Here is a 57,671-nt window from a genome sequence, read left to right as displayed (position 1 = left end):
CGTTGGGTTTCGGCAGGCTGCGCCGAGGTGCCACGACGTCGCAGGCGACGCGTGAGTTCGCGACGTTGGCGCCGCGGATGCGCGTCGCGTTCAACTACACTGACGACTATGCGCGCGGCGCCACGGTGGTCGACTTGCACGAGAGCCTCGTCGGCGGCGTCCGGCGCACGATCTTGGTGTTGTACGCCGCCGTGGCGATTCTCGGCTTGATCGCCGTCGTCAACGTCGGGAATCTGCTCCTCGCCCACGCGGCAGGCCGGCGCCGCGAGATGGCGGTGCGCCGCGCGCTCGGCGCGGCGAAATCGGCGATCGTGCGCCAATTGTTGGTGCAGAGCGTGGTGCTCGCCGTTGCCGGCGGCGTCATCGGGGCAACGGTTGGCGTCGTGGGCACACAGGCGTTGCGGACATTTCTCGCCACCTCGCTGCCGCGCATGGGCGAGATTCACCTAGACCTCGTCGTCGCCGCCGCGACGGCCATCGCCACGGTGATCGCCGGCATCACGTTCGGCATCGGGCCCGCGCTCGTCGCGTCGGGCGTCGATCCGGACGGCGTACTTCGGGCCAGCGCTCTGGACGCGGGCGGTAATCGCGCCGCGCGAATCCGACAGACATTGGTCGTGGTGCAAGTTTCGCTCGCCACGGTGCTCGTCGTGGCAGCGTCGCTCATGGTGGTGTCACTGTGGCGACTCGGACGCGTGGATCTTGGATTCGACCCCAGTCGCGTCGCCACCATGCTGATTCAGCCCTCGAGCGGGCAGGTGCGAGCAGCCGACGCAACGAACTATTTCGACGAGCTCGCGCGCCGCATCGCGGCGCTCCCGGACGTCGAACGGGTCGGTGCAGCCCAACATCTGCCGCTGAGCGGGTTCAATTGGTTGGCCGATCTTGAAATCGAGGGTCAGCCGATCGCCCCGACGTCGGCGCATCCGCGCGTCATTTGGCGATCGGTGATCGGCGACTACTTCGGCGCCATGCGGATTCCACTCGTGCGCGGGCGTCTTTTCCTGCCGGCCGACACGCGCAACGGCCCAGCGGTGGTCGTCGTGAACGCAGCGATGGCGCGGCGCTATTGGCCCGGGCGCGACCCTATCGGCGAGCGGATCAAGCTCGGCAACGGCTCGCGCGGCGAGTGGGCGACCATCGTCGGCATCGTCGGCGACGTGCGCTCGCAGTCAGCCGACTCACCGGCTCCGGCGGAAGCGTATCGGCCGAACGCCCAACAACCGCTCGTCTTCATGCACTACGTGATCCGAACGCGAGGCAATCCGCTCGGCGCCATGGCACGGGTGCGCGCCGCCGTTCGCTCGCTCGACCAAACGGTGCCAATCGCGCAGGTGCGTTCGCTCGAGGAGATCGCCTCGACGTCGTCGGTCACGCGCCGCACGATCGCCCGTCTGCTCGCCGGCTTTGCCGGACTTGGCCTGTTCCTCGGCGCGGTCGGGATTTACGGGGTCATCGCCTACAGCGTGCGACGACGCACTCGAGAGCTGGGGATTCGCTCCGCTCTCGGCGCGGTTGAATCACGTCTCACGGCGATGGTGCTCGGCGAGGGCCTGCGAATGTCGTCGGCCGGAATCGCTCTTGGCGTCGTACTGGCGGCGCTGGCGACTCGCCCGATGCGCGCGCTGCTGTTCGGCGTCACGGCGCTCGACCCGCTGGTCTACGTGGGCGTCGCGCTCACGCTCGCCGGCGTCGCCATCGCGGCGTCGCTGGCGCCGGCACGGCGAGCCGCACGCGTCGACCCGATCATCGCCCTTCGCTCGGAATGAACGTCCGGCAGGTCACGACTTCGCCGAGGCGAGATACTGCGCGTATCCCGCTTCGATACTCGCGACCTGCCGCGCCTGAAAGCGCCAGAGAAGCACCGAACTCACAAGTGCGAGGACGCCCAGAACGATCATGGCGACGATGAAGATGAGGGCGCAGCCGAGCAGAATCCCGAGGACCGCCAGGCGACGCAGGTCCCGATAGGGTGCCAGTAGTCGCTGCTTGGCCGCATACAGGACGTCAGGGTCGTAAGAGCCGGCAGCTTTCAGGGCTGCCCCGACGGCGAGTGAATCGATCGCGCTGAACGGATTGCGTCTTCTCCCCACTGGCGGCGTCTCGGCCACGCTGGCTCCCTGAGTTCGCGGACTCTCCCTCGTTTGCATTGCGTAGCGGAACGCTCAAAGGCGCCAAACGCGGGAAGCCGCCATTCGTGCTCGCGAGCTTCGGGTGCCCTTCGTAGCTTCACGGCTGTCCTCTCGTCCGACGGGGGCGATGGAACTTCAGGAGCAGCTGCAGGCCGCATTGGGGGGCGCGTACACCGTGCAGCGGGAGCTGACGCGCGGCGGCATGTCGCGCGTCTTCCTGGCGACCGAAACGGCCCTCGATCGCGCCGTCGTGATCAAGGTGATCTCGCCAGAGTTGGCTGCCGGCGTGTCGGCGAGCCGCTTTGCGCGCGAAATCCGCGTCGCTGCTTCGTTGCAGCAGGCGAACATCGTTCCCTTGCTCTCCGCCGGAGAATCATCGGGGCTTCCCTACTACACGATGCCGTTCGTCGCCGGCCTGTCGCTGCGCGACCGGCTCAACAAGGTCGGCTCGCTCGCGATCCCCGAAGCACTGAGCGTCCTTCGGGACGTCGCACGCGCGCTGGCCTACGCGCACGAGCGCGGCGTCGTGCACCGCGACATCAAGCCTGACAACGTGCTCCTGTCGGGAGGCGCGGCCGTCGTCACGGATTTCGGGATCGCCAAAGCGCTCACCGCGGCACGTACCGGAGCGCACGACACGACGATCACTCAAGTGGGATCGGGAGTGGGTACCCCGGCCTACATGGCGCCAGAGCAGGCGGCCGGCGATCCGAACCTCGATCATCGCGCCGACGTGTACGCGTTCGGTTGTTTGGCGTACGAGCTGCTCGCCGGCGAGACGCCGTTTCACGGCCGGCCGATGCACCAGATGATGACGGCGCACTTTGCCGAGCCGGCGCCGGCGGTGAACGCGCGGCGCGGCGACACGCCTCGGGGTCTCGCGAGCCTCGTCGCGCAATGTTTGGAAAAAGACCCCGCCAATCGGCCGCAGTCCGGCGCGGAGCTTGTGTTGCGCCTCGAGGATGTCACGACGACGCCCGCGGCTCCGGTCAGCGCAAGCGTGCCGAAGATCGGGCGTCGCTCAATCGTGGCCGCTGGGGCGGGCGGCGCGCTTGCCTTGATCGCCATCGCGGCATTTGCGGCTTCCCGCATGCGCGGGACTACGAACGACGCGGGCTCGGCGCAAACGCTGGCCGTCCTTCCGTTCACGAACATCGGCGGCGACTCGGCGCAGGAATACTTCGCCGATGGTTTGACGGACGAAGTGGCGACGGCGCTCGGCAAGGTGTCGGGGATTCAGATTGCCGCTCGGTCGTCCGCCTACCGGTACAAGGGCATTCGCGACGTCGACGTCCAACAGGTTGGCCACGCTCTCGGCGCGGGCTACATCGTACAGGGCACCGTTCGCCGCGAGGGTGACAGCATTCGCGTCGCGACACAGGTGACGCGGTCGGGCGACAAGAAGGAGGTCTGGGAGGACACGAAGACAGGCGATGCACACAATGTCTTCGCGCTCGAAGACGCGGTGATCAAGTCGATCAAGGCCGGACTCGCGTCGCGACTCGGATCGAACCTGGCGACCGGCGGGAGCGTCGCGGCGGTGTCGCAGGCCGGCGGCAGCCAAGGGACTTCCAACGCGGAGGCACACAACGCCTACATGCGCGCCCGCTTTTTCGTGCTGACGCGCCGATCGGTGGCCGAAGCAGTGAACCTTTTTCAGAAGGCGATCGACGGGGATTCAAGCTATGCGCGCGCCTACGCGGGCTTGGCCGAGACCCTCGAATACCTGCCCTACTACAACGGCGCCGCAGCGGCAGATCTCCGCCCGCGCGTCGAGGCGGCGGCCAGGCGCGCACTCGCGCTCGACAGCACGCAATCTCAGGCTCACGTGGCGCTCGCCATGATGCACGCGCACGCGTGGGAGTGGGATGCCGCCGGCGACGAATTTCGGCGGGCGCTCGCTCTCGATCCGACGGACGCCTCGGCCCACACCCAGTACGCGAGATATCTCATCTCGGTCGGCCGGCCCCAGGATGCGCTCACGCAGCTGCGCACCGCGCAACAGCTCGACCCGGTGTCCGGCGTCGCGCCCGCATGGATGATTGACGCCCAGCTTCTGTTGGGTCGCGTCGACGAGGCGATCGCGCAGGGCAAGGCGACGTACGAGATCGATTCGACTCTGGTGCCCTCGATCGAACTGTCCGCGCTGGCATACGCCGCGGCGAAGCGCTACGACGAGGCGATCCGGCGAGAACGCCATTTTCGAGCATTCGCTCCGCCGATGTCGGCCAACCTCGCTTTCGTGCTGGGCCAAGCGGGCATGCGCGATTCAGCGTTGGCCATGGCTCGCGAGTTGGAGGCACGTCCCAGAACGGGTTCGAGCGAGATCGTCATCGCGTACGCCTACCTCGGGATCAAGGATACCGCGCGAGCGCTCGACGGCCTCGAGCGCTCGACGGCCCTCCGCGGGATCTGGCCCTCGTATATGTCGCTGTGCTCTTTCCAATACGATCCGTTGCGCTCGAGTCCTCGATTCGCGGCGCTCGTTCGCCGCGTGGGACTCGACGAGCGGAAATTCACATCACCGCAAGCATGCAGGGTCCCGCCCAGCTGAACATCTGAGCGCCGAAGGGCACAACGGCTGCCAACCGTCAGCCTCTTGCGTCGATCTTCACGCCTTCTCGAAACGCCGGGAGGGCCGTCAGGTCGACGTTTTGCATCCCTCCGAGGTGCAGCTCGCGGAGCTTCGGAAGTCTCGTCAGCGCTCCGACTCCCACATTGGTAATTCCAGGAATCGCGGCCAGATCGATCGACTCGAGTGACTCGATCTCCGAGAGGTATCGCGGCGTGAGATCCGTCGCGCGCGTGTAGCTCGCGAAATACTTCTTGAGATGTGGAAGATTGGTGATGTGCGACGTCGCCGTGTCACCCGTGTCGCGGCAGTACATGAGGACCAACGACTCGAGCTCCGTGCAACGCCCGATGTGGCGATAGCCGTCGTCCGGCACGTCCATCGGCATGAGCTCGCGGAGCGCCGGGAACCGCGGCAGCGCGGAGAGCCCGGCGTCGTCGACGTTCTTGCAACTCACCGACAGCGACCGAAGTGTCGGAATGTCGGCCAACGCGGAAAAGCCGCGCGAACGCAGGTTGTGACAGCGGCGGCCCCAGATATACTCGATTGACCGCGACCGGCTCAGCGCGACGAAGCCGTCGTCTCCCGCGTCGGTGTCTTGGCACATGAGAAAGCGCAGCCGCGGCATGCGAGCGATGTACGACATGGAGTCGTCTTTCGCATCGAAGGCCAGGAATCCGAGATTCGGCAACGACACGAGCGGTTCGAGCCCGGCTGACGTGATGGCGAGATGGCTGTCGTCGACATTCAGACCAAAGAGTCCGTCCAAACCGGCCAGGGAGGCGAGACCGCGATCCGTGAAGGTTCCGCGGAGAAAGAGCATGTTCGGCGCCGCGTCGGCCGACGTCAGCCCGAGGACGACCTCACCGTCCTGCCACGTCTTGAACACGGGATATTCGTGAAGGGCGCGAATCCCTTCGTCGGTCACGTGATCGCCGCTTCTGAAATGCGTGAGCGTCTCCTTGCCGGCGAGCGCGCGAAGCGCGCCGTCACCCGTCGGCGTCCACGCGAGGTCGACGCGCTCGAGCCGCTCGTTCTTCGCGAGTTGCTTGGCGCCCGCGTCGGTCACGGCCGTTCGCCACAAGCCGACCTTCTCGAGATTCGGAAGTTTCGAGATCACCTCCATCGCGTGATCGGTGATCGGACACCCGCCGAGGTCGAGCTCGCGCAACTCGCTCATGCGCGCGAGATGCGCGACGCCGGCGTCGGTGAGCTGTTTCGACCCGCCGAGTTTGAGAACGGTGACGTGCTCGAGGCGCGAGACGCGCTCGAGAACATCGTCGGTCATCTGGCCGTTCGCGTCGAGCCCGGGCAATCCGCGGCTCTTGACCGTCGCGATGGCGACGTCCCAATCGCGGGTCCGTTCGAGCGGCGGCGGCAGCTCTTCGTTGGGCTTCGAGAGTACGTGGAAGGGCGCGGCCGCTTTTGGATGGGAGTCGGCGGCGTGATCGATCGTGTACTCGATCAGCCCGATCCACGTCGTGAATCCATTGTCGCGCGCGATGAGCCAGCGCGCGTCGTCGAGCGTTATCGGAACGTCGGCGCCTTCGACGACGGGCGGCCGTCCGAGGTCGAGCTGCACGTACCGCCGCATCGCCTCCCACGACCGACGATGCCACGTGTCGGCCCAATGCCGCTCCATCGCCTCGGGCGCGCCGGTGCGATAGGCGTCGAGGAGATTGGCGGCCATGCGATGCCAGCGTTCGACGGCGGATCGAGCCGGCGGAGTCGACGCGCGCCGCAGCATCGCCGCAAGCTCGAACATCCCGAGACGCTCGGCTCTGTCCGCGGCGGTCATGCCGTCTTCGTTGGCAGGTGACGGATCGGCGCCGTTCGCGATCAGCAGCGTCGCGATGGCCGTCGCGCGCGACTCGTCGTCCGGCGGAAGCCACATCAGCGGTGTGTGGCCGCCGCCCGGCGCCCGGGCCCGATCGGGATCCTCGGCCAACAGCTCGCGAAGCCGTTCGGTCTTGCCGGCGTAGGTCAACTCCCAGACGTCGCGACTGTACCTGCTCAAGAGATCGATCATCTCCTGGTGCTGCGAGTACACGGCGGCGCCCAGCGGCGTGTTGCTCCAGTTGGATTCGACCGGGTCGATCTCGGCGCCGCGCGCGATCAGCAGACGCGCCACGTCGAGCGAGTTCGCGTACGCGGCGTGGTGCAGCGCGCGCTCTTTTTCTTTGTTCTCGACGTCGGGCGACACGCCGAGGTCGAGGAGGAGCACCGCGACGTCGGCGCGGTTTCGCGTCGCGGCCGCGGCGAGTGGTTCGGGTGCGCGACGCAACTCCGGAGCTCGGTCGAGCTGAGCGCGAACCGCCTCCCGATCCAACCGCATCGCCGCCGCCACGAGCGCCTCGACGGGCGAGAGACGCACCTCGGTGCGCGGCGCGCCGTAGCGCACGAGGAGCTCGGCCATCTCGGTCTGACCGCGGCGCACGGCTTCCTCGTACAGAGTGCCTTGCGGAAGCGTCTTGGCCGCGGCCGGCGCGGCGTTGGGATTCGCTCCGTGCGAAAGGCACCACGCCGCCAGCTCGAGATCGTCGTTCTTCTCGGCGATCCACAGATGCCAGCGCGCGCCGGAGCCATATCCGCCCTGCGCGAGCATCATCCACTCGGGATCGTCCCAATCGGCGGCGCGGCCGCGCCGAAGGGAGTACTCGTGCATCAGCTTCAGGTACCACAACACGTTTCCGTGAAAATGGATGTTGTAGACGACCTGTCCGTTGTAGTTGCCGGGCGACGACGCGAACTCGGCGCCGTGGTCCATGAGCAGGCGCACGAGCTCGTCGCGTCTCGAGTGCGGCGGGCGGTCCTCCTCGCCTTCTCCGATCGCACCGACGAGCGGCGTGTAGCGGCTGTCGCCCGCCATGAAGTACTCGTTCGGGTCCGCGCCGTTGTCGAGCAGCGCGCGGGCGATTGCCACCGCGTTTTCGTCGACGGTGGCGAGCGGCAGGCGTGTGAAGCACAGATAGAGAAGCGGCGTCCAACCTTTCGGGCCCCAGTCCTTCAGCAGAAGGTCGCGGCTGCGCCCCGCCCCGCTGCGCCGCGTTCCCTCCGGCACGTCGCGCAGGCGCGCGAGCTCCGGCCGCTGGTCCAAGTCACGCCGGACCCCCGCGAGGTCGCCGCAGACCACCTTCGTATAGAAACTTGCATGCGCGATCTCGGGGTACCGCGCGAGCAGACGCAGCGCGGTACCGCGGGCCCGCACATGGTCCGGCCCGCCGCGCACGTGATGGTCCGGACATGCGTTGTCGAGGAACCGGGCGACCAGCTCGTCGGTGACGGCATCGGGTGGGCCGACGCCGGCGAAATGTTCTTTGAGCGCGGTCCAACCCGGAAATCCGAGCTCGCGCGCAAGCGCGTGCTGGATGGTGCGCAGCGTTGGAGTGGTCGAGACGTTGGGCAACGCGTTCGCAAGTCGCGCGCGTGCGTCGTCGACGTCGTCACGAAGCGCCCTGAGCCAGCGCTTCGCCTCCCTCTTGAGGCTCTCGAGGGAGTCCGTGGGCGCAATACGCCTGGACATGATCCTCCTCCCGTAGACGCCTGAAGTCCGCTGAGTACAGGCCGGAAGAAGGTTCGAGCGATGAGCGAACGAACCAGTTGGGTGGGATTGCTCCCTTGCCGCGGACAGGAGGCGCCCCAGCGCGCGCTGACCGAAGACTGCCGCGATCGAGCAACCGTGTCAATCGCGACGTCGCTGTTGGAGCGGTGGTAGATTCGTCGCGTCGGCTCTCATGGCCGAGCCGGGCGACTCCCTACCGCACAGAGCGTCTCGTGAGATATCGATCAGTCGTCATCGTCGCCGCCGGGTTGACAGCCGCCCAGGCGTCATACGCGCAGCAGCGTATCGACCACGCCGAGCATCATCAGTTCGTGATCGACAACTTCAAGACGGAAAGCGGCGTGGTGCTGCCGAAAGCGATCGTGGTGTACGGCACTTATGGCCACCTGAACGCCGCGCACGACAACGCGATCCTGCTCCCGTCGCATTACATGGCGACCCACCACGGCTACGAATGGCTCATCGGGCCCGGGCGTGCCCTCGATACGGCGACGATGTTCCTCGTCGCCACGGAGCTCTTCGGCAACGGACACTCGTCGTCGCCGAGCAACACGCCGGAGCCGTACCACGGGCCGCGGTTTCCGGTGACGACCATTCGCGACAACGTCGAAGCGGTCCACCGGCTGCTGGTGGACGATCTCAAGATCACGCATCTCCGCGCGGTCATCGGTTTTTCGATGGGCGCCGAGCAGGCGTTTCAGTGGGCGGTGAGCTATCCCGATTTCGCCGATCGGATCGTCGCAACGTCGGGCACGGCAAAGGCGTACGGGCATGGCGTCGTGCGTCTCGAGGGCCAGATCGCCGCGCTCACCACCGATCCGACGTTCAACAATGGCGACTACACCACGCCGCCGAAGAAGGGCATGGAGGCCTTCGGTATGGTGTGGGCCGGATGGCTCTATTCGCAGGAGTGGTGGCGGCGCGAGCTTTGGAAAACTGTCGCGAAACCAGGCACGACGTTCGACCAGTACGTGAACACGTTTCGGACCGATTTTCTTTCGAGCGCCGACGCGAACGACGTGATTCTTCAGGCGCGCACGTGGCAGCGGCACGACGTGGGAACGACACCCGGGTTCAACGGCGACGTGGAGCGCGCGCTCCGGTCGATCAAGGTGCCGCTGTTGTACATGCCCTCGGAAACGGACCTGTATTTCCCGTTGACCGACGCTCGCTACGAGCAGCAGTTCATCGCGAAGGTCCAGTTCACTCCGATTCCGTCGTTGTGGGGGCATCCCGCCGGTGCCGGGGCAAGCCCGGCGGATCGCGACTTCCTCAACACGACGATCGGCAAATTCCTCGGCGGCCCCTGAGCGTGCGGTGCCCTCGCTACGAAGCGCTGACGACCAGCGGCCGAGCTTCCGAGAGCGTTTTTCCTTCGATTCGTTCGGCCTGAATCGACTGGTAGACGAGTAGCAACACGGCGCCCACCGCGACGATCTTCTGCGCGGTCACTTGCACGACGAGCCCGATCGGGGTCGAAGAACGCGGCCCCCAGTCGAGCACGACGACATAGGCGACGAGCAGCGCGACCATCGTGATCCAGCCGATGCCGACGCGAGGCGGCGCGTCGTCGGTGCGGCTCGCGGCCAGCCCGAGAAACAGCGGCACGGCGGGAAACGCTCGGAACGCCAGTTTCGTGAACAGCACGTGAATGGACAGCGCCCGGTTCTCCGGAGTCGCCGCCACGCCGATGAAGCACACGCAGACGAAGACGCCGACGAGGACCGCGACGCGAATCGGGAGAACCGCGCGAGACGTTCGGCCGTAGACCCGGGCGAGTCCGGCGAGGATCGCCGCCATTCCGACAACCAACACGACCAGGCTGACCACGAACAGCCACGCGCCCACCGGATTGGGCCGACCACTCCACGTCGTGGTGGCGCCGAGGTCGCTGAAGAAATTGTGAAAGAACTGGTAGCCCGATGTCGTATGGTCCCGATACGTGCCGCCGGGATAGACCAACATCGCGACGACGGCGCCGATCGCGGCGAACGCCGCGGCGCGCCGGCCCCAAATGAACAAGCGGCGGTCAGTCTGCACGAACGCAGCGCTGGTAGGACGCGGGGGTGATGCCGAGGTAGCGCTTGAACTGTGTCGTGAGATGGCTCTGATCGGCGAACCCGGTCACCGCCGCGACGAACGAACAGGGAAGCCCGTTGGCCAAAAGCTTCGTCGCGTGCCTGATTCGCGTCTGCACGAGGTATTGATGCGGTGAAAGGCCGACCGAGCGCGTGAACACGCGCACAAGATGAAAGGGGGATACCCCGGTTCGTAAGGAGAGAGCCCTGAGCGACGTCTGGTCGTTGTCGCCGTAGCAGTCCTCGAGAAGCTCCCGTGCGATGTGGACGACGCGCGGCTCGGCCGCTCGATCGTTCGGCTTCGAAACCACTCCCCGCCGGTGTCGATCCACGAGTCGTCCGACGGCCGTCGTCAGCGCCTCCTCGGACGCCGCCAAAGCGGCCCGATCCCCGATCACCGCGCGCTCGAGACGCCGCAGCTGCGACGCAACCAGGACGTCGAGCACGACCGGCGACTCGAGGTCCACGTTGTCACACTGGTCGTCACAGCCGGCGACGACTTCCCTCGGGACGTGGGCGGCGACGTACTCGAGCACGCCGGCTCCCGGCGCGACCGACCCGGTATGCACTTCCCCCGGCGGGATGACGACGATGTCGCCGTGGCGCGCAAGGTGAATGGTTCCACGGTACCAGAGGGTTCCCGCACCGCGCAGCACGAGGCCGATCGTGAAGAACTCGTGTGTGTGCTTTGGGAACGTCTGCGCGCGATACGACGACCGCATCAGCTCGACGGCGGTTCCGCTCGCCATGCGCACCGCGGCGAGCTCGGCGCGATCCCGCGGCGACGCCGCGGCTTCGTCGGGCGTGCGTTCGCTCATCGGTAGGGGCGGTTGCCTCACGTCAAGAATCCACAAGACACGACAGCACAGTCTTCTCTAATTCCAGATACTCGCGCAGTCGCGAGTGACGACATCGTATTCGACTGAGGAATCCCATGAAGTCGAACCCTGTTCCTGCCGAGCGTGGCGGCCACGCGCGTCGCCGCTCGGTCCGAAACGTTCGCCTCGCGCTCGCGTCCATGCTCGGCGTCCTCGGCGGATTCACCGCATGCACCCGAAACACGACGTCGACCTCGGCGTCGGGCCTGGTCGATCCTGCGCTGGCCGCTCGCGGAAAGGTGATCTTCCGATATGAGACGTTCGGCAACGAGACGTTTTGGACGGATTCGCTGCACATGCAGCAAGTGATCCAGAGCAGCGTCGACCCGACGACCGCTCTGTCCGTCGGGCTCAAGGTCGATACCGATTCCTTGCCGCCGGCCGTCGTGCAAGGAATCAAGAACGGCACGATCGACCTCAAGAGTCCGGCGACGACCGTCGCGCTCTTGAAGCTGAACGCGGTCGTGGGCGTGCGTGGAAAGGTGACGACCGTGAACGGCCGCGACGAATTGACGCGCGTCGGCATCACGTGCGCGCTCTGTCACTCCACCGTCGACAACTCGTTCGCGCCGGGAATCGGCAAACGGCTCGACGGCTACCCCAACCATGATCTGAATCCGGGCGCCATCATCGCGCTGTCGCCGGCCGTGACCGCCGCGCAAAAGGCGGTCTACAATTCGTGGGGGCCGGGCAAATACGACGCGCGTTACAACCTCGACGGCAAGAACGGGCCGTCGGTGCTCCCACCGGCGTACGGGCTGCTGGGTGTCCAGAGCATCACGTACACGGGCGACGGACACGAGATCTCATATTGGAATCGCTACGTCGCGGTCACGCAGATGCACGGACACGGAAGCTTCTCCGAATCGAGACTCACGCCGCCCGTGAACGTGCAGAATCCGCCCGACTCCGTGTCGGCGTTGCTCCCGGCGCTCCAGGAGTACCAGTTGAGTTTGTCCAAGCCGGTGCCGCCTCCGGGATCGTACGACGCGGCGGCCGCCGCTCGCGGCGAAGCGGTGTTTCGCGGCGCCGGCACGTGCGCGAGGTGCCACGCGGGAGCGACGTTCACCGACGCGCCGGGCAAACTCCATTCACCGTCGGAGGTCGTGAGCGAACCGGAACCGAACGGCGCACCAAGCCTCGCGTCGCGGAGCGCGACGAAACAGTACCGAACGACTCCGTTGCGCGGACTGTTGCAGCACGCACCGTACTTTCACAACGGCGTCGCGCCGACGCTGGAGGCGGTGGTCGAGCTCTACGACTCGAAGAAAGGCTTGCACCTCACCCCCGAACAGAAGTCGGACTTGGTGCAGTACCTGAAGACGCTGTAGCGCGCGAACGGCGCTAGCGCGCGCGCGCGAATCACCATCGTTCGAGCTGTCGCCTGTGTCGCAGCAGGTGACAGATCGCATGCTCGAGCAGCATCTCCGGATCGTACACCGGGCCCCATCGAACGGTGAACGTCAGTGCGCGAATGTCGTCCTCGCGCGCGTTACGCAGCGGCTCCACGGTCGATTCCGTGAACGTGATCCCCTCGGCCAGCAGGCGGCGCACGTCTCGCGGTGAGACGATGAGCGCGGGCTCGACCTGATAGTACTCGATGAAGTCCACGCCGCGCGCTTTGCGAATGTAGTGGGCGTAGCGGTGCGACGCGCCGCAGACGTGCGCGCACATGATGCGCGGCGACCTGGTGGTGGCGGAATTCTCCGGCCGCTCGCCGTCGAAGCGCGACGCGTCGAACCAGTCGGTCACGCGGCAGAAGTCCTCGGCGGCCCGGGCGTATTCGTCCATCAACGCCCCGAACATCCCGGAGCGCCCCGGGTGCTGAATGAATGTGGTCGGCATCGGGCCAATGTAATGCCGAACGGCTGACCTCGTTCGGCGCCGCCGTTGAGCTCGAAGCGCCCCGCCCGAGCTGTGACACGATCTTGCAGAGATAGGCGGTCGATGGATCGCCTATGCAATCCGACCCGAGGGCGCAACGCGAGGGTCCGAAACGTGAATCGGCAGGCGGGGCGGCACGGCGCACGAGTCCACTACGTCGACGCGGTTCGGGTCTGGGCAATCGCCTTGGTCTTCGTCGTTCACGTCGCCGAGGTGTTCAATCCGTGGGACGAATGGCATATCCAGAACGCCGAGCGGAGCCGACTAATCGGGGAGCTCGCTCTCATCCCGGCGCCCTGGGTCATGCCGATCATCATGCTGCTCGCCGGCGTGAGCGCCTGGTACTCGCTGCACCGTCGGGACAACCGGGCGTATTTTCGCGATCGCGTAGTCCGCGTGCTCCTTCCGCTGATCATCGGAACGCTCACGCTGGTTCCCCCTCAGGTCTATCTCGAGCGGCGGTTCCGCGGCCAGTTCAGCGGATCGTTCTTCGCGTTCTACCCTCGCTTCTTCGACGGCATCTATCCGAGGGGCAATTTCTCCTGGCATCACCTTTGGTTTCTGGCGCATTTGTTCCTGTACTCGCTGCTCGCGCTTCCACTCTTTCGGTACTGGATGCGAAACGGCAGCGGGCGAACGATACGTTGGGCGGCGAAGGTGTCGGGGCATCGCGGCGGAATTCTGTGGCTCGCGGTCCCGCTCATTCTCGAGCGCAACCTGCTCTGGGGTTTGTTCCCGGAGCGTCACATGCTGGCGAGCGACTGGTCGAATCACGCGCTCCTGTTCGTGGCGTACATCTACGGCTTCGTCCTCGCGGGCACGCCGTGGCTCGGGCGGGCGATCGACGCCCAATGGCCGCGCGCGTTCGCCGCCGCGGCGTTGGGAACGGCCTGTCTCTCGGTGGGAGCATGGACCGGGGTCGTCCCCGCGCGAATTCCGCCGCCATACTCGCTGGCGTACCTCGCATTCTGGACGCTCTACTCGATGGTCGCGTGGGCGTGGATGGTCGCCGTGCTCGGGGCGGCACGACGGTGGCTGGATCGCGACAGCGTGGTCGTTCGTTACGGGCGGCGAACGGGCTACACGGTGTACATCGTCCACCAGCCGATCATCGTCGCCGTCGCTTTTCTCGTCGTGCAGACCAACGCGCCGGTCGCCGTGAAGTTCACCGAGATCTTCGTGATCTCCGGCATCGCGACGTTTCTGTCGGCCGAGCTGGTGAGCCGTTTCGCCGGGCCGGCGTTCGTCGCGTTGTCCGGCGTGGCGCACGCCGCCTTGCAAGACGCACACGCGGAACACGGTCACGCGGACTGACTCGAGATTCGACGGCCCAGCCGCAATGAGCTTCCTGTTCCCGCGCGTCAACAACGCCAAGTCGACGGAGCTGATCGAGCTGAACCTTCACGAGGTGAACCAGCTGTTCAACTCGATGGACCCGTCGCCGTTCCCCGAGCGCGACCTCGACCAGGACGCCGACGAGTATATCGTGAGTTGGGCGCGAGAGTATCCGATGGACTCGCCGCTCGCCCTCCGCGTCCACCTCGAGCACTGGCCGGCGACCGACCCGACCCCCCTCGTCACGGACGCGATCCACCACTACTACGAGTATCGCGCAGGCATCGCCGATCTCGAATTCAAGCGAATCATTCGCGAGGGTCGCGTGGCGCTCGTGACCGGGCTCGTGTTCCTGGCCACCTGCATGCTGATCAGACACTTTGTCCCGGAAAGCGCCGGCGATTGGGCCGGGTATGTGCGCGAGAGTCTCACCATCGCCGGCTGGGTGGCGATGTGGCGGCCGATGGAGATGTACCTCTACGAATGGTGGCCCGTACTGCGGCGTGCCCGCGTCTTTCGAAAGCTGAGCGCGATGCCGGTCGAAGTGATTGGAGCGTCCAAGCTCGCGCTCGAAGGCCCGCGCCCCCGCCCCAGCCCCCGCGCCGGTTAGCCGTCAGTCGAGTCTGACTGTCGGTGACTGCGACGATATCTCGGGCTCGGCCACCACCGCGGCGCCGCCGCGCGCGTCGACCGGACGATACAGCAGTACGGGCACACGGCTCGATCGAAGCACTTTGTCGGCGACGCTCCCGAACAGCCAGCGCGACGCCCCTCGGCCGTGCGTCGACATCGCGACGACGTCGACGTCTTTTGCGCCGATCTGGTCCACGATCGACTGCGCGATCTGTTCGGCGATGACGACCTGCGATTCGACCGCGACGCCGGTCTCTTCGTGCAGTCGCCGCGAAACCGATTCGAGCTCGGTGGTCGCCTCGTCCGCCAACTGCTGGGTGGCCGCCGCGTCCGGGACGATGGGCATGCTCGTCACCGGCACAGTCGGCTCGTATGCCGTCATCACCGGGACGACCGGCACCACGCGCAGCAATACGATCGATGCGTGCGTCGCGCGCGCGAGATTCATCGCCGCCGGGAGGACGCCGATGGCCAACGGCGAACCGTCCAGCGGCACGAGGATGCGCTGGACGCTCTGCACGGCCGTGCGCCGCGTCGTCGTCGCATACTCCGGCCGCAGTATGAGCACTGGGATCGCCGACTTTCGCATCACCGCGTCGGCGACGCTGCCCAGCCAGGTGCGGCTGAAACCAGTGCGCCCGTGTGAGGTCATGACGATGAGGTCGGCGCCGGTGTCGCGCGCGCGCTGGCCGATCATGTCACCCGGCGCGCCACGCACGACCGCGCACGTCACTCTGACGCTCGCGCCCGATTCGAGCTCCCCGGCGATCGACTCGAGATACTTCTGCTCTCCAGTCGAATCAGCTTCCCAAGGCAAATCGGCGAAGCCGCCGAAAGCCAACGGCTCGTGAACGAGGACGAGATCGATCGTCGCCCGAGATTGACGGGCGATCGACGCGGCGTGGCCGATCGCTTCCTCGGCCAGCGAGGAACGGTCGAGTGGAACGAGCAGTTTGCGAAACATGAGGGTCTCGACTGAGACCGTAGCAGAGATCACGCCCGCGCGGAGGTCTTCCGCACAACGAGCACGGTGGCGCCCTGCACCGCCTGCCCCGTTCGCATTCTCTCCAACGCGGCGCCCGCTTGGGCGAGCGGCGCCGTCTCGACCGTCGGGCTCAACGAGAGTCGAGCGGCCACGTCCAGCACATCGCGAACGTCTTGACGCGTCACGTTTGCGACACTCTTGATCTCGCGTTCCATCCACAGATCGGTCTCGTATTTCAGACGCATCAGCTCGGACCGGTCGGCGTCGTTCTTTCGAATGGCGTTGATCACCAGACGACCCCCCGGCATCAATTTCGAAAGCGCCTCGACGACCGGTTTCCACGCCGGCGTCGTATCGATGATCGCGCCGAGCGGACGCGGTGGCTCCTCCGTTGCGTCGCCGGCCCAATCCGCACCGAGCTCTCGAGCGAACGCACGCTCCTTCTCGCTGCGAGCGAAAACGTAGATCGGCGAACTCGGATGCCGGTGGCGCGCCATTGGGAGCACGAGGTGCGCCGACGCGCCGAATCCGGTCAGTCCGAGCGGATCGCCATCCTGGATATCGGCGAGCCGAAGCGACCGCCACCCGATTGCGCCGGCGCACAGCAGCGGCGCCGCGTGCGCGTCGTCCAGCGACTCGGGAATCGGAATCGTGAACGCCGCCGGAGCTGAAACGTATTCGGCGTATCCGCCGTCGCCGTCGCAGCCGTTCGACTGGAATCGAGGACAGAGATTCTCCTGGCCCGACACGCACCAGCGGCACTCACCGCACGCCCAGCGGATCCACGCGATGCCGACTCGGTCTCCCTGCTTTCGCTCGCGCACGAGAGAACCGACCGCCTCGATTTCGCCGACGGCCTGATGGCCCGGAACGACCGGGTAGTGCGACGCGGAGACCCGCCCTTCCGCGACGTCCAAATCCGTTCGACAAACCGCGCACGTCGATACGCGGATCAGTACGTCGTTCTCGCCGAACGGCGGCCGCGGGGCGTCGACGAATTCGAGTTGCAGCGCGTCCTTCGCGTGGTGTGTCGGGCGGGTGAGGCGAATCGCTTGCATCGAGCCGTCCTCGGTCAACTGGGTTGCGACTCGGCCGCCGTCGGTGCGCCACTCCACCGCCCGAGCCGCGCCTCGTCGTACACGGACAGAAGCTCGACGAAGCAGGAAAGGACGAGCGGTCCAATGAACGCCCCCATCAGGCCGAACATGCGTACTCCGGCGAAAACGCCGATCAGCGTGACCATCGGATGGATTCCGGAAACACGCCGATACACTATGAGCCGCACGACGTTGTCGACGTTCGACGCGATGCCGCCGCCGAGGAAGGCCAGCAGCGCCGCGGCGCCGAAGCGGTGCGTGAAGAGCAGTACGACGATGCCCGGCAACCACACGAAGCCACTGCCGAGGATCGGCAGCACGGCCGCGCACGCCGTGACGAATCCCCAAAGCACCGCCGGATGGAGACCGACGAGCGCGAACGCGATGCCGACGATCGTGCCTTGCAGCGCACACGTGAGCATTGTGCCGAGAAGGAGTGCATCCGTGATCGCGCCAAAGCGTACGGCAAGTAGATCGGCGACACTCTCCGGCAAGCCGATCAATCGTTTGACGCGCGTCCACAGCGCCGGCGCGTTGAGAAGGAGGTAGTACAGCCCGAACAGCGCCAGCACGACGTTCAGAATCCCCGTGGCTACGCCACCCACGACCCGCACCGCGCGACCGGACAGCCAACCGAGCGCCGAGGTCAGGATGGCATCGATGTCCTTCGTCATGTCAGAGCCGCCGAACGGCGTCGACGCGAGCCACCGATTGACGTCTTCGGCGTTCAGCCCATGGAGCGAGTCCTTCGCCTCGTTGACGATCGTCGTCACGAGCCAGGCGCCGGGAACGAGCACGACGGTCAGCGTCCCGACGGCGACCACGACCGCGGACACGCGCGGCCGGATGACCGTGGCAAGGCGGTAGTGCAGCCGGCGCGTGAGGGCAAAGAGGATGAGCGCCCCCACGAGCCCCGAAACGAACGGGGCGACGGCGATGAGGATTCCGACGGCCAAGACCAGCAATGGCCAGCGCAAACTTGTCGCGGTGCTGACGTCGGTCGCCGGATCGTTGTTCATGCCCCGCTCGAGCGGACGGCAGTTTACATACCGGTCGGAGACGAGAGCGCGGCCGAGGCCGCCGTTGCGAGGCGGGCCGCGTCGTGCGCATTGTCCAGCATCCCGAAACGCACCTTCACGAGGCCGCATGCGACTTCCATTCGACCGTTCGATTCTTCTCGTCGTTCTGCTCGCGCCCGCCGCGCTCGCCCAAAAGAAAGTGAAGGAGCCGAAACCTGGCGCGGTCGAGCTCGTGCGTCTGGAGAACCAGTGGGCCGCGGGTCTCGTGAAGCGGGACCGCGCGCTGTTCGACAAGCTGCTCGCGCCCAAGTTCATCTATACGGAGAACGACAAGTTGATGCGCCGCGACGAGGTGCTGAACGACATCGCCGGCGGCAGCGACACGCTGACGGCGGCGCGCAATGAAGGGATGGAGGTTCACGAGTTCGGCGCCGTCACGGCCGCGGTTACGGGTTGGCTCATCGTCGAAGGCCGCAGCAAGGGTGTCCCGTTCGTCCATCGCTACCGGTTCACCGATACGTGGGTGAAGCGAAAGGCGGGTTGGGAGATCGTCGCCGCGCAGGACTACCTCGCGCCGAAATGAGTATCGAGTAAATAGACGCGGGCCGATCCGCGACCGGACTCGTCGCGGGCGCCTCGCGTCATAACAAAAGTCCAATCGTCCGCGCGCTCCTGCACGACGACCATTCGGCAGGAGAAGAGCGCGTGGCGAAACGCTTTTGGAACACCGGACCGGGCCGGGCACTTCGCGTGGCGCTCTGCGCCGTGCTTCCGCCGCTGGTCGCGTTCGCGGCCGAGGCAATATTGCTCTCCACGGTCACACGGTGGCTGATGTTCAACGCCGCGGTGATCGTCAGCTCCTGGCTTGGCGGTCTCGAGGCCGGCATCGCATCGACGATCCTTTCAGCCGCGCTCGTGTGGTGGTTCCTCATGCCGCCAGAGAACGGCCGCGCCGCCACGGACCCGGCGTATTTCCTCACCGTCGTCATCTTTCTCGCGATCGGCACCGCGGTCAGCTATTTCCACGAGAGCCTGCGACGGGCGAGGCGCGCGCTCGGCACCACGGCGAACGAGCTCGAGGAAGCGCAGCGGCTCGCGCACATCGGGAGTTGGGCCTGGGACTTTCGCACCAAGACGGGCTGGTGGTCCCCCGAGCTGTATCGCATACACCGGCGTGATCCCGCGCTGCCGCTGCCCGGACCGGAGGAGCTCGGCCGCTTCTTCACCCCCGAGAGCGCGGCCTCGATTCGCGCGGCGGTCGAGCGCATGATGCGTGACGGAACACCCTTCGAGCTCGAGTTGGAAGCGGTTTTTCCGGACGGGGGCAGCTGTTGGGTCTCGACGCACGCGGAGGCGGTGCGCGATTCGTCCGGACACCTCGTCGGCCTGCGCGGGACGTCGCAGGACATCACGCACGTCAAGACGCTCGAGCGCATGAAAGAGGAGTGGACGTCGGTCGTCGCCCACGACCTGCGCCAGCCGATCGGCGTCATCGCGATGTCTGCCGAGATGCTGCCCGACGCTCAGCCGGGCGACGTCACAAAACCCGTGGCGGCGAGCGTACACCACATCCGATCAGCCGCGCGTTCGCTCAACCGCATGGTGAACGACCTGATGGACGTGTCTCGGCTCGAGGCGCACCGGCTTTCGCTCGAGCGCGACTGGCACGAACCCGCGAAGCTCGTTCACGAAACACTCGATCACCTCCGCCATTTGACGCCGCACAGCGACGTCACCGTAGCCGCCGGGGGCGCGTTGCTACCCGTGTACGTCGATCGCGACCGCTTCGAGCAGATACTCGGCAATCTCGTGAGCAACGCGGTGAAGTACGGCGACGGGAAGCAAGGCATTCGCGTGGAGCTGGTGCAGACCGGCAACGACGTCCGATTCGGCGTCGTGAACCACGGGAAAGGCATCCCGACGGAAGAGCTCACTCGGATCTTCACGCGGTTCGGCCGAACGAAAGGCGCGTCCGGCAGCGGCGTGTCCGGCCTGGGCCTCGGACTCTACATCGCGCGCGGCCTCGTCGAGGCGCACGGTGGTCACATGTGGGCGGAGAGCGTTCCGGGCGACACGACGACGATCAACTTTTCCCTGCCCTGCCACGACGGCGCGGAAGCGGCCGCGTGATACGGCGATCGGGGCTTGACGCGACTACCTGCAGCCATAACTATATAGGTTATGACCTATGTAGATACACTTGTCGCGCTCGCCGATCCCACCCGGCGCGCGATGTTCGAAGCGCTGCGCGAGCGGCCGCGCACCGTCGGCGAACTCGCCGAGCGCGTGCGCGTCCGCCAGCCGACCGCCTCGCAGCATCTGCGCGTGCTTCGTCACGCGGCGCTGGTGACCCACAGCCCGCAGGGAACGCGCCGCTACTACCAGGCATCGCGCGAGGGGCTCGACGCGCTCCGCCGTTACGTCGAGTCGCTGTGGGACGACGTGCTCGCCGCGTACGCCGCGAGCGATCCAGCGCCGGTCGCGCGATCCAAGGGTAAGCCTCGCAAAGCAGGCGCGCGACAATCGACCTCAAAGCGCCGGCAGACGGCGTCGCACCCATGACGCGAAACCCCGTCGATACGTCGCCCATTGTCCGCGCCGTGTCGGTGTCGTGGCCGCCGGACGAAGCGTTCCGCCGATTCGCGATTGACTTCGGCGCGTGGTGGCCGCGCTATACGCACTCCATCGGTGGCCGGCGGGTGAAACGCGTCGTGCTCGAGCCGCGCGTCGGCGGCGCGCTGTTCGAGGAGCACTACGACGGAACGCGCTACGCCTGGGGCACGGTCACCGCCTTCGATCCGCCGCGCCGGATCGCCTTCACCTTCCATGCGTCGTATGCGGAACAGGACGCGCAACGCGTCGACGTGTCGTTCACGCCCGAGGCGACCGGAACGAGGCTGGAGCTCGTGTCCTCCGGCTGGGAGCGGATGGGCGATGCGGCCCGCCGGTCGCGCGGCGGCTACGCGATCGGCTGGGGCGCGATTCTCGACCGATACGCCGAGCGGTTCAGCGCAGGCGAGCTTCTTTTTTTCGCGATCGCGTGGGGAATCGACGTCACGGGTCAACGTGGGAAGTTCATGCGGAACAGCCTGGGCCGGGTTCCCCCTCGATGAGGTAGGACTCCCAAAGAGGATGATCATGCGAAGATGCAATGCGTCGCGCGCTTTCGTCTATGCTCACGGATTCGCCTCGGCGTTCGCGCCCCCTTCTAGCGCGCGCCGCGCGCGGGCCTAGAATCGGAGCATGGCGCTGGTCGTCTTTCTCCGCGGCGTGAACGTTGGCGGGCACCGTAGGTTTCGCCCTTCGTTGCTCGCCACGCAACTCGAACGGTACGACGTCGTGAACATCGGCGCCGCCGGCACCTTCGTCGTGCGCAATGCCGGTTCTCGGTCCGCGTTCGAGGCGGCGCTTCGGAGCGCGCTCCCCTTCGACACGCACGTCATGATCTGCGACGCGCGTGACCTGCTCTGCGCGCACGCGGAGCATCCGTATGACGCGCGACCGCCGCGCGCCGGTGTCGTCCGCTTCGTCAGCGTGCGGTCGAAGGCGAGCCGTCTCCAGCCGTCGCTTCCGGTGCAACTCCCGCACGCGGGCAGATGGCTCGTCAGGGTTCTCGCCGTGGAGGGTCAGTTCGTCTTCGGCGAGTATCGCCGGCACATGAAGACGATCGGCTACCTCGGCCAGCTCGACAAGCTCGTCGGCGGGCCGGTCACGACGAGAAATTGGAATACGATCGCGACGATCGTCGCGCTGCTGGCTCAACCGAACAGCGCGCCTACTCTGCGCGCATCAACGCTTCGGACATCGCGAAGCGAACGAGCGCCGCGCGGTTCGACAGACCGAGCTTGACCATTCCGGTGGCTCGGTGGGTCTCGACCGTCTTGACGCTGACCGAGAGCACCGCGGCGATCTCCTTATTGCTGTGCCCCAGGCCGAGAAGGTGAAGCAGCTCCGATTCGCGAGCGGTCAGTCGCTCGGCTCCGTCCCCAGCGTTTACATCTTTGCATCCACGTGCGCGCGCGGAAGACGCAACGTGAACGTGCTTCCGCCGCCGAGCACACTCGACACGGTCACGTCGCCGCGCATCGCGCGCGCGAGCTGACGGCTGATGGCCAAGCCAAGCCCGACCCCGCGATCGTTCCCCCGGTAGCCGCTCGGCTCGAGCTGCACGAACGGAACGAAGATCGCATCGAGCTGGCTCGGCGGGATGCCGCCTCCGGTGTCCCGCACGTCGGCACGGACCCATTGTCCGTCGGGACGGCAATCGATTTCCACCTTACCGCCGGCCTCGGTGAACTTGATCGCGTTCGCGACCAGATTCACGAGAATCTGATCGACTTTCTCTCGGTCGGCGCGCACGATCATGCCCGCGGCGCACGACGTCTCGAGCGTCAAGCCTTTCGCGGCGATCTGCTGCTCGACCATGGGCCGCAATTCGGCGAGAGCGCTTTCCATCGGAAACTCGTCGATCGATATCTGCACCTGACCGGCTTCGATCTTGGCGAAATCGAGCACTTCCGAAATGAGTCCCCGCAAATGCCCGGCGCTGCGCTTGATACGGCGAAGATCGTTCGCCTGCTCCGTTCCCATGGGCCCGTGCACGCCCGTTTCGAGCAGATCGACGTAGCCGACGATCGCGTTGAGCGGAGTACGAAGATCGTGGCTCATGTTCGCGAGAAACTCCGCCTTGACGCGATTCGCCTGCTCGGCTTCGATCGTTCGATCCGCCAACTGATCGTTCGTCGTCTGAAGTTCGGCGTTCAACGACTCCATCTCGGCCGCCTGATTCTGAAGCTGCTCATTGGTCGCTTGCAGATGCTCGTTCATCATTTCCATCTCGACGGCTTGGTCGTGCAGGCTCGTGTTCGCCGACTCGAGCTCGTCGGCACGTTGGTGCACTTCGCGTGACAGGCGCGCCTCGGTCGCCGCCGACCTCGACAAGATCGTGCTGATGACCAAAGCGAGAAGCGCCGCCGCGCCCGCGCCCAGGATGACGATCCACACGAATCGGCTCTGGTTCGCCTGTTGGCTGGCGGTGCGATTCTCGAGGAGGCGCGTCTGCTCACGGCTAATCGTGGCGAGAATGGCACGCGCGGAATCCATCAACGGCTTGCCTCCGTTGTCGGCCATCAAGTCGGCGCGAACGCGCTCGAAGCCGCGGTCCCGCCGCGTGGCGATACGCGACGCTAGAACCGCGAAGCGTCGGTGCACCAGGTCGGCCAATGTATCGACTCGTGCCTGCTGCGGAGCGTTGTCCGCGGTGAGACGGCGAAGGTCGGCGACGTAGGAGACGGCGTCTTCTTCGGCGCCTCGATACGGATCGAGAAACGCGGTGTCGCCCGTGATGACGTATCCCCGTTCGCCCGTCTCGGCGTCGACCATCCGGGCCAACACCTGGCTGTTCGCCTCGATCACCTGGTGCGTGTGGGCGACGACGCGCGCCGCATCGCGCGTGCGTTGAACGCCCTCGTATGCCATGACGCCGAACACCAGAACGATCGCAGCCGACAAGAACGGTGCGACCGTCCTGCCCAGTGGGCCCAGCTGAAACGGTGGATGACTCTCGCCGGGTCGCATCGGCTGGAAAGCTTCGGCCGGGCGCCGACCCCGGCAAGTCCGCCGGCGGAATTAGCGTGACAGCTGCCTTACTCCACGATGATCGTCCCGATCATTCCGAACGCCACGTGCGCCGCGCAATAGTAGTGATACGCGCCGACGGGAACGCCCGCGAACGAGACGAGATACGTCTCGCTTGGATTGACGAGCATCGGGCTGGCGAGCGCCCCCGACGTCCGGCCCATGTTGGGCTGAAGAATGCTCGACGCCCCGGACGGAATGCTGTCGGCCCAGAAGACCACGTTGTGCCCTGGACCGGCGACCAGCGTCCAGCGCACGCCGTCTCCCCGTTTGATCGTGAGCGTCGCCGGAGAAAAGCGGTAGTTGTCGCCGGCGGCGATCATCTTCACGTCCCAGGTTTTTCCGGTAATCGGCTGGGGTGCCGCACCGGTCGCGGCCGCAGCCGCGCCGGTTCCGGGCGTGCTAGTCGCGCCGGAATTCGGTCGTGCCGCGGGCTGTTCGCCCTTGCCGCACGCGGCGATCGCGAGGGCGGTTGCCACCAAAGCGGTTGTTCGCATGTCGCCTCCAGATCGTCACGGCTCCTTCGCGTATGCAAGAATGACGACCTTGTCGGTGAAGGCACTGTCCAGTTCGGCAGGTGCGAAGCGTGACGCGCAGGATCTCGCGCCGGGGAAAGCCGTCACCGTCATCGTGAGTCGGCCGAGGGGGCTTCTCCACCGTGTTGTCCGGCGTCCATTACCGATTCGACGTGGACAAGGGACTCCAGATCGGGCGCGCGATCGCCGCAACCACGCCGGCGGTGCCGGATCTGAGCGGTGTGGTCGGCGTCAGTCCCTGACCGCATCGGGAGCGAGCGATATTTTAGGCAGCCGGTGGTGTCGTCTTCCGACGCGACCACCGCCGGCGACGTTACTCCTCGCTCTGACTGGTGCCGCCAGACCGAAAGCGACCGCATCTCACGCGCGCCCTCTCACACCGCAACTACCGCCTGTTCTTCAGCGGTCAGAGCGTGTCGCTCATGGGCACGTGGATTACCCGCATCGCGACCAGCTGGCTCGTCTACCGTCTGACCGGGTCGGCATTTCTTCTCGGGATCGTCGGCTTTTGCGGTCAGATCCCGACGCTCGTGCTGGCGCCGTTTGCCGGCGTGCTGGTCGACCGGCACGACCGGCATCGCATGCTGGTCTGGACCCAAGTCCTCTCGGCGCTCCAATCGTTGGCGCTCGCGATCCTCGCGTTCACGCACGTCATCAACGTCGCCTGGATTCTGGTGCTTCAGGTGGCCCAGGGCATCATCAACGCGTTCGACACGCCGGCGCGCCAATCGTTCGTCGTCCAAATGGTCGACGATCCCGCTGACTTGCCCAACGCGATCGCGCTCAATTCGACGATGGTCAACAGCAGCCGCATCATCGGCCCGTCGATCGGCGGCATCATCATCGCGGCGGTTGGCGAGGGTTGGTGCTTCCTGATCGACGCGATCTCGTACGGCGCGGTGATCTGGTCGCTGCTCGAGATGCGCGTGCCGCGCGCCGAGGCGCATTCTCGGCGTCATGGATCGATGCTCGAGGAGTTGCGGGACGGATTTCGCTACGTGAGCGGTTTCCTGCCCGTGCGGACCGCGCTCCTGTTGCTCGCCCTCGTGAGCGCGATGGGCATGCCCTACTCCGTGCTCATGCCCGTCGTCGCGGCGCAAACGCTCCGTGGCGGCGCACACACGCTTGGATTTCTCATGACCGCGTCGGGAGCCGGCGCCGTGGCCGGCGCGCTCTACATGGCGTCGCGGCGAACCGTGCTCGGGCTCGGCCGGGTCATGGTGGTGTCGACGGCGATGTTCGGCTCCGCGCTCATCGCGTTCGGTTTCGCGCGCTCGCTCTGGTTTGCGTTGCTCGTGCTGCCGGTCGTCGGCGCGGGCTTCATGACGGAAATGGCGGCGACCAATACCATCGTGCAGACGATCGTCGAAGAGCGGCTTCGCGGACGCGTGATGGCGTTCTATACCATGGCGTTCCTCGGCAGCGCGCCGCTCGGCAGCCTCATGGCCGGCATCGTCGCGGCTCGCATCGGTGCGTCGGCCACGATCATCGTCGGAGGAGCGGCGTGTCTGGCCGGCGCCGCGTGGCTCGCGTTCCGACTACCGCTGCTCCGCGAGCATGTGCGTCCGATCTACGTCGAGCTCGGACTGCTCTCGGCGACCCAGGCAGACACCGGAGCGACGCGAGGCGTGGCCTAAGCGCTGCTTGAAGGAACGCGCGCTCGGCCGCGCCAGTTTTCGCGAACGATGAGCCTAAAGGCGCGTCTTGACTTCCGGCGCGGCATACGTGTCGGGCCGCGGCGTGACTCGGTTGCCGCTGCCACGCAGACCGAACAAGCCGAGCAGTCCGAGGAGGCCGAACCAACCGGAGCCTCCGTGGTTGCCGCTGCCGTCGTTGCCTTGCGCGTACGTGCCGGCCGCCGTGCCGCCGCTAGTCGTGTCGCTGACTGCTCCCGACGTGTCGCCGGCGATGATTCCGGTTCCGGTTCCACTGCCGCCAGTCGTTCCCGGTTGCACGGTCGATCCGGCCGGCGGCGTCATGGCGCCATTCCCGCTCGTCGGCGGCGTACCCCGCTGTGTCGCGGGCCCAGGTTGTCCGACCGTCCCCGGCTGCTGATTCGTCGGACTGCCCGCTTGGGCAAGCGCCGGCAGACCGATCAACACGGCGAACGCCGCGGCGGCCGCGCTCGTCATCAAGGTATTCTTCATAGCATCCTCATCCACGAGTTGTGCACTGTGATCTGGCGGCGGGGAACGCTAGCCGCGCAGCGCGCATGCCTCGAGGCATCGCGAGCCCCGGAAGCCCGCCGGTCTATCGCACGAAGCGGACGCGCGGGGCGTTCGCGACGTACAATGTCAGCGTATCTCCCGACAGCCCGAAGCTGGTGGACGCGTTGAGCGCCGTCGTAAAGCGCACTTCTTGATCGTTGGCCGCGGAGTCCAGACACGCCATCTGCGTCACCGCCAGCGCGCCGAAGGCCAGCGAGGATCCGTTTGAGGTACACGGCCCGGTAAAGCGGTTGCAGCCTGTCGATCCCGCGACTCGACTGCTATCCGGGAAAAACTGTATCGACGGGCGCCGAGCGGTGTCGGCCGGGTTGCCGGGCGGCCGTCAATGGTGAGCGCGTAAAACTCGCCCGCGGTAAGGCGGAGGCGGCCACGGCCTGATTGCCAGCCGTGCAGCCCGCCACCGCGACCACCGCTACAAAGATTTGCCAACCCCGCAACCGCATTCTCATGGCCCTCAAGAAGTGAATGAGCGATCTGCATCGCCCAGGCCGCCGGATCCACCGCCGAGGCGACCGCGTTCAAGGTGAGGTCTCCCCCCCCGCGACGTCGACGGCGCCCTTCGTCCCGTCGTAGATTCTGGGCGCCATGTACTCCAGGATTCTTGGCGCATGCCTTGTCGCGGCCGCCTGCAGCAGTCGCGCGCCCGAGCCGGCGACCGTTCTCCTGTTCAATGGAAGCGGCGCGTCCGCGGGTGACGTCACGGCAGTGGAGAGGATTCTTCAGGACGCGCATCTCAGCTATGCGATGGCGAGCTCCCGGCAGCTCGACGCCATGACCGCCGCGAATCTGCGCGCATATCGATTGTTGATCGTCCCCGGCGGCAACTTCGAGCGGATCGGTAACAGTCTGACACCGGCCGCCGCAGCGCACGTGCGCGACGCGGTGCAAGGTGGCTTGAACTACCTCGGCATTTGCGCCGGCGCGTTCTTCGCCGGGAATTCTCCGTACAACGGACTCAATCTCACGTCCGGCGTCCGATTCCCCTTCTTTGCCGCCGAAGCTCGCGGTGTTCGCAAAGCATCGGTACAAATAGACGTCGCCGGTTCGACGCCGCTGGAGCAGTATTGGGAAGACGGCCCCCAACTCACCGGCTGGGGTGACGTCGTCGCCAAGTACGCCGACGGCACGCCGGCCATCGCGCAGGGCAGCTTCGGAAACGGATGGGTGATCCTCTTGGGAACGCATCCCGAAGCGCCGGATAGCTGGCGCAACGCGCTTGGCTTCACCACGTCGGGCGCGGCGTCGAGAGCCTTTGCCGTCACGCTGACTACCGCCGCGCTCAACGCGACTCGGTTGCAGCATTATTAGCCGCCGAGCTTGCGGTCAGGTTTTGATGAGAACGAGGACGGGGATCGCCTCGGGAATTCCGTGAAGGCGGCGCGCCGGCGCATCGAGATTGTCGGCAGCGTAAACAGTTCGCATGCCGAATGGGGCGAACCGGCTCGGGAGATCGTCGATTCCGTAATCTCGATACGTCTCGTTGCTCTCCCGCGGGTGCTCGAACGTCCGTCCCTCCTTCAAGCCCATCGTGGCGAGCACCATTCCGCCGGGCGTCAGCACGCGCGCCATTTCCCGAACGACGGGCTTGTCGTCCGGCACGCAGTTGAGCACGTGGTTCATGACGAAGAGGTCGCACGACGCATCGGGCAGGTCGAGCTTCATTAGATCGAGATTCAGATCCGCCCACCCCTGCTTGGGATATGAGCTGGTCTGATACGCTTTGCAGTACGGCTCGATGGACGAGACGAGCGGCCTTTCCGGGGCGAAGTGAATCGCTCTGCCGGGTTGGCGCGGGAGCGACTTGAGAAAGCCCGGATAGAAGGAAGACAGAGCCCGATGCCGCTCCATCGCTCCGCACGAGGGACACTGGGCGTCCCCACGCGAGTATTCGACGAACGCGATGGTGCGGAAGCGCGTGCCCGCCCACTGGCAACACGGGCATCGCCGTGTGCGAAGGAATGGCACTGCCCGCTCCCCGGCCGAGAGCGCGCGATTGACCAAGCGGGCGGCCGCTCTTCGCATCTTCAACAATCCGACTTCTCACCGACGCGGTCAACCCCGGACTCGCGCCGGCCGCCCGGTGACGTCAGGGCCGCTCACCGGACTCCGACGGGCTTCGTGTTTCCACTCCCATCGTCCGCCGATGGGGCATTGACGAACGGTTTCCGGGATCACACTGTCTCACCTATCGTCTATCGATGGGAGACACGGTGGCAGCGACAAATCCGGCGGAGCTCCTTCCCGGCACGCTCGACATGTTGGTCCTGCGAACGCTCGTCCGCGGGCCCGAGCACGGGTACGGCATCGCCGAGCGAGTGAAGGAACTGTCGCACGACGTGTTGCAGGTCGGGGAGAGCTCCCTCTACCCCGCCCTGCAACGCCTTCTCCTCGACGGCTGCGTTCGGGCGGAGTGGGGGACGTCGGAGAACAACCGTCGCGCGCGATACTACACGCTCACGCAAGCCGGTAGAAAGCAGCTCGCCGCCGAGCGCAAGAAGTTCGACCGCGTCGTGACGGCGATCCAAGCCGTTCTCGAATTCGCTTGAGAGGGAGGACGTCATCGCCATGCGCCTGCTGAGACGAATCGCCTATCTGCTTCGCCGGTCCAACAACGCCCGCGACATCGCCGACGAAATGGAGTTCCACCGCACGATGATCCAAGACCGGCTGGTGAAACAGGGGATGCGGCCGGACGACGCGCGCGATGCCGCACGCCGCACGATGGGAAACGAGACGTACATGCGCGAGGAATCGCGAGGCGTGTGGCTCCGGCCGTCGCTCGAGGCGGTATGGCAAGACGCGACGCACACCCTGCGCGCGCTTCGGCGCGCTCCCACCTTCGCCATCGGCGTGACGCTCACGCTCGGCCTCGGCATCGGCGCGAACTCGGCGATGTTCTCCCTCGTCGACCGCCTGCTCTTCCGGCCGCCGGCGCGACTGATCCATCCGTCGTCCGTGCACCGCGTGTACCTCTACCGAACCTCGCGCGGCATCGAGGCGGAACGGGGCGGCCAGTACGCGCGGTACAAGGATCTCGCGACGTACTCGACACAAGTCTCGGTCGCCGCGTTCTCGCGCAAGTCGCTCGCCATCGGGGTCGGCCAAGACACGCGCATGGAGCCGGTCGCCGTGGTGAGCGCCAACTTCTTCGGATTCTTCGACGCGCCGCCCGTCATCGGCCGCTATTTCACACTGACCGAGGATTCGCCGGAGCAGCTAGCACCCGTGGCGGTGCTGAGCTACTACGCCTGGAAGACGGACTTCGGCGGACGCGCGAATGTCATCGGCTCTGTCGTCCAGATCGATGCGGCGCCGTATACGGTCATCGGCGTGACGCCCGATCGGTTCGTCGGCGTTTGGCAGTTTCTTCCGCCGGTCGCATACGTCCCCGTGTCTACCTATGCGTCCACGCGGCCGCCAAAGAACTGGGCGACGACGTACGGCACCGCGATCGGATTGGAGTTGCTGGCGCGGCGAAACCCTGGCGTCACCGTGAGCGCCGCGACCGCGGATCTGACGAATGCGCTTCGCCGTAGCTACCAGAGACAGTATGACGGGAACGCGCCGTTGAGCGAGCTTCGCCCACGGGCGCTTGCCGCGTCGGTGTTGGCCGAGCGTGGGCCAGACGCGTCAAACACCACCCCCGCGGCGAAATGGCTGAGCGGCGTGACGATCATCGTGCTGTTGATCGCGTGCGCGAACGTGGTAAACCTCATGCTGGCCCGCGCCATGCGTCGGAAGCGCGAGACGGCGGTGCGGATCGCGCTCGGGGTCAGTGGGCGCCGGCTCCTCGCGCGATCGCTCACCGAAGGCATGGTGCTGGCGGCACTCGGCGGCGCGGCGGGGATCGTCGTCGCGATATGGGCGAGCGGCGTGCTGAGCGCGGCGTTTCTTCCTGGCACGGACCGCCCGTCAGTGCTCGGCGATTGGCGGACGCTGAGCTTCGCCGCGCTCATCACGATCTTCGCCGGCGTGGTCGCGGGCCTGGCGTCGCTCACGCAAATCCGGCGCGGCGATCTGATCGGTGACCTCAAATCCGGCGCTCGCGACGGCGGACATCGGCGAAGCAGGTTGAGGACGGCGCTGCTGCTGGTTCAGAGCGCACTCTCCGTCGTCCTGCTCGTGGGCGCGGGACTGTTCGTTCAGAGCTTGCGAAACGTGCACGACGTGCGCATTGGGTTCGACGCGGATTCGGTCCTTCAGGTCAAGGTGAACATCCGTGATGCGCGCGTCGACAGCGCGGCGAAAACGACGTTGCGCCTGCGACTACTCGACGCCGCCTTGAGCGTACCGGGTGCGACCCACGCGACGCTGCAGGAATCGATACCGTTCGGCGGCATGTCGTCGTATCCCGTTTTCGTGGCCGGCATCGATTCCACCGACCTGCTTGGCGAATTCGACTTCAACACCGTTTCGTCGGACTATTTCACGACGATGGGCACGCGGATTCTCCGCGGACGAGGGATTACGAGTGCCGACATCGATGGCGCGCCCCTCGTGACGGTCGTCGGGCAGTCCATGGCACGCGTGCTTTGGCCGGGGCAGGACCCGATCGGTAAGTGCATGCGCGTCGGGTTGATCGACACGGTGCCGTGCCGGTACGTCGTCGGCGTGGCGGAGGACATCCACTCGCAGTCGATCGAGCCCGAGTCCAAGCTCTATTTCTATTACATGCCGGCTGCGCAGTGGCAGCCGCAGGTCGGCGGCCTGTTCGTGCGCAGCTCGAACGCGAAACAGCTCGCTGAACCGCTGCGAAAGCGCCTCCAACAGGAGATGCCGGGCGCGTCGTACGTCACCGTCGGACGCCTCGGCGATTTCGTGGATGCCCAGATGCGACCGTGGGTCATAGGCGCCACTCTGTTCACGGCGTTCGGGGCGCTCGCGCTCATCCTCGCCGCGGTGGGACTCTACAGCGTGATCGCGTACAACGTCACGCAGCGTCAACATGAACTCGGCGTTCGGCTCGCGCTCGGCGCGGGGCAATCGCGCGTGGTGCGCCTCGTCGTGACGGAAGGGGTGCGCGTCGCCACAGCCGGTGTGGTAGTCGGAGGTGCGATCGCGCTCGTCGCGGGGCGTTGGGTCGAACCACTGCTCTTTGACCAGGGACCGAGAGATCCGCGCGTGTTCGGCGTCGTGGTGACGACAATGCTTGTCGTGGCCGCGGCGGCAAGCCTGATTCCCGCGGCTCGCGCCGCGCGGCTCGATCCGAAGACGGCGTTGCAGTCGGACTAGCAGCTCAGAAGGCGCAAGGGGCTCCCGGTGGCTGACGAGATCGGCTGAACGTAGCTTCACCGCGTCGATCCACTCCGCCTACAGGACGCTGCACATGACCTGGTTCCGGATTCAAAGTGCGCTGGCGGCCGGCACGTTTCTGTCGGCGATCGCGACGGGCGTGTTCGCGCAGGCGCCGTCCGACTACGGGCCCGTGAGCGCCGACGTCTCCGAGATACCGTATCCGTATGCCGTTTCGACATTGTCGTTCGTGCTCTACGGAAAGGACGTCCGCATGGCATATATGGATGTGAGGCCCACGGGCCCGCCGCGCGGACTAGAAGCGGCTCAGGGTGCGTGCTTGCCAGAGCGACCGGTGTAGACTCCCGTCAGTTCTGTCCGGTCTTCATGCCCATTTCAAATCCATATCGACGATCGGAAGCGTTCGTACGCGCTTCCCCGTCGCGGCGAAGATCGCGTTGCACACGGCCGGTGCCGCCGCCGGCAGGCCCGGCTCGCCCAGCCCCGTCGGCGGAGCGACTGATTTGATGAAATGAACCTCGACGAGCTTCGGTGCATGGTTCATCCGCAGCATCGGATACTCGTCGAAGTTCGTCTGCGCGGCGGCGCCGTGCTCGATCGTGACCTTTTGGAACCACGCCGCGCCGATGCCGTCGATCATCGCGCCCTGGACCTGCGCTTCGGCCGCGCTGAGGTTGATGATCGTCCCGGCGTCCACGGCGGCCGTGAGCTTTTTCACCGTGAGTTGGCCGTCACGAGTCACGGACACGTCGGCGACGATCGCGACGTATGCGTTGTTCGTGTGCGTGATCGCGAAGCCCAGCCCCTCGCCGCGCGGACGTGGCGAGCCCCACCCGGCCTTTTCCGTCGCGAGCTTGAGAACCGTCGTCATCTTCGCCGGGTCGAACCCGCGCCCGCCGGCCGCGGGGTTCGGCGCGGGAACCGCGCTGATCAAGTCGAGCGTGAACGCGACTGGGTCGCGGCCAGCCGCGTGAGCGAGTTCGTCGACGAAACACTGCGTCGCCCAGACGTTCCCGTTGTCGCCGGGAGCACGCCAGAATCCGGTGGGAATGCCAGGCGGCAGTTTGCTCGACTGCACCTGTGAACCCGGGATCGCGATAAACGGGAATCCGCCGGCGCTCATGTCGCCGGGACCGCCCTGCATTTTCACGAACGCGTCGTGCAGCGCGACGACCTTGCCGCCACCGTCGAGACCGGCCGTGAAGTAGTGCCAGCCGTTCGAGCGATAGTTGTCGTGCCCGAAGTCGTGCTCGCGCTTCCACATCAGCTTGACCGGCGTGCCCTCCAGCCGCTTGGCGATCGCCGCCGCTTCGATCGAGAACTCGTTGCTGCCCCGGCGACCGAACCCGCCGCCGAGTCGGGTGATGTGAACGATGACGTCTTTCGGCGCGAGGCCGAGTCCGCGGGTGACGAGACCTTGGCCACTCGCGGGAATTTGAGTCGGCGTCCACATCTCCATGACGCCGTTCTTGAACACCGCCGTGCAGTTCTGCGGCTCGAGCGTCGCGTGCGCGAGAAACGGGTAGTGATACGCGGCTTCGACTGCCTTCGCGCCAGCCGGTAGCGGCGCCGGCGGAGTCGCTTTCGCGAGTTGATCCGCCTGGCGCGCCATCTCCGCACTGCTTTGTGCGGCGACGGGCCCCTCGTCCCACTGAACCTTCAGCGCGTCGGTCGCGCTGAACGCGTTCCACGTCGTGTCGGCGACGATGGCGACGCCGGGCGTCAAAGTCTCGATGCCGTCGAGGATGAACGCATCGCGCACGCCGAGCCGACTCTTCACTTCATCCAGGTTGGCGCTTTTCGGTTTTCCGCCGAAGACGGGACACTTCGTGTACGTCGCGAAGAGCATTCCCGGCAGCTTCACGTCGATGCCGAAGAGTGGCGCGCCCGTGACGACTTTCTGATTGTCGACGCCGGGAACGCGCGTGCCGAGCAGCTTGAAGTCTTTTGGGTCTTTGAGCGGCGCGTTCTCGGGAGGAGTTAGCGTTGCGGCCTTCGCCACGAGATCGCCGTACCTGGCGCGTCGCTTCGACGCGGCATGAATGACCGCGCTTCGCTCCGTCGTGCACTCGCTCTCCGGCACGCCCCACGTCTGCGCGGCGGCGGCGACGAGCATGGCGCGGGCGGTCGCGCCGGCTCGACGGAGCGGCGTGTAGTTGCCGACCGTCGATCCGCTGCCGACGGACGCCTGGCGGCCATACGCCGAATTCAAATCGCCCTGCACGATCGTCACATCTTCCCACGCGACGTCGAGCTCCTCGGCGACAATCATGGGAAGCCCGGTCTTGATGCCCTGCCCCATCTCGGAGTTCGGCGCGATGATCGACACCGCTCCGTTCGGCGCGATGCTGATGAACACGTTCGGCGCGAAGGTCTCCGCGATCGGGGCGCTCTCCGCGTAGGCGACGGATTCTCCGAAGCGGAGATACGCGCCGAACAACAGGCCGCCCCCCGCGAGCGCGCTGACCTTGATGAACTCTCGTCGGTCGACTGCCGGCGGCGATGACTTGCGAAGCGGTTTCATTCGCGGCCTCCCTTGTCCGATATGCCGGAGGCGGCCAACTCGGCGGCGCGCTTGATACCGGCCCGCATGCGAGTGTACGACGCGCAGCGGCAAAGATTGCCCGCCATCGTCTTGTCGATTTCGGCGTCGCTCGGCCGCGGATCTTGTTTGAGCAGCGAGGCCGCCGTCATGAGCTGGCCGGACTGGCAGTAGCCGCATTGCGGAACATCCAGCTCGACCCACGCCCGCTGGAGCGGATGCTTACCGTCCGGCGAAAGGCCTTCTATGGTAGTGATGGCTGCCCGGCCCACCTCGGAGACCGGCGTCTGGCACGCCCGCCGAGGCGAACCGTCGACGTGAATCGTGCACGCGCCGCACTCGCCGATTCCGCAGCCGTACTTGGTGCCGACCAGGCCCAAGGAGTCGCGGAGCACCCAGAGCATCGGTGTGTCCGGCGCCACGTCGACCGTTTTCGACTGCCCGTTGACGCTGAGAGTGTACTTGCTCATCCGTGCCCCTTTGGCGGGTTCTTCTAGCACGTTGATACCAGTGACGATGGAGCGCAAGCGTCGCCCCCAATGGCTGGAACCAAACGCGCCTCGTTTCCGTAGGGACCTGGCGAGGGCGATCCAGTCCTCGATGGCAGCAACATTCCACAGCCAGCGGTGCCGGTTGGAGGCATGCGATGCGCGTTCTTTGGACACTCCTCAAGGTCATCATCGGGCTCGCCATCACGATCCCGGTTGCGCTTCTTGCGCTGGCGCTGACCGCCGGCCTCGTCGGTACCCTTTTCGCCCTTCTCGTGATCGCCTTCAAGCTGGCGATCGTCGGGGTGATCGGGTACGGGGTTTATCGTTTCGCGCGCGCTATCTTCGCGCCGTCCCACACATCGCGCCCCGCGCCGATTCGCGAGTTCCCGCCGGCGGCGGCTCCGGATCCCTACTATGACGCGGCTTTGAGGGAGCTCGACACAGAGCTGGGCGTCCGGCCGCGCGGCTGACCCAGTAGTCGTCGGCTAATCACGGCGCGACGTACAGGTCTGTCCGAACGGCACCTCCGCCAAGGTGCTCGCGCAGCGTGAGCGTGAGCTGACGCCCGTCCAGTCGGAACAACCTACGAGTGCACCGACGGCAAGGGCGATCAGGATTCGTGATTTCACGGGCGGCTATGATGGGCGTGCGGCCTACTGAGGCGCTACGACGTCAAAGGTTAAACAGCTGCTGACAACCTAGCCGTCGACGCAGGCTGGTGCGGTCGTTGCGGGAGATGCATTTCTCCTCGCTCACGGACTACTTGCACCTGGAGTGCCAGCATGAACCGCCGCCTCACTCGCGTGGTCGCTTGCACGGCCGCGATACTCGCAATCCCTGTGACGACGAGCGCTCAGCGCACAATCGCGGGCCTCGATGCCGCGGCGATGGATACGGCGGTGCGCCCGGGGAACGACTTCTACAAATACGCGAACGGCAACTGGGATCGCGCGACCAAGATCCCGCCGGAGCGGAGCAGCTTCGGTTCCTTCGATATCGCTGCGAAGCGGGCTGAAGCGAACGTGATCGAGATCGTGCATCGCGCGGCCGCGGTACACACCGCAGACGGAACCGATGAGCGCAAGGAAGCTGACTTCTATCACGCCTATCTCGACACGGCGGCGATCGCGACGCGGGGGACTTCGCCGATCCGGCCGCTGCTCGACAGTATCGCCGCGATCTCGAGCAGAGCGGCGCTCGCGCATTTCATCGGTGCGCATCTCCGGGCCGACGTCGACCCGATCAACAACACGAATCTGCACACGGACAATCCGTTCGGGCTCTGGGTCGCTCAGGACTTCAACCACCCGGGACGCAACGCGGCGTATCTGCTTCAGGGCGGCGTCGCGATGCCCGACCGGAGCTATTACCTCGACACGTCGCCGGCGATGCTCGCGATGCGGGTCGCGTATCGCGCGCACGTCGAGAAAATGCTCACACTCGCCGGCATTGCGAGCGCGCGGGCGAACGCCGACTCGCTGATCGCGCTCGAAACGCGAATCGCCCGCGTGCACTGGAAGGTCGAGGACAGCGAGGACCCGGTGAAGGGCAACAACCACTGGGCGCGCGCCGATTTTGCGCGCAAGGCGCCGGGGCTCGATTGGAACGAGTTCTTTGCCGCGGCCGGACTGGCCAATGAGGATTCGCTCGTCGCCTGGCAGCCGAGCGCCATTACCGGGATCGCCGCGCTCGCGGGAAATCAAGCGCTCGCATCGTGGAAGGCCTTGCTCACTTATCACGCGATCGAGGATCATGCTGCCGTGCTGCCGGCCTCGTTCGATCGCGAGTCCTTCGCATTCTTCGGCAAGACCTTGAACGGCACCGAGGAGCAGGAGTCGCGCGATCGGCGCGCCGTGGCCGCGACGAGTGACGCGCTCGGTTTCGTCGTCGGCAAGGCATACGTCGACCGATACTTTCCGCCGGCAGCCAAGGCGAACGCGCAGAATATGGTGGCGGGCCTCATTCGCGCGTTCGAGCATCGCATCGACGCGCTCGCCTGGATGGCGCCGTCGACCAAGGCGGAGGCAAAAGCCAAGCTTCAGACGCTTCGCGTCGGCATCGGCTATCCGGACCAATGGCCGAGTTATGCCGCGCTGGTCGTGTCTCCGACGGATGCATACGGCAACGCGGATCGGGTCGAACGCTTTCAGTTCTCCCGCAGCATCGCCGATCTTCGCAAGCCCGTGGATCCGAACATGTGGGTCATGACGCCGCAGACGGTGAACGCGGTCAACATGCCGGCGATGAACGCGCTCAACTTTCCGGCGGCGGTCCTCCAACCGCCCTTTTTCGACGCGGAGCGGGCCGACGCGATGAACTACGGCGGCATCGGCGCGGTGATCGGACATGAGATCAGCCACAGCTTCGACAATCTCGGTGCCGCGTTCGATGCCAAGGGCCTGATGCGCAACTGGTGGACGCCGTCGGATTTCGCGCACTTCAAGAGCTCGACGCACGCGTTGGCGCTTCAGTACGGCGCGTACCATCCCTTCCCCGACCTGGCGATCAACGGACAACAGACGCTGAGCGAGAACATCGCGGATCTCGCCGGCATCACCGCCGCATACGACGCGTTCCATGCCTCGCTCGCCGCGAAGTCGGCGCCGGCGGTGGGCGGCCTCACGGGGGATCAGCAGCTCTTTTTGAGCTTCGCGCAGATCTGGCGGACGAAGTTCCGCGATCCCGCCCTGCGGCGGCAGTTGCTGACGAACGGGCACTCGCCGGGACCGTGGCGTGCGCTCACGGTGCGCAATCTCGACCCGTGGTATCCGGCCTTCAACGTGAAGGCGGGAGAGAAGCTGTACCTCGCGCCGGCGGATCGCGTGCGGATTTGGTGACAGAGTGTCACCAGGCCGAAGCGCCGCCTAACGCTCCGGTGTGATGAGCGCGACGAACGGGGGATAGCGGCGAAGTGGGTCGAGAACAGGCGAAACGTGCCAGGCGAACATAGGCTGGCCGCGCGCGACCGCCTGCCGAAGGAGTTGCGTCGCCCGCTCCGAGTCGCCGAGGTGGGCGATGATCGCCGCCTGCGCGAACGTATTGCCGCCGAACATCCATCGGCGATCGAGGGCTCCGAGCGAGTCGGCGGTGTGCGCCGCGGCGATGCGATCGTGGCTGCGCAGGAACCGCGTGACGGCGAGATACGCGGGCGCCTGGAACCACGGATCGGGCTGCGCCCGGGCGAAGTACGTCTCGGCCGAATCGAGCCCGCCGAGTAGAAAGAACGCGAGACCGTGACGGAACGCGCGAATGCTTGGCTCCTGCTTCATCGGATGCGCTGAACACCACGCGAGCGCCAGCCGCGCAATCTCCTCGGCTGAGCGCGGATCGCCATGCGCGCGCACCTCGAGTGCGCCGTCCAACACGCCGACGAGAGACGGGCCGACGGAGTCGGTCTCGCCACGAAGCACTGTATCCGCGAGCGCGATGGCGCGCGCGCCGTTCCGCAGGCCAGCCAACGGACTGAGCTCCTGAACGAGCATGTCCCGATTGTCGGGGAACGCTCGACGCCCGCGCTCGAGTGTCGCCAATTCTTCGTCGTAGCGGCCGGCCTCGTGGAGGGCGATCGAGAGCGCGACCCGTTGCAACCCCGCCCCCGCGGCGGTCATCGCGCTGTCCGCGAGCTGGAGCGCCGGGATCGCGAGACGCGGTCTCAGGAGGTAGACAGCGTCAAACCCGACAAGGGAAAGCCAGACGCCGTCGGAATCACGTGCGGCGCTCCCCTGCGCCGCTCGCAGCGCCGCCTCGAGGTCGCCGCGCATCGCCGCCTCGAGCCAATCGAATCGGTAGCGGTCGGTCGGCGTCAACCGCGGGCGCAGCCAACGAGTTCGCTGCACCAAAGAGTCGGCGGCCTCATACTGGCCGGTGCTCACGAACGCGCTCCCGAGCCAGAGGTACGGCTGCGTGAACGTCGAGTCGAGCGCGATCGCGCGCTCGAAATACGGAATCGACCCGGCATTGTCGGCGTGGCGGAGGATCAGCTCGAGGCCGCGAAGATACTCGACGTAGGCCGCATACGTCGGGGGCCGCGTGCCGGCCAAAAGACGGCGCACGGACGACGCTTCTGCAGCAAGCTCGGCGAGCAGCCGCTCGCGCACGGCTTCGATCGCGACCATCGGATCGGCCACCGGACCAGACGCAGGATCGAGAGTGCTTATGATGCGCCCCGTGCGCGCCTCCGTGAGTTGAACGTCGAGCAGGAGCGAGTCGCGGCGACGGACCACGCTTCCCGAAACGAGCAGCCCCGCACCGGTCTTGCTCGCGAGCCGCTGTACGCGTTCGGCATAGGAGCCCTTCGCGTCGCCCAACGCGGCAGCGGCCATGGCGGATGACACGACGCTCAGTGACTCCGTCTGCGTGAGACCTTGTGTCAGCCAGTCCGCCGCGATGCGACCGACGTTGTCGAGTGAGGGATCGCCGGTGAGGTTTTCGAATGGCGCGACGGCGAGCCGGCGCTCCACGATCCGCGCCCCGTGGGATCGCTCCCATAGACCGAGCGCAGTGATGCCGATCGCTGCGACGACCGCGACGCCAACCGTCGTCCGACGCGACAAGCCGAGCAGCCGCGCGACCCGTGCCTTGCCGTGGCTCGCCGCCGGCCGCGAACCAAGCGCATCGAGCGCGTCGACGACTGCCGTTGCCGTCGCGGGACGGTCGGCGGCGTCCTTCGCCAGCAATCGCATGATCAACTCGTCGACCCCGGCCGGCACGTCTGCGCGGCGAGTCACGATCGGCTGAGGCGGGGCACTCATATGCTGGGCGAGAACCTGACGCAACGATCCGCTGAATGGCGTTCGCCCGCAGAGCATCTCGTAGGCAGTGCATCCGAGCGCGTACAGATCAGCCCTGGCGTCGACGTCGGTTTCGCCCGCCGCCTGCTCCGGCGCCATGTACGCCGGCGTGCCGAGCGCGATACCCACCGCGGTGAGCGTCGCCTCCACCGTCGCCGCGCTCACAGCCTTGGCGACACCGAAGTCGGTGACGACTGCGTGGTTCGCCGAGATGAGAACGTTGTCGGGCTTGATGTCGCGGTGCACCAATCCGCGCGCGTGCGCATAGGCCAGCGCGTCGGCGACTTCGCGCAGGATGCGAACCGTCTCGGTGACCGAGAGTTCGCCCTCGCGCTCTAGCTTCGTACGGAGCGACTCACCTTCGACCATCGGCATCGTGTAGTAGAGAATGTCGCCCGCGGTGCCGGCGGTCAGCAGCGGCACGATGTGCGGGTGCTGGAGGCGCGCAGCCATCTGAATCTCGCGACGGAAGCGCTCCGCGCTCACCGCGGCGGCTGTCTCCGGGGGAAGCACCTTCACCACGACTTGCCGGTGAAGCGCGATTTCTTCAGCGACGAAGACGCGAGCCATACCACCGCCACCGAGCTCTCCCTGAAGAGCGTAGGTGGCGCCCAACGAGGCTCGCAGCCGGTCGCGGAGCTCGTTGCGTGCGGCGGGAGATTGCGCGGGATCGTTGGCGTCAGGGCGCCATGCGTCACCCGACGGTGCGTTCATCGGCTGCCTACATCGAGTCGGTATTCGATGGTGCGCGCCAGGCGCTTTGCGACGTCGCTGAGCCGCTCAACGGCTTCATCGAGCGCTCGGAAGGTCGGAATCGGGAGCCGAGTCATGGCCGGGTCGCGAATGTAGACCGCGTCCGAGAATCGAGCAAGCAAAATGCGCGCAGCGCCGAGAGTCGATTCTCCCTTCGAGCGCTCTCTCGCTTACTCCGGGAGGTCCTCGCCATCGTGACGCGCGTTCCTGGCGGTCTCCTCGACGCGGCCGCTGAATTCCATTTATTTCAGCGATCCGCTTCGAGTAAGAGGCCCCAATGGCAAGCCCCGTCCGCGCACGGCGAGTGTTGTTCGCGGTCGCATTTCTGTGCGCCGCATCCGGCACTTCGGTCGGCGCCCAGCACGAAGCGCACAGCTCGTCGGCGCTGGACTCGACGGCCGCCCGATTCGGAAGCGTCTCCTTCGCGAACTCCGGCGCCGCCTCCGCCCAGCCCGCGTTCCTGCGCGGTCTCGCGCTCCTGCACAACTTCGAGTACGACGGAGCCGCCTCGGCATTTCGCGACGCGCAACAGCGTGATCCCGGGTTCGCGATGGCGTACTGGGGCGAGGCGATGACGTACAACCACGGCATCTGGCGCGAACAGGATTCCGTCAAGGCTCGCGCAGTTCTCGCGCGACTCGGCGCCACGCCATCCGAACGTCTCGCGAAAGCCAAGACTCAACGCGAGAAGGATTACCTTGGCACACTCGACATCCTGTACTTCGGCCCCGGCACCAAGAACGGCCGAGACTCGGCGTACGCCGTCGAGACGGGCCGAGTGGCGAAGCGCTACGCCGACGACGCCGACGCTCAGCTCTTTTATTCCCTCGCCTTACTGTCGCTCTTCCCTCGCACCGATTCGACGTATCTCCGCGCCGCGAAGATCGCCGAGGGAATCATGCGCGATCACCCGGGCCATCCCGGCGCGCTGCACTACGTGATTCACGCGTACGACGACCCGGCGCATGCCGCTCAGGGGCTCGCCGCGGCGCGCGCATACTCGAAGGTGGCGCCGGACGCTCCGCACGCGCAGCACATGACGTCTCATATCTTCGTCGCGCTGGGCATGTGGGACGACGTGATCGCCGCGAATGAAGCGTCGATTCGAACGGTCGCGAAAACGGCGAACGCATCGATCGCACCGGTGCTCGGGTGCGGGCACGCGGGTATTTGGCTTCACTACGCGTACCTGCAAGCGGGCCGGCTCGCGGACGCCCGGCGGCTCTCCTCAGCGTGCCAGGAGCGCGCTGCGAAGTCCGTGGGTGCCGCGAGCGGGTATGCCGAGATGCGCTTGCAGTACCTCGTCGACGTCGAGCAGGCCGATCCTAGTCTCACGCCGATCGCTGACGTCTCGAAGATGCCGCAGTTCGTCGATCTCACCCAATCGTACGCGACGGCCTACGACGATCTCCGACGCGGCGACACGTCGTCGACGAACGCACTGATGGCTCATTTGCACACCCAAACCGCCGCCATAAGTGGCACCGAGATGGCGGTGATGATGCCCGAGATGATCGGCCAGGCCAGCGTCGTCGAGATGGAGCTCCGCGCCATGGCGAATTCACGCCGCGGAAGAACCGGTGAGGCTATCGCGGAATTGAGCAGGGCCGCCGCGCTGGAAGACTCGCTTCCGTATGAGTTCGGTCCGCCGCCGATCGAGAAGCCGTCACACGAACTGCTAGGCGAGATGCTGCTCGCGGCCGGACGCCCACGCGACGCGCGTCGCGAATTCGAGACCGCGCTCAAGCGAACGCCTGGTCGCTCGCTCGTGCTGCTCGGTCTAGCGCGTGCATGTCGTTCAATGGGCGACGACCCCGCGGCAACGAGCGCATATCGCCGACTGGCCGCGAATTGGAAGAACGCGGACTCGACGATCGCCGCCGTGCGGGAGGTTCGCGCAGGGGCGAAGTAGCGCTGCGGCTCCGTCAGTCGCTCGCTGGTTGCATCACGACCGAAAGCGTCTGCGTGTCCGCGAGATCACCACAACAACCCACTGTCTTGCCCGTGGCCGTGAAGCTCAGAACGCTCGACTGATAGCCCGGCGCATTGAGCGTGACATGATAGTCCCCCGGTGCGCCGTAGATCGTGCAGACGTCTTTGCCACCGGGGCCCTGGCTGCACGAAGTATCCGGCCCCGTTAGAACCGGTCCGGTGACCGTCATCGTGAGTCCCACGATTCCGGCCGGCGCGTTGCTCGCGGTGACGGAAATCTCGGCGGGCGTGGAGAGCGCGCATTGAGTGACGCATACCGTATCGCTGTTGCACGCAACCACGCAGCACGTGAGGGCGAGCCGCCAGGCGGTGAGGCCGCGCGGTCGAGCGATCCGATTCATCGCCATCGTCTCCCGATTGACTGAACGCCGACGTCCCATGTCGGCTTAACCTGTTCGTTCTGGCGCACGTCACCTTCGCACTGTCGAGCTTGATTTGGTAGTCATTGCGCGGCCGCGATGCCTCGGAGGCGTAAACGCAACTGTGCCAGATCGGCCGCGGACAAATAGCGGCCGTCCGCCACGACGCCGGCGATCGTTCGTGTGTTCTTGATGTCGGTGAGTGGATTCCCGGTCAGCAGCACGAGATCCGCGACGCGCCCAACTTCCACCGTGCCGTAGTCGCTGCGCTTGTTCCAGAAGAGCGCCGGATTGATCGTCGCCGTTTGCAGCGCCTCGAGCGGCGTGAACCCTGCCGCGACGAAGCGCTCGAGCTCGAGATGCAGGCTGAATCCTGGCAGCACGTCCACGCCGGCGGGCGTGTCCGTCCCGGCGAGAAACGGGACTTTCGCCGCGTGGAGTTTGCGAACGATGTCCAGCTCGTGCGCGACGAACGTCGCGCGCACCGGCAGCGTGTCGCTCGCGAGACCCTTGCGGATCGACGCGCGCGACTTTGGCCATGACGCGATCCAGCTCTTCGCGGCGAACGCGATGTCGGGATCCTTCATCACCTGCACCGTGTCGACCAACCACTGCCCGCGCTCCCAGAACAACGTCGGACACTGCCACACGTTCGCGGCCGCGATCTGCTTGATGATGGCGGCTTCGCGCGCCGGATCGTAGGTGGCGAGAAATCGACTCGGCCGTTTGGTGCCGCCGTCGTACTTGTCAACGATGTACTTGTCTTCGTCCGGCGAGCTGGCCTCGAAGATCCCGATCAGGTGCTCGAACGTTCGCTGGCCGGCGGTAATCGCTTCCGACGCGCGAATCGCATCGGGGACGTGACCCTCGAACGGGATGCCGACCTTCTTCGCTTCGTCGGCGATCGCGAAGTAGGCGTCGCGCGGCACGCCGGATTGAATCTTGATGAAGTCCACACCGCGCTGCTTGAGCGAATCGACCGCGCGACGTCCAATCGCCGGCGTGGTGATCTCCATCGACGCCGGGAATGACTCGTGCGGCCCGTCGAGCATCGGCCCGGACACCACCATCCTGGGACCGAGCCGTTTGTGCGCGGCGACGTCGGCGCGCGCGCGCAGGATCGCGTCGAGCGCGCTCCCCATGTCGCGAATGCCCGTCACACCGTTCGCGATGAAGAGCGGCAGAATGAGCTCATTGCCCTGCCCCGCGCTCGATCCGAAGTAGACGTGCGTGTGCATGTCCCACAGGCCGGGAATGACGTACATCCCCTTCGCGTCCACGATCTGGTCGCCCTTTTGGGCAGCCCCCCCACGCGGTGCGGTGCCGACGCTCGCGATGCGGTTTCCGCGAATCACGATCGTCGACGACGGATGCAGTTGGCCGGTCGAGACGTCGACGACGTTCGCGTTCGTGATGCGCAGCGTCTGCGCCGCGGCCTGGCGCATCGGCAGGAGACATGTCAGTACGAGGGCGATTCGGCGCATAGTGCTTGGAATCTGGCCGGTCCCCTGTCCTGCGGCACGGCCTCTGCCCCTATTTGATCGCCCATGGCAAAACGATTGCGTTCGCGCTCGCACCCGAAGACCGGCCGTTCCGCGCCGGACACGCTCGTCGAATACCGGCGTAAGCGCGATTTCAGTCGCACGCGCGAGCCCGCCGGCGGCGTCGAGAATCCGCGCGTCGGGACGCTCGCGTTCGTGATCCAGAAGCACCATGCCTCGCACTTGCACTTCGATCTACGCCTGGAGGTCGAGGGCGTAATGAAGAGTTGGGCCGTGCCCAAGGGCCCGAGTCGGGATCCGTCGGTGAAACGGCTGGCGATGCAGGTAGAGGATCACCCCATCGCCTACAACGCGTTCGAGGGAACCATTCCGAAGGGCGAATACGGCGGTGGCACAGTGATGATCTGGGATCGCGGCACGTACACGTCGCCCGACGGCGACGAAGACGCGATCCGGCAAGCGCTCGAGCGCGGCACACTCAAGTTCACGCTCGAAGGCGAAAGACTCCGCGGCACCTGGACGCTTGTCAAACTGCGTGGACGGGGTCGAGAGCGCAGCAGCGGGCGAGAGTGGCTGCTGATCAAGCACGCCGACGAGTTCGTCGTGACCGACGACACGCTGGCGTCTGACGACGTCGCATCCGTTGCCTCAGGGCGGCGGATGGATGAGATCACGTCAGGTTCAAAGCCGGTCTCGATGCCCGCGGGACCGGACATGCCGGAGCGGCCACACCGCCGTTCCTCGCGACCGGTGACACCCACGAAAGCAGCGGAGACCGTGCGGCGCCGCACTCGACATTCGGCGGCCGAGTCAGCGGCTGTCGTAAAAGCGCTCGACGTCGTCGAGGAGGCGGGCGGAAGCGGGCGTGTCGACATTCCGTTAGCAGAGCCGCTGTCGGTGACCAACCTTGGGAAGGTGTACTTCCCGAAGGCGAAGCGCACCAAGGGTGACCTCATGCGCTACTACGCGCGTGCGGCAAAGGCGATTCTGCCGCTGATCGAGGGACGCCCGCTCGTTCTCAAGCGCTACCCGAACGGCGTCGAGGCGAAGCCGTTTTTTCAACAGACCGCGCCCGACGATGCGCCGTCGTCTCTCCGCATCGAGACGGTCCCGTCGGAGAGCACCTCGGGTCGGCGCATCATCGGCGGCGACCTGTTCACGCTCCTCTATTGCGTGCAACTCGGAGCCATCGAGCTACATCCGTGGCACTCGCGCGTGGGGTCGCTGGGCTTTCCCGACTACACGATCCTCGACCTCGATCCCGGGCCCAAGGCTTCATTCGGCGCAGTGGTCGCGGTAGCTCGCGCCATCAAGGCACTTCTCGATGACGACGGACTCACGGCAGGTGTGAAGACGTCGGGATCGCATGGCCTTCACATCGTGCTTCCGTTGCCGCCGAAGACCAACCAGGAGGCGGCGCTGCTCGTGGCCCAAATCATCGCCACGCGGATTGCGGCTGAGATGCCCAAGGTCGCGACGGTCGTCCGCAGTCGCGCGTCCCGGCCTTCGGGGACTGTATATGTCGACTACCTGCAAAACATCGTGGGCAAGAGCGTCGCGTCCGCCTTTTCCGTGCGGCCGCGCGTGGACGCAACCGTTTCGACGCCGCTCGAGTGGTCGGAGGTGACGGCGCGACTGCGTCCGGACCGTTTCACAATGGACGTCGCCCTCGACCAGCTGGACGAACGCGCAAAACTCTGGCGCAAGGCGATGGCGGGGACCAACGACATCACGGTCCTACACAAAGACACGTGATCGACGGGCTGAGCGCCGGCACAGCGGGTTAGCGACCGGCACGGTTGCTGCCCATGAGCCTGTGATGCTTCTGGCGCCACGCAACCTTTCACGGCTTTCGGCCACTGTCGGGCTGTTCAGCCGATACGGCCTCGCGGATTTCGCGCGGCAGCAAGGGCTGCATGGACTCGCGAACCAGCCTGACGACGTCGGCGTCGGTGTGGACGCGAGCCCCGAACGCGCCAAAGCGTTTCGGCGGCGGCTCGTCGAGCTCGGCCCCGCGTACATCAAGCTCGGCCAAGCGCTCTCGACACGGCCGGACCTGTTGCCGCCGCCGTACATCGCCGAGCTGGAGCAATTGCAAGACGACGTTCCACCGGTTCCGTTCGACGACATTCGCGACATCGTCGAGCACGAGCTACAGGGCCGGCTGAGCAAGCTCTTCATGTCCTTCGACCCGCATCCACTCGGCTCCGCGAGCCTGGGGCAGGCGCACGCGGCGTCGCTGCGCGACGGCCGGAGCGTCGTCGTCAAGGTTCAACGGCCGGGACTTCGCGAGCAGCTGGGTGGCGACATCGCGTTCTTCCGCGAGCTCGCCGACTTTCTCGAGGATCACACGAACGCCGGCGCCCGCGTCGACCTCGCCGGAATCATTCAGCAGCTCGAACGGGCACTCGCCGACGAGTTGGACTACCGCATCGAGGCGCGGAACGCGGCGACCTTCCGTCACTCGCTCGCCGAGTTTCCGCGGATCCTCGTGCCGCGAGTGATCGAAGCCTATTCGACGTCATGCGTCCTCACTACGGAACGTGTGCGGGGGACGAAGGTGAGCGACATCTCGCCGCTCGTGCGGCTCGAGCACGACTTCGCTCCCGTCGCGGCGGATCTCACGCGCGCGTATCTGAAACAGATCACCCTCGACGGGCACTTTCACGCCGACCCGCATCCTGGAAACGTCTTCGTCCTCTTGCCGGAGTCGGACAATCCCGCGACGCCGTCGGAGATTCGCGCCACGGATCGACGCCGAGAGAAGCGCCAGCCCGTTACGCCGCTGTCGCGAATCGAGCGGCAAGCACAGGACGATGCGGCGCCGACACCGCGCGACTTGGATGTGAGGCTGGCTCTGATCGACTTCGGGATGACCGCACGTCTCTCGACCGGAATGCGCGAGCAAGTCGTGCGGCTGCTCATGGACATGACGGAGAATCGCGGCGAAGACGCGGCGGACGCGCTGACCGAGATTGGCGACGAGCTGCCGAGCTTCGACCGGACCCGATTCGTGAATCAGATCGCGTCGCTGATCACACGGGATTTCGATTCCACGATCGGGGCCATCGATACCGGGTCCCTGCTCTACGACCTAATCAACATTTCGTTCCGAGAGGGGTTGCGGCTGCCGAGTGAGTTGACGCTGCTCGCCAAGGCGATGGTCAACCTCGACGCCGTGACGCGTGCCATCGACCCGACGTTTTCGCCGATCCAGACAATTCGCGATTACGGAAAGCAACTCGCGGCTGAGCGCGCACGGCGCGACATCAGTCCGCGGCGGCTGGCCGAGCTGGCGATTCAGGGATCGGAATTGGCGATGGCGCTCCCGCATCGCATCGATCTGATCACCAGCCGCCTGGCGTCGAACGAGTTTCAGACCACCGTCGAGGTACCGCAGCTCACGTCGCTGATCGAAGCAATGCAGAAGGTCGCGAACCGCGTGTTCTCGGGGCTCGTGCTGGCGGGCGTGCTCGTCGCCAGCGCGATGGTTCTGCCAAACCGCCGCATCCTCGGCACCGCGGGATTTCTTCTCGCGGGAATCATCGGCGTGTGGATGGTGTTGGCGATCGTGTGGTCCGACCGCAAACCGCCCGGCCAGTAGCGTGGAACCGATCGCCGTCCCCGATCCTCACGGGCGAACGCGAATGATCGTCTTCCCAGGGCGTCGTTCGGTCGCGTTGAAGGCGGCGACCGCATCGTCGAGAGTCGAGACGGTGCCGATGTTCGTCCGCAGTCGTCCGTCCCGCACGCGCTGAACGATCTCGCTCAGTTGGGCACGATCGGACTCGACAACGAAGTCGACCGCCAGCCCCTCGGCGGGGCGTGCCTCGCTCGGACCGACGATGGACACCAGCGTTCCTCCGGCTCGAACGAGGCGCGCGGACCGCTTCCCGATGTCGCCGCCGATGAGATCGAATACCAGGTCGACGGCGCCGACGTCTTCCAGTGCGTCGTTCTCGAGGTCGACGAACACCTGGGCGCCAAAGTCGAGCGCCTTCTGACGGTCGGCGGCGCGTCCGGTGCCGATGACGTATGCGCCCGCCAATTGCGCGAGCTGCGTCACCATCGAGCCGACTGCGCCCGCCGCGCCATGCGCCACGACGCTCTGCCCTGCCCGAAGGCGGCCGTGCTCGAACAGTCCCTGCCATGCAGTTAGGCCCGAGATCGGCAGGCTCGCGCCCACCGTGAAGTCAACGTCGCCGGGCAGCGGCGCGAGGTTGCGCGCCTCGACGGCTGCGTACTCGGCCAGGGTGCCGTCGCGATACCAGTCCGCGAGGCCAAACACCCGCTGTCCGATCGACAGTCCGGTCGTGCCATAGCCGAGGGCAGTGATCACTCCGGCCAGCTCGTGCCCGGGAATCGAGGGTGCTCGGTCACGGTGGAGGCGATCGGTCCAGGTCGAGGGCCACGCCAACTCAGTCCCGACGAACCCCGACGCGTGCACCTGAACGACGACGTCGTTTATCGCTGCCTGCGGCTCCGGCCGCTCGACCAGCCTCATTCCGGCCGTTCCCGCGGCCTGATCCGTCACCACTATCGCCTTCATCGTCTGCTTCCTTGTGCGTGGTGCGTCGCCGTCTCTCGAATTCCCCTGCAAGATTCAATCACCCGGTTTTCATGGGTACCGTTGCTCGCTAGATGGCGGCTGCGAGCCACAAGACATCAGGGCTGAGCGTCTCGAGCTCGTGACCGGTGCGCGTCTCGCTGAACTCTCGCGGCGTCGGTCATATACCGCTCTCATACTTTTCTCATATCGAGTCTCATTAAAACGCAAAAGCCCACCATCTCCACGGCTCACGAGCCACGGTCGAGCTGTCGCGGCAGCGCGACGGCTCCCGGCTGCGAGGCACCAACGTTGTGATTCGGTTGCCCTGGGTCGGGTCGCGATGAATGTGCTCGTTGTGGACGATGAGCCGTTGGCACGGCAGGTGCTCCGGCGCGCACTAGACGGCTTGCCGAACATTGCGTGTGTCGGCGAGTGCGGCCGCCGCGACGAGGCGGTTGCGATGATTCTCGAGCGCAAACCGGACATCGTGTTACTGAATGTGCAGCTCGGCCGCACGACGGCATTCGAGATCATCGAAGACATCGGCGTCGACGAAATGCCGCTGGTCATCTGCTAACGACTTAGCGCAGATTCGTGCCTCAACGGTCCCCAACGGTCCCCGTGTGAGATCCCCCAGCCGCGGCACGTCGAGCTTCGCTCAGCGAATCATCGAGGTCTGGTTCGATCATCACAAAACCGGAGCCTTTGGTCCGAATTCGCGGATACGCTTGTCGCACAGACAGTCGATCGTCGACTCGAACGAGGAGGAGCATCGGGAGATAGTTCAGTTCAATCGGCGCGAGTCGCGGCTAGCGGATCCACGCGCGAAGCACGTCGCGCAGGAATCCAGATCGCGACGAGTGCAGCACCCGCAACTACCGCGACGACTCCTGCATACGTGCCGGGATCGAAGGGCGAGAGATCGAACAGCAACGCCCGTAGCACGCGTGTCGTCGCGAGGGCACCCGCGATGCCGACGGCACCGCCAATTGCTACGAGCGCCGCCCCTTCGCCGACGATGAGTCGTTGCACGTGCGCGCCACTCGCCCCAAGCGCAATGCGGATTCCAATCTCACGGGTGCGCGTCGCGACGGCCAACGACATGACGCCGTAGACGCCGATGGCAGCGAGCAGCAGCGCCGCGAACGCGAACAGGGTCAAGAGCACGGCACTGAACCGCGCCCGCGCCGTCGCGTCAGCCGCGCGGTCGCGCATCGGCCGCATATCTGACACGACCGACGACGGCGCGACAGCATGGATCGCGCGACGCACAGCCCCACCGAGCGACGCCGGATCAACTGTCGCGCGGACAAAGACCGTCATGTCGGTGAACGGCGACTGGTAGACTGATGCGTAGACACCTGCGGTGGCCGCCGAGTCAGCACGTCGCCGCACGTCGCCGACGATACCGATCACCTCCGCGTCCTTCAGGCCGCCCATCCCAAGCTCGATGTGCTTCCCGACCGGATCCTCGTTCGGCCAGAATTTTCGAACGGCCGCTTCGTTCACGACTACCACCTGCTGCGTGCCTGCGCGGTCCGCCGCACTGAAGATGCGGCCGCGCTTGAGCGGAATGTGCATCGTCGCGAACCATGTGGGCGATGCCCAGTCTACGCTCACGCTCCGGCTGTTTGCGACATCGACCTCGCTGCGGTTGAGGAAGCGGATGTTGGTCGAGTTGCACGCTCCGCCGAGCGGCGGGCAGTTGTTGAGCGACGCGTCGGCAACTCCTGGCAGGGCCGCGATGCGCTCGAGAACGTCCGTGAAGAGCGGAGGCACCGATTCGCGTTTGACCGTATCGCCGGCGACGCTGAGGCGAACGGTGAGCACGTCGCGCCCGTCGAATCCCGTGTCCACCGCCAGCAACTTGCCGAGGCTTCGGATCATCAGGCCCGAACCGGCGAGAAGGACGAGGGCGAGCGCGACTTCAGCGATCACCAATACGCGCCGGCCGGCAAGCGTGCGACCGGCGCCGCGTTTCGCCTCGGAGCTACCAGTCTTCAGTGCACCCGCGAGAGACGAATGCGTGACGCCGATCGCAGGAGCAAGCCCGAAGGCGGCACCAATGACGAGCGCCACGCCAAAGGCGAAACCCAGCGCAACCCAATCCAACGAGATTGAGGACATTGCGATCGCACCTACGGCGCCGGACTGGCCAACACGGAGAGTCGTCGCGGGGTTCACGGAGGCGAGTGCGCGCACGCCGAACCACGCAACCAGCACGCCGCCCGCGCCGCCAAGGAGTGCGAGGAGCAATCCCTCCGTGAGCAGAAGGCGCGCAACTCGCGTGCGATTCGCGCCAATCGCGAAGCGGATCGCCATTTCGCGCTGCCTTGCTCGAGCACGGCCCAGGAGCAGGTTGGCGACATTGGCGCAGGTGATCAACAACACGAGCGCGACGGCGGCGAAGAGAACCAGCACGGAACGTTTGACGAGCGGAGCAACACGCGCGTTGTCGAGCGGCTCCGAGGCCGCGCCCCACTTCACCTTGTCCCAATCGTTGGGATGCGCGTCGTTCACGACGACGCCAAGCCGCTTGACCTCCGCGGTGGCTAGCGGCGTTACGACGCCCGCTGCTCGGCGCGCGACAAGCCAGAAGCTGTGCGATTGCGCGGTGAGTCTCGTGGCCGGCTGGACCGTGATGGGAACGAAGATGTCGGCTTGCCCCGTCAGGCCGCGGAAACCGGGTGGTGTGACGCCGATGATCACGAACGGATCTCGGTTCAGGTCGATCGTCTTCCCAATGACCAGGGCGTCTCGGTTGAAGCGACGCACCCAATAGTCATATGAAAGAACCGTCACTCCAGGCACGCCAAACTGCGTGTCGAGCTCGCGATCGAAGTCATTGCCCAACGCGGGCGCAATCCCCAACGTGCGAAGGTACGTGGCGCTGACGGACTCCGCGCCGATGCTCTCCACCTCTCCGCTCGTCACCCGGAACCGGTCCGGCCCGTAGAGCGCGAGCTCGGAGAACACCCGCTGTGCGGCCCGGAATGTGAGGAACTTGGGATACGACCAGACCGACTGGTCGTCAGCGGGCCGGTCGCCTCGCGGCGGTTTCACCAATGTGACTTTCATCAACTCGTCGGGCGTCGCGTACGGCAACGGGCGAAACAGGAGCGCGTTCGTAGCGCTGAAGAGGGCCGTTGTCGCGCCGATACCGATGGCAAGTGAGAGTACGGCGACGGCCGTGAACGCCGGCCGCCGCGTAAGCCCCCTCATCGCGAACCGAACGTCCTGCGCGAGCTGCTCTATGCCGATCATTCCCCACATATCGTGACTCTCTTGCTGGATGGTGGTCCGGTTGCCGAACCTGCGGCGCGCCGCCACTCGCGCTTCGCCTTCGGGCACGCCGGCGCGTTGGAGCGACTCGGCGCGGAGCGCGACGTGCAACCGCATCTCGTCTTCGAGGTCTGCCGCCATTCTGTCGCGGCGCACGAGAAACACGAGTCGCCGCCAGAAGTCACCAGGGAATGGCATCGGTCAAGCGGGGCGGAGGATGCGGACGATGGCCGCGGAGACAGTCGTATAGTCCGCGACCTCGCGATTGAACTGCCGCTGCCCGGCGGGCGTGAGCCGGTAGTAGCGCGCGCGACGATTTTCCGCCGTGCGGCCCCACGTCCCGCTAATCCAACCTTTGATGAGCATTCGCTGAAGCGCCGGATACAGCGAACCTTCTTCGACATGCAGCACGTCCGAAGAGGCCAGCTGAATGGCCTCAGCGATCTCGAATCCGTGGAGGGCATCGCTGCGTGCGAGCGTGCTGAGAATCAGCATGTCGAGCGTTCCCGGAGGGATTTCATGGCGAGCGCGGGTCATAACATAGATAGACTATGTTATCATGCGCCATAATTGTCAAGCGACATTGCAGTCGCCGTGTTCATCTGGCGCTCGAGCGAATCGGAGCGAGGTACGCCTGACCCGCCGCGGCCCCCGACGTCCCGCCGGCGCAGTTGGTCGTTGCCAGCGGCGCGTACGTCGCATCCCACGTTTGATTAATCTCTAAGTGGTGTATTCGAACACACTTGGAGTCGCGGGCCGTGGTCGGCCTGTCACCACGGTCCCCAAGCTGGGGACCGTTGTGGGGACCGTTGGCGACGCGCAAAACGGCCTGCCGAGATCGCCAGACCGTCGATTGAACCGCTATGTGGTGAGTGAAAGAGCGGGCGACCGGACTCGAACCGGCGACGTCCAGCTTGGGAAGCTGGCATTCTACCAACTGAATTACGCCCGCGTAGGTTGAAGATACGCCGCCCTCCTGTGGCCTGCCATGCTCCGTCTGACACTCGCCGCGCTGCATCTCCTCGCCCTCGGCATCGGACTCGGTGGCATCTGGGGACGCGCGCGAGAGTTGGCGCAACGCCCGCTCGAGATGAGCGGCATGCGCCGCGCTTTCGCCGCGGATTCCTGGTGGGGCATCGCGGCGTTGCTCTGGCTCGTCACGGGACTTTGGCGTCTGTTCGCCGGTACCGAAAAGGCGACGAGCTACTACACCCGCGACGAGTCGACGAAACGGTCGCCCGGCGCATCAGCATCATCAGCTACATCCAGGCCGCCTTGCTCTTGGCGATGGTCGTCGCCGCCGTGTCGATGGCGCGGGGATACGGGTATCGTCCCGCCCCGATCCCCTGAGCCGAGGCACTGAAAATCCTTGCGCGTGGTCGATTTCGTCGCTATCTTCCGTTCGCCAAGCGAGACACGCGCTGTGACGCGTGGACATGTTCCGAGCGTTTTCTGGGGCCTGCCGAATTGCAAGCAGGCCTTTTTTTCGTTCAAGTCGCGAGGATCCGCATTCCGCGGAAACGCCCGTCGTGAGGGCTTGATCACGAAGCACGTTGTGTCGGCTGGTACGGCTAAGTCCGCACTCCCAACACAGCAAATCAACACCAAGGAGTAGGACATGCGTACGACCGGCACCGTGAAGTGGTTCAACGACGCCAAGGGCTTCGGCTTTATCACCCCCGAGGGCGGCCAGAAGGACTGCTTCGTCCATCACTCGGCCATTCAGGGCAGCGGCTTCAAGACGCTTTCCGAAGGCGAGCGGGTGGAGTTCGACGTCGTGCAGGGCCAGAAAGGCCCGGCCGCGGAGAACGTGACAAAGCTGGGTCGCTAACCCGGCCGACCGCTCCCTAGCGGGAGCGAACAGGCGCCGCGCAGTCGAGCCGTATATCGGCTCGGTTGCGCGGCGCTTGTGTTATGAACGGGTCGCACAGCGCCTCGTAATCGCTCGCCGGTAGGAATTCACGAGCGAGGAGCGCGAGGGCCGCGTCCTCGGCCGCCGCGTGCGCGGCGGCGAAGGCCCGGCGATCGCTCGGCGTCGAGCAACTCGGCCTGCTCACATAGAACGCCGAGGTCTCGATCGCGTCGCACGCGTACCACGCGGCGACGTCCAGCCCGCGCCCATTGATCGTCGAGACGAGCAGCGCCGACGCCGTAGCGCGCGTTGCATGCGCAGACGCATCCCGCAGAAGCGAGTTGCCGACTTCGACCCAGTCCGAGGGGGACAGCTCGGCCAATCGTTCCGCGAACGAACGCACAGCCTCGAGGCCCGCGTCCGACGATCGAGAGTCGGTGAGCGAGCCGGGCAATGACGACGCGGAGTCAGGAAACGCGATCATGCTGCGATGAGTAGGGACGTCTCGAACGTACGAATTCGTTCGTAAACACCGCACAAAGCCATACCCCGTCGCCGTGAAGACTACGTAAACGCAGCCCGCGCTTTGCGTTTTCTTTATGGCCGCGCGCGTCCCCTTTTGTGCGCTCCGTGCGACGCGCCCGATAGCGTCAAGAAAATGAAATCTCCCTCCACCCTCGCGATGCTCACGCTCGTCGCGGGGTTACGACGCATCGGAGGTCACGTTCGACTGCATGCCGGATCAGTTCACCACATTCCGGCTCGAGATCGATCACCGCGAGTCGAACGTGCCGTACTTCGCCGGACCCGGCGGTGTGACTCCCGTCGGCGGCAATCAGGGACAGCCGGGGTCGTTCGTGCCCGGCTTCTTTCCCGACCTGCGTAGGACCGAGACACGCCTCAACCTGGCACTGTTGGTGAAGATGTAGCGGCAGGTTCCCAACGTTTTCCACGAGGCGGCAGTGGCGCACTCGGTAGCCGGGCCGAGCTTGCTCTCTGACACGCGGATGCGCGAGCGTCCGGTGGCCACGCCCGCGCTCGCTATTGCCTCACTCACGGCACTCGGCGTCGTCTTTGGTGACCTCGGCACGAGTCCGCTTTACGCGATGCAGGAGGCGTTTCACGGCACGCGCGGCGTCGCGCCCACTCCCGAGAACGTTCTCGGCGTAGCGTCGCTGTTCTTGTGGGCGCTCGTGTTGATGGTGAGCCTCAAGTACGTCGCCGTGCTCATGCGTGCCGGGAATCGAGGCGAGGGCGGCATTCTCGCGCTGCTCGCTCTGTTCCTCGGCGACCGAAAGCACGTTCACCGCGCGACGATGGTGATCGCGCTCGGGTTGTTCGGTACTGCGATGCTTTACGGCGACGGTATCCTCACGCCCGCGGTCTCGGTGCTCAGCGCGGTAGAAGGACTTCAGATCGCGGCGCCGGCTCTCCGGCCGTTCGTGGTCCCGCTCACGATCGTCATTCTCATCGGGCTCTTCTCGCTGCAGCGGCGCGGATCGGGCCGGGTGGGAAGGATCTTCGGTCCGATCCTCGGCACGTGGTTCGTCGTCATCGCTGTCCTCGGCGTCAACTCGCTCGCGCAGAACCCCGCCGCCCTCGCGGCGATCAATCCGTGGTACGCGGTGCGATTCTTCTCGCACGCGGGACCGAACGGTTTTCTCGCCCTCGGCGCGGTCGTGCTCTGTCTCACCGGCGGAGAGGCGTTGTACGCCGACATGGGACACTTCGGCCCGCGGCCGATTCGGTTCGCGTGGTACGCGCTCGCGCTCCCGGCGCTGACGTTGAGCTATCTGGGCCAGGCGGCGAACCTGCTTCAGCATCCGGAAGCGGCGTCTCGTCCTTTTTACTCGATGGTCCCGGACTGGGCACTCTACCCGATGGTCGTGCTCGCAACCGCTTCGACGATCATCGCCTCGCAGGCGCTGATCGCCGCGGTGTTTTCACTCACGCGCCAGGCGGCCCAGCTCGGCTTCGCGCCGCGCGTGAACGTCGTGCACACGTCCGGATCGGTCATTGGTCAGATCTACTTGCCGAGCCTGAATTGGGCGCTCCTCGGCGCGACGGTGGCGGTCGTTCTCGCCTTCCGATCATCCGACCGGCTTGCGGCCGCGTTCGGACTCGCGGTTTCGACGACGATGGCGATCACCACGGTGCTGTTCGGGATCGTGGCCCGCTCGAGATTCCACTGGCCGCGCTGGCGCGTGGCGGCGGTGGCCGGCGGATTTCTGATCGCCGATCTCGCGTTCGTCGTGGCGAACGCATTCAAGTTCCTCGATGGTGGTTGGCTGCCGGTCGTCATTGGCGCCATCGTGTTCGCGACGATGTGGACGTGGTACGTCGGCCGCCGGATCTTGATGAACGCGACCCATGACACGGGCATGCCGGTCCACGATTTTCTCACGAGCTTGTCCCGCGACCCACCGGTCCGGGTACCCGGCGTCGCCGTATTTCTCGCGACCGACATCGACGTCGTGCCTCTCGTGCTGTTGCACCACTTACAGCACAATCAGGTCCTGCACGAAACCGTCGTCTTGTTGAAGGTGTCCACCGAAGACGTACCGCGAGTGCGCAGCGTCGACCGGCTTCAGCTATCGGAGCTGTCGCTCGGGTTCAACACGGTTTACGCGCACTATGGCTTCATGGAAGAGCCGGACGTGCCGAGTATCATTCGGCGCGCCGCGTCAATGTCGGCGGACAACGGTGCGCCGTTCATTCCGGACGATCCCCCGCGGACGACCTACTATCTCGGAAAGGTCACCGTCATTCCGCCGTCGCAAACGGAAGCAGGACTGATGGCGCGCTGGCGCGTGATGTTCTTTCGTTGGCTGAAGCGCAACGAGCGTAGCGCGACGCTTTACTTCGGTCTTCCTTCCAATCGAGTAGTGGAGTTGGGTACGCGAATCGAGTTGTGAAAGGCTCAGCGCTCGCCGTCGCGGTCACCGTCCGTTCCCCCCCCGCTCCCCGCGCCCCCGCCCCACCACCGCGACTTCAACTCGGCCAGCCAGCGATCCCTCTGCACCTCGTCGATCGCGCCGGCCTCGAACGCCTCGTTGACGCGCTCGCGCTCCGTGGTGCCGATCAGGCGTCGCGCGGCGCGAGTCGCCGCTTCGCCTCCGCCGAGCTGCGTGCCGAGCCAGATCAGAGCGCGCTCGGCCCGGTCGAGGCGCTCGTCGTATTCGTCGGCGAGCGCGCGGCGCATCGTTTCGTTGGTGGCGACCATCGCGCCGGTCCGCTCCACGTCGTCGAGCGACGAGTGCGCACTGAGTAGCGCGAGTTGCGTGCCCAGGTAGCCCGCATGGTCCCCTGTCTGGCTGCGCAAACCGAGCCATCGCAGCGTGGGCCCGATGCTGATCCCCTGAATGAGAATCGAGAGGATCACGACGTCGAACGTCATCGTGATCAACAGGTCGCGTTGTGGGAACGTTTCGGGAATGCTGATGGCGAGGACCATCGACAGCGCGCCGCGCAGGCCGCCCCAAGAGAGGATCGTGGTCCATCGACGCGGCAGCCTGAGTTTGTTCGGCAGGAGGGCCGCGACGCCCCACGTCATGACCGCGCGCGAGACGGTCACGATCACGAACGCGACGATGATCACTCTCCAGTTCTCGACCAGCGTCGGCGGTTTGACCATCAACCCGATCGACAGAAACACGAACGAGTTGAGCACGAACGCCACGTACTCCCAAAAGGTCGACGTGGCGATGCGGGCGGAGGCCGTCATGCCTCG

48 protein-coding genes, 1 tRNA gene and 1 pseudogene (1 of these 50 running past the window's edge) are annotated in these 57,671 nt (G+C 66.0%); 26 read left to right on the top strand and 24 right to left on the bottom strand.

The genetic code is table 11. The features are described from left to right. Positions 1 to 1,769, top strand: the 3' portion of a protein-coding gene (locus tag VGQ44_01305; protein ID HEV8445417.1) for an ABC transporter permease. The gene continues 640 nt to the left of window position 1, outside the view; the window shows 1,769 of its 2,409 coding nt (coding positions 641-2,409); the start codon falls outside the window, past its left edge; it ends in the stop codon at positions 1,767 to 1,769. A gap of 12 nt (positions 1,770 to 1,781) precedes the next feature. On the opposite strand, the gene VGQ44_01300 is transcribed toward VGQ44_01305, so the two are convergent. Further along, positions 1,782 to 2,111, bottom strand: coding sequence for a hypothetical protein (locus VGQ44_01300; protein HEV8445416.1), 330 nt, complete (start codon positions 2,109 to 2,111; stop codon positions 1,782 to 1,784). Positions 2,112 to 2,259: 148 nt separating this feature from the next. Here VGQ44_01300 and VGQ44_01295 point away from each other — a divergent pair, with 148 nt between their 5' ends. Beyond that, entirely contained in the window at positions 2,260 to 4,686 is a 2,427-nt protein-coding gene (locus VGQ44_01295) for a protein kinase (GenBank protein ID HEV8445415.1), read from the top strand. A 37-nt stretch (positions 4,687 to 4,723) separates the two neighbouring features. Here the strand turns inward: VGQ44_01295 and VGQ44_01290 are convergent, their stop codons facing one another. Further along, the gene (locus VGQ44_01290; GenBank protein ID HEV8445414.1) at positions 4,724 to 8,227 is read right to left on the bottom strand and encodes an ankyrin repeat domain-containing protein; all 3,504 of its coding nucleotides are present in this window, start codon (positions 8,225 to 8,227) and stop codon (positions 4,724 to 4,726) included. Between the two features lie 251 nt (positions 8,228 to 8,478). Here VGQ44_01290 and VGQ44_01285 point away from each other — a divergent pair, with 251 nt between their 5' ends. Then, positions 8,479 to 9,576, top strand: coding sequence for an alpha/beta fold hydrolase (locus VGQ44_01285; protein ID HEV8445413.1), 1,098 nt, complete (start codon positions 8,479 to 8,481; stop codon positions 9,574 to 9,576). 16 nt (positions 9,577 to 9,592) lie between these two features. On the opposite strand, the gene VGQ44_01280 is transcribed toward VGQ44_01285, so the two are convergent. Together VGQ44_01280 and VGQ44_01275 are read right to left on the bottom strand one after the other, a co-directional pair. Further along, positions 9,593 to 10,306 (bottom strand): DUF998 domain-containing protein, encoded by a 714-nt coding sequence (locus VGQ44_01280; protein HEV8445412.1) that lies wholly within the window; start codon positions 10,304 to 10,306, stop codon positions 9,593 to 9,595. Continuing rightward, positions 10,296 to 11,162 (bottom strand): AraC family transcriptional regulator, encoded by an 867-nt coding sequence (locus tag VGQ44_01275; GenBank protein ID HEV8445411.1) that lies wholly within the window; start codon positions 11,160 to 11,162, stop codon positions 10,296 to 10,298. Before VGQ44_01275 ends, VGQ44_01280 begins: the two co-directional genes overlap by 11 nt. A gap of 116 nt (positions 11,163 to 11,278) precedes the next feature. Between VGQ44_01275 and VGQ44_01270 the strand changes: the two genes are divergently transcribed. Then, positions 11,279 to 12,553 (top strand): hypothetical protein, encoded by a 1,275-nt coding sequence (locus VGQ44_01270; GenBank protein ID HEV8445410.1) that lies wholly within the window; start codon positions 11,279 to 11,281, stop codon positions 12,551 to 12,553. Between the two features lie 31 nt (positions 12,554 to 12,584). Here the strand turns inward: VGQ44_01270 and VGQ44_01265 are convergent, their stop codons facing one another. Then, a complete protein-coding gene (locus tag VGQ44_01265) occupies positions 12,585 to 13,067 on the bottom strand; it encodes a hypothetical protein (protein ID HEV8445409.1) in 483 nt (160 codons plus the stop codon). A gap of 153 nt (positions 13,068 to 13,220) precedes the next feature. Here VGQ44_01265 and VGQ44_01260 point away from each other — a divergent pair, with 153 nt between their 5' ends. Continuing rightward, entirely contained in the window at positions 13,221 to 14,420 is a 1,200-nt protein-coding gene (locus VGQ44_01260) for an acyltransferase family protein (protein ID HEV8445408.1), read from the top strand. Positions 14,421 to 14,445: 25 nt separating this feature from the next. Beyond that, entirely contained in the window at positions 14,446 to 15,051 is a 606-nt protein-coding gene (locus VGQ44_01255; protein ID HEV8445407.1) for a hypothetical protein, read from the top strand. A 3-nt stretch (positions 15,052 to 15,054) separates the two neighbouring features. Here the strand turns inward: VGQ44_01255 and VGQ44_01250 are convergent, their stop codons facing one another. From VGQ44_01250 to VGQ44_01240, 3 genes are read right to left on the bottom strand one after another with little or no spacing between them, the layout of a single operon-like run. After that, a complete protein-coding gene (locus VGQ44_01250) occupies positions 15,055 to 16,038 on the bottom strand; it encodes a universal stress protein (protein HEV8445406.1) in 984 nt (327 codons plus the stop codon). A gap of 29 nt (positions 16,039 to 16,067) precedes the next feature. Next, entirely contained in the window at positions 16,068 to 17,117 is a 1,050-nt protein-coding gene (locus VGQ44_01245; protein HEV8445405.1) for an alcohol dehydrogenase catalytic domain-containing protein, read from the bottom strand. A 14-nt stretch (positions 17,118 to 17,131) separates the two neighbouring features. Continuing rightward, on the bottom strand, positions 17,132 to 18,175 hold the full coding sequence (locus VGQ44_01240) for an AI-2E family transporter (GenBank protein HEV8445404.1): 1,044 nt from the start codon (positions 18,173 to 18,175) through the stop codon (positions 17,132 to 17,134). Positions 18,176 to 18,302: 127 nt separating this feature from the next. Between VGQ44_01240 and VGQ44_01235 the strand changes: the two genes are divergently transcribed. The 5 genes from VGQ44_01235 to VGQ44_01215 all read left to right on the top strand — a co-directional run bounded on the left by VGQ44_01235 (position 18,303) and on the right by VGQ44_01215 (position 22,024). After that, positions 18,303 to 18,758: a nuclear transport factor 2 family protein gene (locus VGQ44_01235; protein HEV8445403.1), complete on the top strand. Its 456-nt coding sequence runs from the start codon at positions 18,303 to 18,305 to the stop codon at positions 18,756 to 18,758. A 122-nt stretch (positions 18,759 to 18,880) separates the two neighbouring features. Next, positions 18,881 to 20,305, top strand: a complete 1,425-nt coding sequence (locus VGQ44_01230) for an ATP-binding protein (GenBank protein ID HEV8445402.1) — start codon at positions 18,881 to 18,883, stop codon at positions 20,303 to 20,305. Between the two features lie 51 nt (positions 20,306 to 20,356). Then, positions 20,357 to 20,737, top strand: a complete 381-nt coding sequence (locus tag VGQ44_01225) for a metalloregulator ArsR/SmtB family transcription factor (GenBank protein ID HEV8445401.1) — start codon at positions 20,357 to 20,359, stop codon at positions 20,735 to 20,737. Beyond that, on the top strand, positions 20,734 to 21,288 hold the full coding sequence (locus VGQ44_01220; GenBank protein ID HEV8445400.1) for an SRPBCC domain-containing protein: 555 nt from the start codon (positions 20,734 to 20,736) through the stop codon (positions 21,286 to 21,288). The genes VGQ44_01225 and VGQ44_01220 overlap by 4 nt, the downstream gene beginning before the upstream one ends. Before the next feature lie 130 nt (positions 21,289 to 21,418). Next, positions 21,419 to 22,024, top strand: coding sequence for a DUF1697 domain-containing protein (locus tag VGQ44_01215; protein ID HEV8445399.1), 606 nt, complete (start codon positions 21,419 to 21,421; stop codon positions 22,022 to 22,024). Between the two features lie 144 nt (positions 22,025 to 22,168). Here the strand turns inward: VGQ44_01215 and VGQ44_01210 are convergent, their stop codons facing one another. Continuing rightward, complete coding sequence (locus VGQ44_01210) at positions 22,169 to 23,752, bottom strand: CHASE3 domain-containing protein (GenBank protein ID HEV8445398.1); 1,584 nt, start codon at positions 23,750 to 23,752, stop codon at positions 22,169 to 22,171. 68 nt (positions 23,753 to 23,820) lie between these two features. Then, positions 23,821 to 24,309 carry a plastocyanin/azurin family copper-binding protein gene (locus VGQ44_01205; GenBank protein ID HEV8445397.1) on the bottom strand — a complete coding sequence of 163 codons (489 nt, stop codon included), beginning with the start codon at positions 24,307 to 24,309 and terminating at the stop codon, positions 23,821 to 23,823. 371 nt (positions 24,310 to 24,680) lie between these two features. Here VGQ44_01205 and VGQ44_01200 point away from each other — a divergent pair, with 371 nt between their 5' ends. Next, positions 24,681 to 25,985 (top strand): MFS transporter, encoded by a 1,305-nt coding sequence (locus VGQ44_01200; protein HEV8445396.1) that lies wholly within the window; start codon positions 24,681 to 24,683, stop codon positions 25,983 to 25,985. Positions 25,986 to 26,039: 54 nt separating this feature from the next. Here VGQ44_01200 and VGQ44_01195 read toward each other — a convergent pair whose 3' ends face one another. Both VGQ44_01195 and VGQ44_01190 read right to left on the bottom strand, forming a co-directional pair. Further along, the gene (locus tag VGQ44_01195) at positions 26,040 to 26,495 is read right to left on the bottom strand and encodes a hypothetical protein (protein ID HEV8445395.1); all 456 of its coding nucleotides are present in this window, start codon (positions 26,493 to 26,495) and stop codon (positions 26,040 to 26,042) included. A gap of 103 nt (positions 26,496 to 26,598) precedes the next feature. Next, a pseudogene (locus tag VGQ44_01190) lies at positions 26,599 to 26,874 on the bottom strand (META domain-containing protein). Positions 26,875 to 27,161: 287 nt separating this feature from the next. Between VGQ44_01190 and VGQ44_01185 the strand changes: the two are divergent. Next, positions 27,162 to 27,884, top strand: coding sequence for a BPL-N domain-containing protein (locus tag VGQ44_01185; protein HEV8445394.1), 723 nt, complete (start codon positions 27,162 to 27,164; stop codon positions 27,882 to 27,884). Between the two features lie 15 nt (positions 27,885 to 27,899). Here the strand turns inward: VGQ44_01185 and VGQ44_01180 are convergent, their stop codons facing one another. Next, positions 27,900 to 28,541, bottom strand: a complete 642-nt coding sequence (locus tag VGQ44_01180; protein ID HEV8445393.1) for a class I SAM-dependent methyltransferase — start codon at positions 28,539 to 28,541, stop codon at positions 27,900 to 27,902. Between the two features lie 245 nt (positions 28,542 to 28,786). On the opposite strand from VGQ44_01180, the gene VGQ44_01175 reads away from it, so the two are divergent. The 3 genes from VGQ44_01175 (at position 28,787) to VGQ44_01165 (ending at position 32,169) form a co-directional block, all read left to right on the top strand. Continuing rightward, entirely contained in the window at positions 28,787 to 29,122 is a 336-nt protein-coding gene (locus VGQ44_01175; GenBank protein HEV8445392.1) for a PadR family transcriptional regulator, read from the top strand. 19 nt (positions 29,123 to 29,141) lie between these two features. Then, positions 29,142 to 31,808 carry an ADOP family duplicated permease gene (locus VGQ44_01170; protein HEV8445391.1) on the top strand — a complete coding sequence of 889 codons (2,667 nt, stop codon included), beginning with the start codon at positions 29,142 to 29,144 and terminating at the stop codon, positions 31,806 to 31,808. Positions 31,809 to 31,902: 94 nt separating this feature from the next. Continuing rightward, complete coding sequence (locus VGQ44_01165) at positions 31,903 to 32,169, top strand: hypothetical protein (protein ID HEV8445390.1); 267 nt, start codon at positions 31,903 to 31,905, stop codon at positions 32,167 to 32,169. Positions 32,170 to 32,193: 24 nt separating this feature from the next. On the opposite strand, the gene VGQ44_01160 is transcribed toward VGQ44_01165, so the two are convergent. Together VGQ44_01160 and VGQ44_01155 are read right to left on the bottom strand one after the other, a co-directional pair. Next, positions 32,194 to 34,353, bottom strand: a complete 2,160-nt coding sequence (locus VGQ44_01160) for a molybdopterin cofactor-binding domain-containing protein (protein ID HEV8445389.1) — start codon at positions 34,351 to 34,353, stop codon at positions 32,194 to 32,196. Next, a complete protein-coding gene (locus VGQ44_01155; GenBank protein ID HEV8445388.1) occupies positions 34,350 to 34,841 on the bottom strand; it encodes a (2Fe-2S)-binding protein in 492 nt (163 codons plus the stop codon). Before VGQ44_01155 ends, VGQ44_01160 begins: the two co-directional genes overlap by 4 nt. Before the next feature lie 176 nt (positions 34,842 to 35,017). Here VGQ44_01155 and VGQ44_01150 point away from each other — a divergent pair, with 176 nt between their 5' ends. Both VGQ44_01150 and VGQ44_01145 read left to right on the top strand, forming a co-directional pair. After that, complete coding sequence (locus VGQ44_01150; GenBank protein HEV8445387.1) at positions 35,018 to 35,332, top strand: hypothetical protein; 315 nt, start codon at positions 35,018 to 35,020, stop codon at positions 35,330 to 35,332. A gap of 312 nt (positions 35,333 to 35,644) precedes the next feature. Beyond that, a complete protein-coding gene (locus VGQ44_01145; protein HEV8445386.1) occupies positions 35,645 to 37,699 on the top strand; it encodes a M13 family metallopeptidase in 2,055 nt (684 codons plus the stop codon). 27 nt (positions 37,700 to 37,726) lie between these two features. Here the strand turns inward: VGQ44_01145 and VGQ44_01140 are convergent, their stop codons facing one another. Then, on the bottom strand, positions 37,727 to 40,366 hold the full coding sequence (locus VGQ44_01140) for a serine/threonine-protein kinase (GenBank protein ID HEV8445385.1): 2,640 nt from the start codon (positions 40,364 to 40,366) through the stop codon (positions 37,727 to 37,729). Positions 40,367 to 40,682: 316 nt separating this feature from the next. Between VGQ44_01140 and VGQ44_01135 the strand changes: the two genes are divergently transcribed. Beyond that, a complete protein-coding gene (locus VGQ44_01135; GenBank protein HEV8445384.1) occupies positions 40,683 to 42,317 on the top strand; it encodes a tetratricopeptide repeat protein in 1,635 nt (544 codons plus the stop codon). A 13-nt stretch (positions 42,318 to 42,330) separates the two neighbouring features. Here the strand turns inward: VGQ44_01135 and VGQ44_01130 are convergent, their stop codons facing one another. Continuing rightward, positions 42,331 to 42,738 carry a hypothetical protein gene (locus VGQ44_01130; GenBank protein ID HEV8445383.1) on the bottom strand — a complete coding sequence of 136 codons (408 nt, stop codon included), beginning with the start codon at positions 42,736 to 42,738 and terminating at the stop codon, positions 42,331 to 42,333. A gap of 101 nt (positions 42,739 to 42,839) precedes the next feature. Next, positions 42,840 to 44,240, bottom strand: coding sequence for an amidohydrolase family protein (locus VGQ44_01125; protein HEV8445382.1), 1,401 nt, complete (start codon positions 44,238 to 44,240; stop codon positions 42,840 to 42,842). A 63-nt stretch (positions 44,241 to 44,303) separates the two neighbouring features. Between VGQ44_01125 and ligD the strand changes: the two genes are divergently transcribed. Both ligD and VGQ44_01115 read left to right on the top strand, forming a co-directional pair. Beyond that, the gene (ligD, locus tag VGQ44_01120; protein HEV8445381.1) at positions 44,304 to 46,013 is read left to right on the top strand and encodes a non-homologous end-joining DNA ligase; all 1,710 of its coding nucleotides are present in this window, start codon (positions 44,304 to 44,306) and stop codon (positions 46,011 to 46,013) included. 64 nt (positions 46,014 to 46,077) lie between these two features. Next, positions 46,078 to 47,862, top strand: coding sequence for an AarF/UbiB family protein (locus VGQ44_01115; protein ID HEV8445380.1), 1,785 nt, complete (start codon positions 46,078 to 46,080; stop codon positions 47,860 to 47,862). Positions 47,863 to 47,889: 27 nt separating this feature from the next. Here the strand turns inward: VGQ44_01115 and VGQ44_01110 are convergent, their stop codons facing one another. After that, the gene (locus tag VGQ44_01110; GenBank protein ID HEV8445379.1) at positions 47,890 to 48,807 is read right to left on the bottom strand and encodes an NADP-dependent oxidoreductase; all 918 of its coding nucleotides are present in this window, start codon (positions 48,805 to 48,807) and stop codon (positions 47,890 to 47,892) included. A gap of 340 nt (positions 48,808 to 49,147) precedes the next feature. On the opposite strand from VGQ44_01110, the gene VGQ44_01105 reads away from it, so the two are divergent. Continuing rightward, complete coding sequence (locus tag VGQ44_01105; GenBank protein HEV8445378.1) at positions 49,148 to 49,384, top strand: response regulator; 237 nt, start codon at positions 49,148 to 49,150, stop codon at positions 49,382 to 49,384. A 212-nt stretch (positions 49,385 to 49,596) separates the two neighbouring features. On the opposite strand, the gene VGQ44_01100 is transcribed toward VGQ44_01105, so the two are convergent. The 3 genes from VGQ44_01100 to VGQ44_01090 form a co-directional block, all read right to left on the bottom strand. Next, the gene (locus VGQ44_01100) at positions 49,597 to 52,287 is read right to left on the bottom strand and encodes an ABC transporter permease (protein HEV8445377.1); all 2,691 of its coding nucleotides are present in this window, start codon (positions 52,285 to 52,287) and stop codon (positions 49,597 to 49,599) included. 3 nt (positions 52,288 to 52,290) lie between these two features. After that, a complete protein-coding gene (locus tag VGQ44_01095; protein ID HEV8445376.1) occupies positions 52,291 to 52,626 on the bottom strand; it encodes a PadR family transcriptional regulator in 336 nt (111 codons plus the stop codon). A 342-nt stretch (positions 52,627 to 52,968) separates the two neighbouring features. Continuing rightward, positions 52,969 to 53,041 (bottom strand) — tRNA-Gly (locus tag VGQ44_01090). 36 nt (positions 53,042 to 53,077) lie between these two features. On the opposite strand from VGQ44_01090, the gene VGQ44_01085 reads away from it, so the two are divergent. Both VGQ44_01085 and VGQ44_01080 read left to right on the top strand, forming a co-directional pair. Beyond that, complete coding sequence (locus VGQ44_01085) at positions 53,078 to 53,452, top strand: DUF2214 family protein (protein HEV8445375.1); 375 nt, start codon at positions 53,078 to 53,080, stop codon at positions 53,450 to 53,452. Between the two features lie 255 nt (positions 53,453 to 53,707). After that, the gene (locus VGQ44_01080; GenBank protein ID HEV8445374.1) at positions 53,708 to 53,920 is read left to right on the top strand and encodes a cold-shock protein; all 213 of its coding nucleotides are present in this window, start codon (positions 53,708 to 53,710) and stop codon (positions 53,918 to 53,920) included. 16 nt (positions 53,921 to 53,936) lie between these two features. Here the strand turns inward: VGQ44_01080 and VGQ44_01075 are convergent, their stop codons facing one another. After that, positions 53,937 to 54,425, bottom strand: a complete 489-nt coding sequence (locus VGQ44_01075; GenBank protein ID HEV8445373.1) for a hypothetical protein — start codon at positions 54,423 to 54,425, stop codon at positions 53,937 to 53,939. Between the two features lie 250 nt (positions 54,426 to 54,675). Between VGQ44_01075 and VGQ44_01070 the strand changes: the two genes are divergently transcribed. Continuing rightward, positions 54,676 to 54,870 carry a hypothetical protein gene (locus VGQ44_01070; GenBank protein ID HEV8445372.1) on the top strand — a complete coding sequence of 65 codons (195 nt, stop codon included), beginning with the start codon at positions 54,676 to 54,678 and terminating at the stop codon, positions 54,868 to 54,870. Positions 54,871 to 54,903: 33 nt separating this feature from the next. Continuing rightward, positions 54,904 to 56,856 carry a KUP/HAK/KT family potassium transporter gene (locus VGQ44_01065; protein HEV8445371.1) on the top strand — a complete coding sequence of 651 codons (1,953 nt, stop codon included), beginning with the start codon at positions 54,904 to 54,906 and terminating at the stop codon, positions 56,854 to 56,856. Between the two features lie 5 nt (positions 56,857 to 56,861). On the opposite strand, the gene VGQ44_01060 is transcribed toward VGQ44_01065, so the two are convergent. Continuing rightward, positions 56,862 to 57,671 (bottom strand): cation:proton antiporter (locus tag VGQ44_01060; protein ID HEV8445370.1); only part of this gene is annotated, 810 nt, incomplete at its 5' end.

The organism is Gemmatimonadaceae bacterium (assembly GCA_036003045.1).
Classification (GTDB): Bacteria; Gemmatimonadota; Gemmatimonadetes; order Gemmatimonadales; family Gemmatimonadaceae; genus JAQBQB01.
Note: the sequence above shows the minus strand (reverse complement) of the source record. Positions and strands in the feature narration are given on the sequence as shown.

Coding starts and splice junctions, on each gene's coding strand:
- VGQ44_01095 (HEV8445376.1), bottom strand. CDS start 52,626: ATGACCCGCGCTCGCCATGAAATCCCTCCGGGAACGCTCGACATGCTG.
- VGQ44_01235 (HEV8445403.1), top strand. CDS start 18,303: ATGCGACTTCCATTCGACCGTTCGATTCTTCTCGTCGTTCTGCTCGCG.
- VGQ44_01205 (HEV8445397.1), bottom strand. CDS start 24,309: ATGCGAACAACCGCTTTGGTGGCAACCGCCCTCGCGATCGCCGCGTGC.
- VGQ44_01250 (HEV8445406.1), bottom strand. CDS start 16,038: ATGTTTCGCAAACTGCTCGTTCCACTCGACCGTTCCTCGCTGGCCGAG.
- ligD (HEV8445381.1), top strand. CDS start 44,304: ATGGCAAAACGATTGCGTTCGCGCTCGCACCCGAAGACCGGCCGTTCC.
- VGQ44_01290 (HEV8445414.1), bottom strand. CDS start 8,227: ATGTCCAGGCGTATTGCGCCCACGGACTCCCTCGAGAGCCTCAAGAGG.
- VGQ44_01160 (HEV8445389.1), bottom strand. CDS start 34,353: ATGAAACCGCTTCGCAAGTCATCGCCGCCGGCAGTCGACCGACGAGAG.
- VGQ44_01135 (HEV8445384.1), top strand. CDS start 40,683: ATGGCAAGCCCCGTCCGCGCACGGCGAGTGTTGTTCGCGGTCGCATTT.
- VGQ44_01210 (HEV8445398.1), bottom strand. CDS start 23,752: ATGCGACCCGGCGAGAGTCATCCACCGTTTCAGCTGGGCCCACTGGGC.
- VGQ44_01245 (HEV8445405.1), bottom strand. CDS start 17,117: ATGCAAGCGATTCGCCTCACCCGCCCGACACACCACGCGAAGGACGCG.
- VGQ44_01115 (HEV8445380.1), top strand. CDS start 46,078: ATGCTTCTGGCGCCACGCAACCTTTCACGGCTTTCGGCCACTGTCGGG.
- VGQ44_01100 (HEV8445377.1), bottom strand. CDS start 52,287: ATGCCATTCCCTGGTGACTTCTGGCGGCGACTCGTGTTTCTCGTGCGC.
- VGQ44_01080 (HEV8445374.1), top strand. CDS start 53,708: ATGCGTACGACCGGCACCGTGAAGTGGTTCAACGACGCCAAGGGCTTC.
- VGQ44_01155 (HEV8445388.1), bottom strand. CDS start 34,841: ATGAGCAAGTACACTCTCAGCGTCAACGGGCAGTCGAAAACGGTCGAC.
- VGQ44_01105 (HEV8445378.1), top strand. CDS start 49,148: ATGAATGTGCTCGTTGTGGACGATGAGCCGTTGGCACGGCAGGTGCTC.
- VGQ44_01265 (HEV8445409.1), bottom strand. CDS start 13,067: ATGCCGACCACATTCATTCAGCACCCGGGGCGCTCCGGGATGTTCGGG.
- VGQ44_01140 (HEV8445385.1), bottom strand. CDS start 40,366: ATGAACGCACCGTCGGGTGACGCATGGCGCCCTGACGCCAACGATCCC.
- VGQ44_01195 (HEV8445395.1), bottom strand. CDS start 26,495: ATGAAGAATACCTTGATGACGAGCGCGGCCGCCGCGGCGTTCGCCGTG.
- VGQ44_01165 (HEV8445390.1), top strand. CDS start 31,903: ATGACCTGGTTCCGGATTCAAAGTGCGCTGGCGGCCGGCACGTTTCTG.
- VGQ44_01220 (HEV8445400.1), top strand. CDS start 20,734: ATGACGCGAAACCCCGTCGATACGTCGCCCATTGTCCGCGCCGTGTCG.
- VGQ44_01185 (HEV8445394.1), top strand. CDS start 27,162: ATGTACTCCAGGATTCTTGGCGCATGCCTTGTCGCGGCCGCCTGCAGC.
- VGQ44_01215 (HEV8445399.1), top strand. CDS start 21,419: ATGGCGCTGGTCGTCTTTCTCCGCGGCGTGAACGTTGGCGGGCACCGT.
- VGQ44_01295 (HEV8445415.1), top strand. CDS start 2,260: ATGGAACTTCAGGAGCAGCTGCAGGCCGCATTGGGGGGCGCGTACACC.
- VGQ44_01150 (HEV8445387.1), top strand. CDS start 35,018: ATGCGCGTTCTTTGGACACTCCTCAAGGTCATCATCGGGCTCGCCATC.
- VGQ44_01070 (HEV8445372.1), top strand. CDS start 54,676: ATGCCGGATCAGTTCACCACATTCCGGCTCGAGATCGATCACCGCGAG.
- VGQ44_01075 (HEV8445373.1), bottom strand. CDS start 54,425: ATGATCGCGTTTCCTGACTCCGCGTCGTCATTGCCCGGCTCGCTCACC.
- VGQ44_01130 (HEV8445383.1), bottom strand. CDS start 42,738: ATGAATCGGATCGCTCGACCGCGCGGCCTCACCGCCTGGCGGCTCGCC.
- VGQ44_01275 (HEV8445411.1), bottom strand. CDS start 11,162: ATGAGCGAACGCACGCCCGACGAAGCCGCGGCGTCGCCGCGGGATCGC.
- VGQ44_01255 (HEV8445407.1), top strand. CDS start 14,446: ATGAGCTTCCTGTTCCCGCGCGTCAACAACGCCAAGTCGACGGAGCTG.
- VGQ44_01240 (HEV8445404.1), bottom strand. CDS start 18,175: ATGAACAACGATCCGGCGACCGACGTCAGCACCGCGACAAGTTTGCGC.
- VGQ44_01170 (HEV8445391.1), top strand. CDS start 29,142: ATGCGCCTGCTGAGACGAATCGCCTATCTGCTTCGCCGGTCCAACAAC.
- VGQ44_01125 (HEV8445382.1), bottom strand. CDS start 44,240: ATGCGCCGAATCGCCCTCGTACTGACATGTCTCCTGCCGATGCGCCAG.
- VGQ44_01225 (HEV8445401.1), top strand. CDS start 20,357: ATGACCTATGTAGATACACTTGTCGCGCTCGCCGATCCCACCCGGCGC.
- VGQ44_01270 (HEV8445410.1), top strand. CDS start 11,279: ATGAAGTCGAACCCTGTTCCTGCCGAGCGTGGCGGCCACGCGCGTCGC.
- VGQ44_01110 (HEV8445379.1), bottom strand. CDS start 48,807: ATGAAGGCGATAGTGGTGACGGATCAGGCCGCGGGAACGGCCGGAATG.
- VGQ44_01145 (HEV8445386.1), top strand. CDS start 35,645: ATGAACCGCCGCCTCACTCGCGTGGTCGCTTGCACGGCCGCGATACTC.
- VGQ44_01085 (HEV8445375.1), top strand. CDS start 53,078: ATGCTCCGTCTGACACTCGCCGCGCTGCATCTCCTCGCCCTCGGCATC.